Origin of the sequence: Turicibacter sp. GALT-G1, from assembly GCF_025594995.1 — a bacterium.
Taxonomy (GTDB): Bacteria; Bacillota_I; Bacilli_A; order MOL361; family Turicibacteraceae; genus Turicibacter; species Turicibacter bilis.
Map to the genome: position 1 here is coordinate 1 of NZ_JAMQUS010000022.1, position 42,053 is coordinate 42,053.

Annotated in this window: 41 protein-coding genes; 11 read left to right on the plus strand and 30 right to left on the minus strand. The window is 34.5% G+C overall.

Translation table 11 applies throughout. The features are described 5' to 3' along the window. Positions 1-59: 59 nt before the first annotated feature. From NEH74_RS03865 to NEH74_RS03885, 5 genes are all read right to left on the minus strand, one after another. Positions 60-1,412 (minus strand): glucose-6-phosphate isomerase, encoded by a 1,353-nt coding sequence (locus tag NEH74_RS03865; protein ID WP_055244682.1) that lies wholly within the window; start codon positions 1,410-1,412, stop codon positions 60-62. 4 nt (positions 1,413-1,416) lie between these two features. Further along, a complete protein-coding gene (locus NEH74_RS03870; protein ID WP_055244684.1) occupies positions 1,417-1,788 on the minus strand; it encodes a CvfD/Ygs/GSP13 family RNA-binding post-transcriptional regulator in 372 nt (123 codons plus the stop codon). A 457-nt stretch (positions 1,789-2,245) separates the two neighbouring features. Continuing rightward, positions 2,246-3,238, minus strand: coding sequence for an NAD(P)/FAD-dependent oxidoreductase (locus tag NEH74_RS03875; protein ID WP_256644738.1), 993 nt, complete (start codon positions 3,236-3,238; stop codon positions 2,246-2,248). A 282-nt stretch (positions 3,239-3,520) separates the two neighbouring features. Further along, a complete protein-coding gene (locus NEH74_RS03880; RefSeq protein WP_055305557.1) occupies positions 3,521-3,985 on the minus strand; it encodes a divergent PAP2 family protein in 465 nt (154 codons plus the stop codon). A 31-nt stretch (positions 3,986-4,016) separates the two neighbouring features. Further along, complete coding sequence (locus NEH74_RS03885; RefSeq protein WP_055305556.1) at positions 4,017-4,505, minus strand: phosphatidylglycerophosphatase A; 489 nt, start codon at positions 4,503-4,505, stop codon at positions 4,017-4,019. A gap of 91 nt (positions 4,506-4,596) precedes the next feature. On the opposite strand from NEH74_RS03885, the gene NEH74_RS03890 reads away from it, so the two are divergent. Beyond that, entirely contained in the window at positions 4,597-5,517 is a 921-nt protein-coding gene (locus tag NEH74_RS03890) for a hypothetical protein (protein ID WP_055244693.1), read from the plus strand. A gap of 62 nt (positions 5,518-5,579) precedes the next feature. On the opposite strand, the gene NEH74_RS03895 is transcribed toward NEH74_RS03890, so the two are convergent. Next, entirely contained in the window at positions 5,580-5,822 is a 243-nt protein-coding gene (locus NEH74_RS03895) for a NifU family protein (protein WP_055244695.1), read from the minus strand. Positions 5,823-5,904: 82 nt separating this feature from the next. On the opposite strand from NEH74_RS03895, the gene dapF reads away from it, so the two are divergent. Continuing rightward, positions 5,905-6,753, plus strand: a complete 849-nt coding sequence (dapF, locus tag NEH74_RS03900; protein ID WP_055275897.1) for a diaminopimelate epimerase — start codon at positions 5,905-5,907, stop codon at positions 6,751-6,753. A 9-nt stretch (positions 6,754-6,762) separates the two neighbouring features. On the opposite strand, the gene NEH74_RS03905 is transcribed toward dapF, so the two are convergent. From NEH74_RS03905 to yunB, 4 genes are all read right to left on the minus strand, one after another. Next, entirely contained in the window at positions 6,763-7,557 is a 795-nt protein-coding gene (locus tag NEH74_RS03905; protein ID WP_055305555.1) for a Cof-type HAD-IIB family hydrolase, read from the minus strand. 45 nt (positions 7,558-7,602) lie between these two features. Further along, on the minus strand, positions 7,603-8,361 hold the full coding sequence (locus tag NEH74_RS03910) for a TIGR01457 family HAD-type hydrolase (RefSeq protein ID WP_055275901.1): 759 nt from the start codon (positions 8,359-8,361) through the stop codon (positions 7,603-7,605). 18 nt (positions 8,362-8,379) lie between these two features. Further along, positions 8,380-8,682 (minus strand): YutD family protein, encoded by a 303-nt coding sequence (locus NEH74_RS03915; RefSeq protein ID WP_411039924.1) that lies wholly within the window; start codon positions 8,680-8,682, stop codon positions 8,380-8,382. A gap of 520 nt (positions 8,683-9,202) precedes the next feature. Further along, the gene (gene yunB, locus NEH74_RS03920; protein ID WP_238581292.1) at positions 9,203-10,051 is read right to left on the minus strand and encodes a sporulation protein YunB; all 849 of its coding nucleotides are present in this window, start codon (positions 10,049-10,051) and stop codon (positions 9,203-9,205) included. Positions 10,052-10,367: 316 nt separating this feature from the next. Here yunB and NEH74_RS03925 point away from each other — a divergent pair, with 316 nt between their 5' ends. The 4 genes from NEH74_RS03925 (at position 10,368) to NEH74_RS03940 (ending at position 14,933) form a co-directional block, all read left to right on the plus strand. Continuing rightward, entirely contained in the window at positions 10,368-12,200 is a 1,833-nt protein-coding gene (locus tag NEH74_RS03925; protein WP_055305553.1) for a glycoside hydrolase family 13 protein, read from the plus strand. Between the two features lie 22 nt (positions 12,201-12,222). Beyond that, complete coding sequence (locus NEH74_RS03930) at positions 12,223-13,560, plus strand: MATE family efflux transporter (RefSeq protein ID WP_055244708.1); 1,338 nt, start codon at positions 12,223-12,225, stop codon at positions 13,558-13,560. A 92-nt stretch (positions 13,561-13,652) separates the two neighbouring features. Beyond that, positions 13,653-14,624, plus strand: coding sequence for a LacI family DNA-binding transcriptional regulator (locus NEH74_RS03935; protein ID WP_055244710.1), 972 nt, complete (start codon positions 13,653-13,655; stop codon positions 14,622-14,624). A gap of 174 nt (positions 14,625-14,798) precedes the next feature. Further along, entirely contained in the window at positions 14,799-14,933 is a 135-nt protein-coding gene (locus NEH74_RS03940) for a hypothetical protein (protein WP_262941108.1), read from the plus strand. Positions 14,934-15,242: 309 nt separating this feature from the next. On the opposite strand, the gene NEH74_RS03945 is transcribed toward NEH74_RS03940, so the two are convergent. Together NEH74_RS03945 and NEH74_RS03950 are read right to left on the minus strand one after the other, a co-directional pair. After that, positions 15,243-16,343 (minus strand): ABC transporter ATP-binding protein, encoded by a 1,101-nt coding sequence (locus tag NEH74_RS03945; protein ID WP_055242288.1) that lies wholly within the window; start codon positions 16,341-16,343, stop codon positions 15,243-15,245. A 112-nt stretch (positions 16,344-16,455) separates the two neighbouring features. Continuing rightward, positions 16,456-17,346, minus strand: coding sequence for a helix-turn-helix domain-containing protein (locus NEH74_RS03950; protein WP_055305552.1), 891 nt, complete (start codon positions 17,344-17,346; stop codon positions 16,456-16,458). Between the two features lie 128 nt (positions 17,347-17,474). Here NEH74_RS03950 and NEH74_RS03955 point away from each other — a divergent pair, with 128 nt between their 5' ends. Continuing rightward, complete coding sequence (locus NEH74_RS03955) at positions 17,475-17,768, plus strand: rhodanese-like domain-containing protein (RefSeq protein ID WP_055242293.1); 294 nt, start codon at positions 17,475-17,477, stop codon at positions 17,766-17,768. Between the two features lie 35 nt (positions 17,769-17,803). Here NEH74_RS03955 and NEH74_RS03960 read toward each other — a convergent pair whose 3' ends face one another. From NEH74_RS03960 to NEH74_RS03970, 3 genes are read right to left on the minus strand one after another with little or no spacing between them, the layout of a single operon-like run. Further along, positions 17,804-18,673, minus strand: coding sequence for an RluA family pseudouridine synthase (locus tag NEH74_RS03960; protein ID WP_055242295.1), 870 nt, complete (start codon positions 18,671-18,673; stop codon positions 17,804-17,806). 10 nt (positions 18,674-18,683) lie between these two features. Further along, complete coding sequence (locus NEH74_RS03965) at positions 18,684-19,481, minus strand: NAD kinase (RefSeq protein WP_055305551.1); 798 nt, start codon at positions 19,479-19,481, stop codon at positions 18,684-18,686. Between the two features lies 1 nt (position 19,482). Then, the gene (locus NEH74_RS03970) at positions 19,483-20,175 is read right to left on the minus strand and encodes a GTP pyrophosphokinase family protein (RefSeq protein WP_055242299.1); all 693 of its coding nucleotides are present in this window, start codon (positions 20,173-20,175) and stop codon (positions 19,483-19,485) included. 130 nt (positions 20,176-20,305) lie between these two features. On the opposite strand from NEH74_RS03970, the gene NEH74_RS03975 reads away from it, so the two are divergent. Beyond that, complete coding sequence (locus NEH74_RS03975) at positions 20,306-20,881, plus strand: CYTH domain-containing protein (RefSeq protein WP_055275918.1); 576 nt, start codon at positions 20,306-20,308, stop codon at positions 20,879-20,881. Between the two features lie 25 nt (positions 20,882-20,906). On the opposite strand, the gene NEH74_RS03980 is transcribed toward NEH74_RS03975, so the two are convergent. The 9 genes from NEH74_RS03980 to NEH74_RS04020 form a co-directional block, all read right to left on the minus strand. Further along, complete coding sequence (locus tag NEH74_RS03980) at positions 20,907-22,034, minus strand: competence protein CoiA (RefSeq protein WP_055242303.1); 1,128 nt, start codon at positions 22,032-22,034, stop codon at positions 20,907-20,909. A 45-nt stretch (positions 22,035-22,079) separates the two neighbouring features. Continuing rightward, entirely contained in the window at positions 22,080-22,892 is an 813-nt protein-coding gene (locus tag NEH74_RS03985; protein WP_055305550.1) for a DUF4037 domain-containing protein, read from the minus strand. 243 nt (positions 22,893-23,135) lie between these two features. Beyond that, the gene (locus NEH74_RS03990; RefSeq protein WP_055242309.1) at positions 23,136-23,600 is read right to left on the minus strand and encodes a Spx/MgsR family RNA polymerase-binding regulatory protein; all 465 of its coding nucleotides are present in this window, start codon (positions 23,598-23,600) and stop codon (positions 23,136-23,138) included. Positions 23,601-23,901: 301 nt separating this feature from the next. Beyond that, positions 23,902-24,072 carry a hypothetical protein gene (locus NEH74_RS03995; RefSeq protein ID WP_156344112.1) on the minus strand — a complete coding sequence of 57 codons (171 nt, stop codon included), beginning with the start codon at positions 24,070-24,072 and terminating at the stop codon, positions 23,902-23,904. Positions 24,073-24,321: 249 nt separating this feature from the next. Continuing rightward, entirely contained in the window at positions 24,322-25,257 is a 936-nt protein-coding gene (locus NEH74_RS04000) for an ABC transporter ATP-binding protein (RefSeq protein ID WP_055242313.1), read from the minus strand. Continuing rightward, positions 25,250-26,299, minus strand: a complete 1,050-nt coding sequence (locus tag NEH74_RS04005) for an ABC transporter ATP-binding protein (protein ID WP_055275924.1) — start codon at positions 26,297-26,299, stop codon at positions 25,250-25,252. Before NEH74_RS04005 ends, NEH74_RS04000 begins: the two co-directional genes overlap by 8 nt. Before the next feature lie 21 nt (positions 26,300-26,320). After that, complete coding sequence (locus NEH74_RS04010) at positions 26,321-27,760, minus strand: ABC transporter permease (protein ID WP_055305549.1); 1,440 nt, start codon at positions 27,758-27,760, stop codon at positions 26,321-26,323. Next, positions 27,760-28,719, minus strand: a complete 960-nt coding sequence (locus NEH74_RS04015; RefSeq protein ID WP_055305548.1) for an ABC transporter permease — start codon at positions 28,717-28,719, stop codon at positions 27,760-27,762. Before NEH74_RS04015 ends, NEH74_RS04010 begins: the two co-directional genes overlap by 1 nt. A 306-nt stretch (positions 28,720-29,025) precedes the next feature. After that, on the minus strand, positions 29,026-30,969 hold the full coding sequence (locus NEH74_RS04020; protein ID WP_055242320.1) for a peptide ABC transporter substrate-binding protein: 1,944 nt from the start codon (positions 30,967-30,969) through the stop codon (positions 29,026-29,028). A 301-nt stretch (positions 30,970-31,270) separates the two neighbouring features. Between NEH74_RS04020 and NEH74_RS04025 the strand changes: the two genes are divergently transcribed. Beyond that, positions 31,271-31,699 (plus strand): DUF3899 domain-containing protein, encoded by a 429-nt coding sequence (locus tag NEH74_RS04025; protein WP_055242322.1) that lies wholly within the window; start codon positions 31,271-31,273, stop codon positions 31,697-31,699. Positions 31,700-31,800: 101 nt separating this feature from the next. Here NEH74_RS04025 and NEH74_RS04030 read toward each other — a convergent pair whose 3' ends face one another. The 4 genes from NEH74_RS04030 to clpB form a co-directional block, all read right to left on the minus strand. After that, positions 31,801-33,606 (minus strand): ABC transporter ATP-binding protein, encoded by a 1,806-nt coding sequence (locus NEH74_RS04030; RefSeq protein ID WP_055305547.1) that lies wholly within the window; start codon positions 33,604-33,606, stop codon positions 31,801-31,803. Between the two features lie 2 nt (positions 33,607-33,608). Next, positions 33,609-35,414: an ABC transporter ATP-binding protein gene (locus tag NEH74_RS04035; RefSeq protein ID WP_055305546.1), complete on the minus strand. Its 1,806-nt coding sequence runs from the start codon at positions 35,412-35,414 to the stop codon at positions 33,609-33,611. Between the two features lie 658 nt (positions 35,415-36,072). Next, complete coding sequence (locus tag NEH74_RS04040; protein WP_055275934.1) at positions 36,073-36,438, minus strand: hypothetical protein; 366 nt, start codon at positions 36,436-36,438, stop codon at positions 36,073-36,075. Between the two features lie 262 nt (positions 36,439-36,700). Then, complete coding sequence (gene clpB / locus NEH74_RS04045; RefSeq protein ID WP_055242331.1) at positions 36,701-39,289, minus strand: ATP-dependent chaperone ClpB; 2,589 nt, start codon at positions 39,287-39,289, stop codon at positions 36,701-36,703. Positions 39,290-39,506: 217 nt separating this feature from the next. Between clpB and NEH74_RS04050 the strand changes: the two genes are divergently transcribed. After that, complete coding sequence (locus NEH74_RS04050; protein ID WP_055305545.1) at positions 39,507-40,331, plus strand: Cof-type HAD-IIB family hydrolase; 825 nt, start codon at positions 39,507-39,509, stop codon at positions 40,329-40,331. Between the two features lie 170 nt (positions 40,332-40,501). Here NEH74_RS04050 and NEH74_RS04055 read toward each other — a convergent pair whose 3' ends face one another. Both NEH74_RS04055 and NEH74_RS04060 read right to left on the minus strand, forming a co-directional pair. Further along, the gene (locus NEH74_RS04055) at positions 40,502-40,807 is read right to left on the minus strand and encodes a hypothetical protein (protein WP_055305544.1); all 306 of its coding nucleotides are present in this window, start codon (positions 40,805-40,807) and stop codon (positions 40,502-40,504) included. 177 nt (positions 40,808-40,984) lie between these two features. Continuing rightward, positions 40,985-41,245: a hypothetical protein gene (locus NEH74_RS04060; RefSeq protein ID WP_055305543.1), complete on the minus strand. Its 261-nt coding sequence runs from the start codon at positions 41,243-41,245 to the stop codon at positions 40,985-40,987. 468 nt (positions 41,246-41,713) lie between these two features. On the opposite strand from NEH74_RS04060, the gene NEH74_RS04065 reads away from it, so the two are divergent. Beyond that, positions 41,714-42,016, plus strand: a complete 303-nt coding sequence (locus tag NEH74_RS04065) for a YuzF family protein (RefSeq protein ID WP_202966279.1) — start codon at positions 41,714-41,716, stop codon at positions 42,014-42,016. The last annotated feature ends 37 nt before the right edge of the window (positions 42,017-42,053 follow it).

Genomic DNA, 42,053 nt, shown 5'->3' on the forward strand with positions numbered 1-42,053 from the left:
CGGGCGCACATAAAAAAGACTTTCCCATCAAGATGAGAAAGTCCTATGTTAGGATTAGATTATTTTAAACGAGCTTCTAATTGAGCTTTTAATTCTTCGTTACCTGGTTTTCCAAGTAATGCGAACATGTTTTTCTTGTAAGCTTCTACACCTGGTTGGTCAAATGGGTTAACGCCTAAGATATATCCACTCATTGCACATGCTTTTTCGAAGAAGTATACTAAGTATCCAAAGCTATAAGCTGATAATTCTGGTAAGTCGATGATTAAGTTTGGAACTCCTCCATCAACATGAGCTAATAATGTTCCTTGGAAGGCTTTTTTATTAACAAAGTCAATTGTTTGTCCAGCTAAATAGTTTAATCCATCTAAATCTGATTCTTCAGCTTCTAATACAACTTCACGAGTTGGTTTTACTACGTTTACAACTGTTTCGAAGATGTCACGACGACCTTCTTGGATATATTGTCCCATTGAGTGTAAATCTGTTGAGAATGAAGCAGATGCTGGGAAGATTCCTTTTTGATCTTTACCTTCTGACTCTCCGAATAATTGTTTCCACCATTCATTGAAGTATAATAATGCTGGTTCGTAGTTGATTAACATTTCGATTGTTTTACCTTTTGAGTATAATGCGTTACGGATAACTGCATATTGATAAGCTTCGTTTTCTGCTAAGTTTGGATTAGCATATTCAGCACGAGCATCATTTGCTCCACGCATCATATCCTCGATGTTGATTCCACTTACAGCGATTGGTAATAATCCTACAGCCGTTAAAACTGAGAAACGTCCACCTACATTATCTGGAACGATGAATGATTCGTATCCTTCGCTAGTCGCTAATGTTTTTAATGCTCCTTTAGAAGCGTCAGTTGTTGCGTAGATACGTTTATTAGCTTCTTCACGTCCAACTTTTTCGATTAATAATTTTTTAAATACGCGGAATGCGATTGCTGGTTCAGTTGTTGTTCCAGATTTAGAGATAACATTGATTGAGAATGTTTTATCCGCTAAGTATTCAACTAACTCTTGAACGTAAGTTGAAGAAATATGATGTCCTACAAAGATAATTTGTGGTGCTTTACGTGTTGCTTTATCTTGTAAGTTGTAGAAATGATTATTTAACGCTTCAATAGCTGCACGAGCTCCAAGGTAAGATCCACCGATTCCGATAACTAATAATACATCAGAATCTGATTGGATTTTTTCTGCTGCTTTTTGAATGCGAGCAAATTCGTCTTTATCATAATTTTCAGGTAAGTCAACCCATCCTAAGAAGTCATTACCTGCTCCTGTTTGTTCATGAATACGGTTGTGAAGTACTTTTACTAATTCATTCGCGTATTCTAATTCATGTGGCGCAACAAATGATGCTGCATTCTCATAGTTAAATGATAGGAATTTTCCCATTGTGTTAATCCTCCTTGTTAACCCTTGCTATTTTCTCGAGTGAGTCTCGAATCCAAATGGGTAAATGTTGGGCTAGTGGTGCAAATCCACTTGAAGTCTCAAAGTCAGACGCCTTCATACGATGATATCGGTAATTATTATTTGCAACACCCTTTAAACTTAACCGAGCTTGATGATTATCCGAATTAAATTTAAGGACTTTTACATCAATATATTGACCGATGTTAACAAAATCACGGATATCTTTCACATATCCGTCCGACAGTTCTGAGATATGAATTAATCCATTACAATCTTCACTCAATTGGACGAACGCACCATAAGATTGGATACCAGTAACTTTCCCTCGTACGATACTCCCTTCTTTGATTTTCATCGTTTACACCTCAGTTCATACATACCCTTTCATTATATCATAAAGTTTTTTCCATATAATCGATATTGTGAATTTTTTTTACTTTGGATTTATTTTTTTATGTATCATCGGTTATCTACAGGTAAAAAAGTGTAATAAACCCTTTTATATTATATTTCTATTAGGCTCTTAAAAAGATTCTGATTGATGTGTTCTATGATGCATCAATCTTATTTTTATACTAAGACTCTAGTTATCATATTAAAATTTATTTAGCTAATTTAAAGAATACTAGTAACTCAAATGTTACCTTGCTATATCAATATAACATGATAACTTGTACAATTTAAACTATTGTCTGTTTGATTATATGATTAATTTCTAAACATAAGTCATTCTTTTTAATCATCATAAAAGCCTTAGAGATTAAATTCATTCTCTAAGGCTTCTTTTCGTGATGCTCGATTCTAAGATGTTTTTATTTCATCATGGCAGAGCTATGTTTATGACGATGTACTTTTTCAGGATATGCATAAGCAATCGCTGCATTAATGGCAACAACCACTTCACCAAATCCTGTTGTAATCATTTTGATTTTTCCATCGAACGTACAAGCATCTCCCGCTGCGAAGATTCCGTTGATACTTGTTTGTTGGCTAATATCTACACAAAGTGCGTTTTTATCTAATTCTAAATCCCACTCTTTAATTGGTCCAAGAGATGAGATAAACCCATATAAAACGATAACTTCATCAGCATGCACTAATTTTGTTTCATTAGTTGTTACGTTTGTTAATTCAACAGCCGTGACACGTCCGTTTTCTCCAGTTAAGCCTGCAGCCACATATGGCGTTAAGATTTCTACATTTGAAGCTTTTAAGTTGTCAACGCTAGAAGCATGTGCTCTAAATTCATCGCGACGATGAACGATTGAGACATTTTTAGCAACTCCATCAAGCATTAATGCCCAGTCGACAGCTGAATCTCCTCCACCAAAGATAACAACGTCTTTTCCTTTAAAGGTTTCCATTGTTGAAACGAAGTAATGAATATTTGAAAAATCATTAGCATTGGCAACGTCTAATTTACGAGGTGTAAATGCTCCATTTCCAGCAGTAATAACAATTGAACGTGAATAATGGCATTCCTTATCCGTACAGATTTTGAATGTTCCATCTTCTAACTTTTCAACAGTTTGTACGTTTGTGTTAGTCACTACGTCAATTCGATCTTTAAACTGATCCATTTGAACTTTTAATTGTTCAATCATTTCACCTGCTTTAATTTTAGGATGACCTGGTAAATCATAGATGTACTTTTCAGGATATAAGGCAGCTAATTGCCCCCCCAGCTCCGGTAAAGCATCAATAATTTTTGTTGTCATTCCGTGCATTCCTGCATAAAATGCACCGTAGATTCCAACAGGCCCAGCCCCAATAATTGTTAAATCATAAATTTTTTCCGTCATCATCTTCACCTCTTTTGATTTGATTACTACTTCTATAGTCAGCTTGTATTGACGATATTTTACAGCTTTAACTTCCATGTGTTAAATATAAATTTCATTTCTGTTTATATATATAAGTCCCGATAAGTTTTTCACATCGTGAAAACTTTAATCGGGACTATTCACTGCCTTACTACCAACGTATTTTGATAACTAAGACTGATGATAAAAACATGAAATGCATTTTGGTTTATATATAGTATAACTAAAACCAACACTCAAAACAACTTTTTGACATTAAAAGTTCTAAATAACTCCTGCCATAATTCCATAGATAACGGCAACAAAGATTCCAAATAACGTTCCACAGAACGTTTCTAGTGGTTCATGACCTAACAATTCTTTAAAACGCTTTTGATAGGTTTCATCTTGAAAGACTGAGAGATTTCCTGTCTTCATTAAATCATCTAATAATTGATTTAACATTTTGGCATGTTGGCCCGCATGACGACGAATTCCCATCGCATCATAAATGACGACTGCTGCAAAACAAAAAGAGATTGCAAATGCGGTTGAATCGATTCCATTAACGAATGCGACTGCTGTTGCAAGGGCAGCAACAAAAGCCGAATGTGAACTCGGCATTCCTCCCGTTGATAAAACAAGTGTTGGTCGCCACTCTTTTTTTGTAATCAAACGAAGTGGGACTTTAATAATTTGCGCTAATACATTAGCTAAGATTGCAGATTCTAATACATAATTAAACCACATTGTAGCTCTCCCCTTTTGCTAATAAGAAAAATTATACTTGCCGACGATGTGCGATTCGACTAGCGGCAGCTGCTGCAATAGCCCCGACTAAATCATCCATAAAGGTTTGACAACATCCTTCCGCTTTCCCTTTTTTATCAATTTCACCTAAAATTCCTGGTTTAAGCTTATCAATATAACCGTAATTTGTAAACCCAATCGATCCATAAACATTTAAAATCGAAAATGCAAGAACTTCATCAATTCCATATAAAGAGTAGTCATGATCGACCATTTCTTGTAACGGCTCTCCTAATAAATTCATTTCTGCCAATTCATCTAATCGAATGCCTGTTAGGACGGCATTTTGAACTTCTCGTTTTTTAAGAACAGCCTTGACGTTATGAAGACAAACATCTAACGTTAATCCTTCATAATAGTTTGACTGTAGAAAATACGTTAATTGTGCAATTTGTTCCAGTGTTACGCCTCTCTCATTAATTTTCTGTATGACTAATTCTTCTAATGCTTTTTGATCCATCTTAAATTCATCCCTTCAATTATCATATTTATATGTCACACCCGCATAGATATAGATTAGATACTTATTTTAAAATTTGAGGATGATCCGAATGAAGGAGCTAATTAATTGGTATTATCAACTCCAAATTGACCATTTAGAACAATTAAACGATATCTATTATACGAAGTTAGGTGACCGTTACATTTATATTATATCAGTTGGAAAAGAGAAAAATACAATTTTTTTCCATCTTCTACAATTTTTACAGTATAGTACGCAGCAACGAATTCTATTATCAAAGGATAATACAACGACAGTGTTATTCGAGGGAGAACACTACTATGTGTTAGAGTCGACTGTCATACTACATGATTTTATCGACATTCGCACACTCCAGATTCCCATCATTTATCCAGAACCGTATGCACTTGCACCTGAATTAAAAGAGCGTTGGACAGCCAAAAATCGATTACATGAAGAACAATTGAACATCTTAATCGATCAACTATCCGCAGATGACCGACTCTTATTTTTCGACTTGGCTACTTATTATATTCATCTAAATGAGCAAGCTTATACATTTATCAATGAACTGATCGAGGTCAAGTACCCTGTTTCTTTATGTCATATGCGCCTGACTCCAACCAGTTATAAATTTGAATGTTTCTGTCCTAAGCTATTGACTTTAGATAATAAGTCTCGCTGCTACTGCGAATATATTCGTCACCTCTATTTAATGAATCAGGATTTAGTTCAAGTGCGATCATTTGTTCAAATTGTGAATCAAGTTAATCCACTTAGTCAAGAAGAATGGAAGCTTTTATATGCAAGATTATTTTTCCCTACTCAGTTTTACGATGCATTATTTAGCTTAAGAGAAGGTGAAAAAGTCAATATTCCATTAATCTACGAGCAAGCACTTAGCTATGCTAAATTACTCTATCAATTACCATATGAAGTGTATCGAAGCAATTTAATCGAACTTCGTATTCCTGAATGGGTCAAAACGGAGGCATTGTCAAAAACTTAAATAAAATGGTAAAAAAAGAGGCCCTACTCGAATATAACTAGTAGAGGACCTCTTTTTTACTATTATGCTAAATATTCTTCAATATTTTCAACGCCAATAACACCAGGAACTTCTTCTAATAGAATTTGTTCAATTCCGTCTTTTAACGTAGAGTCCATTGAGGCACAACCAACACATGCACCTAACATTTGCACATAGACAATTCCATCTTCAAATTTAACATATTCAACATCCCCACCATCGCGTTGTAAGTAGGGTCTTAATTTTTCTAGAATTTCAACGATCTGTTTTTCTGTTTCGTTCACTTCGATCACCTCATTAGATACTAGTTAAATTATAAAACGTAGCCCTGAAAAAGTAAACAGATATACATAAGGAGGAATACCTTTGCAACCTATTTTTTTCACTAAATTATCGACAATTGGCAATAACTATTTAATTTTAAATTATCTTGAACAGCCAGAGCTCTCTTTAGATTATGCCAATTTAGCTAAACATATAACTAATCCTCGAACTGGAATTTTAGCAGATGGAATCATTATCTTGCTTCCATCTCAACTTGCTGATTTTAAAATGATTATTTATAACCGAGATGGTTCTCGTGCTAAAACATGTGGAAACGGATTACGGCTCATCGGGCATTATTTATTAGAGATTGAACGCTTTAATCAGCCTCAAATCAAAATCGAAACTGACGCTAACGTTTCCATTTTAACACATGAAGAGGATTTAATAACTGTTGATTTAGGATTGGCCCATTCACTCATCGATCCTTGTCACCCCCTTTCCCTAAAAAGTCAAGTGACTGACTACTGCGGGGATATTGAAACACCATATGGAATTTGGCAAGTAGATATGATTTCCATGGGAAATCCTCACTTTATCATTTATACTGATGATGACCACGAGGCATTTGAGGAAGAAATGGAACGAATTTCAAAAAATTATGATGTTAATGTTGGGATGTTAACAGTTATTAATTCAAATGAATTATTATTAACCACTTACGAACGAGGGTCTGGTTTGACTAGTGCTTGCGGGACGAATGCGGCTGCCGCTGTGGCGAGTGCAGTGGCGAGACGACAAGTGAATCCATATGAATTGATTACGGTACATTTACCAGGCGGTGATCTTTATTTAAAATGGAATGAAGAGGCACATCTTTTAGCAACCGGGCGTTGCACTAAAACTTGTTGCGGAACTTACTTTTTTGAAGATGAAAAAAAGGACTTTTAAAAGTCCTTTTTATATTAGAATGTATTTTTCAATTCCAGTGGCTACGCCATCTTCTAATACACTATCTGTGACTTGGTGCGCATAGGATTTGACTTCGTCACTTGCATTTCCCATAGCAATCCCGCATCCAACAGTTGATAACATTTCGATATCATTTTTTCCATCACCAAAAGCATAGCTTTGTTCAACAGGAATACCTAAATGTTTAAGTGCCGTTAGGATACCTGTCGCTTTTGTGTTTTTCTTTGAATAAAGTTCAAATATGCGATCACTAATACTCTGAACATAATCATATTCAGGATTTTGTTCAACGAGTGATAAACAATATTCCATGGCTTCATCATTGGGACAAAGCATCTCAATTTTTTGTGTTTGAATGTCTTCTAACTGATAGTCACTAACTAAGTAGTTTCGTGAAATACCGATGCTATCAAAAATTTGATAATATTCTTTACATTCATCTTTCATGTACGAGTAGCAATCGCTTTGTAACATGTACTGGATTTGACGTTGTTCGAATTCTGCTGTGGCATTTTTTACAAAGGTGGGATCAAGTGGCTCTTTATAAATGGTTTCATTTCCAATCATTACTTGTGCTCCATTGGTTAAAATATATCCATCAAAACCAAAAGATAAAATGGCTTCACTTAAAAAAGCATACGGTCTGCCAGTGGCAATGAAAGCATAATGACCTTCTTGTTGTAAGCGACGAATGGCCTGTTTGACCTGATGACTTAAATCAATATGACCATTGATACAATCAATGAGTGTTCCATCAATATCAAAAAAGATAGCTTTTTTCATATTTAATCCCCCTCTAGACATAGAAAAATCCCTCTCGGGCTTTTATTAAATTGTAAATTCTGTTAAGTCTTTTAAAACATGTGTGGGTTGTGTGTCATAACTCATCACTTCTTCTCGTGTTGAAACACCACCTTCGATATAAATGGTCGGAACGTTTGCATTAATTCCAGCTAAAATATCTGTAAAATAATTATCTCCAATCATCGCGACTTCTGCAGCGGGAAGGTTAATTAATTCTAATGCTTTTTCCATAATAATACGTTCGGGTTTTCCGATGAAAATTGGATCGACTCCTGTTGAAACAGAGATGACTGATGTCAAAGCCCCATTTCCAGGTAATAAGCCACGCTCAGTCGGAATGGCAACGTCACCGTTTGTTGAGATGAATGTTGCTCCATTACGAATAGCTAAACAAGCTAATCCTAGCTTTTCATAGTTGATGTCACGATCTAAGCCAATAACCACATAATCAGGATTTTCACTGGTAATCGTTAATCCTTTTTCAACTAAGGCTGTTTCAAGTCCAATTTCACCAATCATATAGACTTTTGCATTTGGATTTTCATCGTAAATATATTGGGCTGTTGCCATTGATGGCGTATAAACTTGTTGTTCAGTGACCGGATATCCTAAGTCCGCTAGAACATCAGCCACCATTTGCGGTGTTTTTGTACTATTGTTTGTTAAAAATAAATATGAGATTTGTTTTTCGTGTAAAGCTTTAACAAATTCTAATGTTTCTTTAACGACTTTTGTTCCATGATAAGCTGTTCCATCTAAATCAATTAAATATCCTTTATACATAAGTCTTCCTCTTTCTTGCTATTTCTTCGATGTTGTCCATTCTTCTGAGTGTTGTTTTGGCACGATTTTTTCTACCACATAATACGGGCATCCATATGCACAATACTCAGCGATATATTCTGGAATCGTGACACATTTTAAATCTAAAGGAACGTTTTTACGTTCATTGTAGTAAAATCCTTTTAATCGAAGTTGTCCGCCTGAGAAATCTCCCACAATGACATCATATTTCTCTAAAATTTCTGTTAGTTTTTGATAAAATAATTCTTCGTCAAATTCTACGAGATGTGTTTTCACCACTTGATAACGATAACGACTCACAATCATCACCTCTTTTTTTACTATATAAATATTAAAGTATCTGTTACAATTCTGTATCAATCTGAATTCCTTAACCACTTTAAAGGGGGTTCCCTATGCTACGTAACGAAGTTCGTAGCTTTCCCCAATTGATAGGGTATGGGTCCCCTATGCCATGTGGCTCACTCAAAGAGTGAGATCATGGCTATCCTCCTCTGATAGGGCTTAAGTTCCCTGGCATTTTCGAAGAAAATGTTTCCTCAACTGCTAGGGTATGGGGTCCCTTATCCTACGTAACGAAGTTCCTAGCTTTGGCCAATTGATAGGGCTTGGGTCCCCTAGCATTTTTGAAGAAAATATATCTACCACTGGTAGGGATTTAAAAGTTTTTTGATGTAAAAACTTTTGTGGACTTATATATTAATCCAATAGTTTTATTTTATCACAAATGATCTAAAACCTCCATTATTTGCAAAGGCAAATATCGTCTCTAGTTTTTGAAGGAATGTCACCTATTTGATGACCTTCATCTATCGTTAACCTATTCTAATAAAATGTTTTCCATACCATTTTGTACACTTTGTTCAGGAGAAGCATTTGGCGCAGGTGTCTGTGTTTCATTTGTTTTTCCAGATTCATTCGTGAATGGGCTAAGAGGTGAAGCACTACTGCTTCCAATATAGTAGTATTGTGGTGTTTGTCCAGTAATCATTTTAATGACGAGCGGACTAGAAACAGTGACAGTCGTTTCCTCTGATTGAAAAGGTAATGTTACTTTTAATCTAACAGTAACTTTTAGTAAAATCTCAAGCATCGCATTATTGATGCCATACGGTTGAACAGCTGTCTCGATGTCAGTCACTACATTCCCTATAATCTTAGCTGAAACGGGAAATCGTGGCCCATATTCATGAAAAAGTGAGAGGTTAAACGCAGCCATTAAAGGGACAGAGAGTAAGATTCCATCTTCATACGGTCCGCCATAAATCGCATCTAATCCAAGTTCACTTAAATCTCCATTTTCAACAAGTAATAACTTCTCCTCTACTTGATGCGTCGCCGAGACGAGCAAACGGTTAAGTTCAGGGGTATTAATATAAACACTGCTGACATAGCCTTCATCATTTTCTTCAAAATGAATGACATCCTCTACTTTAAACGAGACTAAGTCGCTGCTCCCAATGGCTTCTTTTATAATTAAAGTTGCAATATTAACCGTTTGTTTTGAAGCATAACTCATCACAATTGTATAAATATTACTATAAACAAAATGAGCTGTATAAATGAATCCCCCTATGATTGCCATAGCAATAATTCGTCGTTTCCACTTTTTAAAATAATTCGTTGTTTTTTTTCTTCTTCGTGACTGTCTTCGCATTCGTTTCGTCATTTTTTACCGTCGCTCCTTTGTTGAATTTTTTACCAAAATAAAACCGGTTACACCAATAAACTCCATTGTGATTGCATCCCCCTAATGGCATAATGTAAGGGGTTCCCTCGAGGACCCCACCGCTAAACAAAATGAAGAAAGTCCTCAACTGGTGGGGCAATCATACATTTATTACGTGATTCTATTTTAAATAAAAATAAAACTCTTAGCTTTCCACTATGGGGGATATAAGGAGGCATCCTTGCATCAGTAATAAATGTATATTCGTAACTCGAGCAGGCTTGAACTGTTTTATATGCAAAAGGAGTGAAAAGTAATGAACTTACATGCAATTTATCATCGACCAAATCAAAATTATGCCTATTCATACGACTTAGAAACGATTCATGTACGATTACGTACTGCCAAAAATGATATCGAGCAGGTTACAGTCCGTTTTGGCGATCCTTATCATTGGATGGCCGGTGGCGGAGGTGGAAACCTAAATGCCGAAGGAGCACAAGGTTGGATTAGCCACGAAATCAAGATGAAAAAAGAAGTATCCACCGATTTATTTGATTTTTGGTTTGCTGAAGTCAAGCCGGAATTCAGACGTATGCGTTACGCCTTCATCCTTGAAAGTGAAAAACAACGAATTTTATTTGGTGAAAAAAAAATCGTCCCACTAACTGATGATGACGACTTAAACTATCCTTATTTGAACGAGATTGGAAATTTCTTCTGCTTCCCGTTTTTAAATCCAGCTGATATTTTTAACGCTCCAGAATGGGTTAAATCAACGATTTGGTATCAAATTTTCCCTGAACGATTTGCGAATGGAAATCCAGCATTAAATCCTGATCATACAGTAGAATGGGGAAGTGTCGATCCAAAGCACGATACATTCTATGGGGGGGATTTAGAAGGGGTGATTCAAAATCTTGACCACTTACAAGAGCTTGGAGTTAATGGCATCTACTTCTGCCCTATTTTCAAATCACCATCAACACATAAGTATGATACAACAGACTATTTTGAGATTGATCCACAATTTGGTGATAAAGCAACATTTAGAAGACTTGTGAAAGAAGCTCATCAACGCGGAATGAAAATTATATTAGATGCCGTGTTTAATCATTGTGGCTGGGAGTTTCCTCAATGGCAGAATGTCTTAAAATATGGTGAACAATCAACATATAAAGACTGGTTCCATATTCGAAAATTCCCATTAATAGAAAATGACTTTGATCCATTAACACAACCAGGTGGATTAAATTATGATGCTTTCGCATTCGCTCAAAATATGCCCAAGTTAAACACAGAAAATCCTGAAGTTATCGACTATTTCTTAGAAGTTGGTCGTTACTGGATTCGTGAATTTGATATTGATGGTTGGCGCTTAGATGTGTCAAATGAAGTTGATCATACATTCTGGCGCTTGTTTAGAAATGCTGTTCGTGAAGTAAAAAAAGATGTTTATATTTTAGGAGAAGTGTGGCATGATTCACAGCCATGGTTAAACGGTGATCAATTTGATGCCGTCATGAACTATCCACTAGGAGATGCTATTTTAAACTATGTCGCTCAAAATAAAATTAATTCCTCACAGTTTGTGGTTGCAATTAATAAGGTATTGACAGACTATGCAAAAAACGTGAATGAAGCTGCGTTTAACTTACTTGATAGCCATGATACTCAGCGTTTATTAACAGTTTGTGGCGGAAATAAAAAGAAAGCTTTACTCGCCTATACTTTATTAATGACACAAGCAGGGACACCATGTATTTATTACGGTAGTGAAATTGGACTAGATGGTGGGGCTGATCCACTTTGTCGAAAATGTATGATTTGGGATAAGGACTCTCAGGACCGAGAAATGTTTGATTATTTAAAGCAACTTATCCATCTTCGAAAAACATACAAAGCTTTAAGTTCTTCTGAATTAGAATGGATACAAGCTAGTGATACTGGTTCTTACCTTATTTTTAAAAAACAATTAAATGATGAAATCATTTATGTCATATTAAATAACAATAACAAATCTCAACTCATTAATTTATCTTCTTTACCAGAAGGTGTGTATACTGAATTGTTGACTAACACAGAAGTAAGCATGAAGGCTACATTACCAGTGAAACCTTATACTGCTTGGATTCTTAAGAAAATTTAAGAATGTTGCGGGGAGAACAGATATGAGTGATAATTTTGAACGCAAATCGCTGAAGCAATTGGCATGGCCAATTTTTATTGAATTAACCTTATTTATGCTGATGGGCATGGTCGATACCTTTATGCTAAGTGCCTATTCAGACTCTGCTGTTGCTGCTGTTGGAATGTCAAATCAAGTCATTAATTTAATTGCGGTAATGTTTAACTTTGTTGCCGCTGGAACTGTGATTTTAATGTCGCAAAATTTAGGAGCAAATCATCATCAAAAGGCTTGTGAAGTTGGGATCGTATCCATCGGTGCAAACTTAATCATTGGGGTTATTTTAAGTATGGTGATGGTTGTTTGTTCCAAATATATTCTTGACTTTATGAATACACCTGATGAGATCATGAACACAACTGTCACTTATACAAAAATTGTCGGGAGCTTTTTATTTTTAATGGCCATTCAACCGGTTCTTAGTGGAATTTTACGAAGCTATGGCTATACAAAGCAATCAATGATCATCACACTAATTGCAAACATTATTAACATTTTGGGCAATGCCCTCTTTATTTATGGTTTATTTGGAGCACCTGAACTCGGTCCAATTGGAGTCGCAATTTCAACAGTCTTTAGCCGTTTTATTACCGTGCTCTTAATTGCATTCATCATTGTCAGAAAAATTGATTTCTCATTTTCAGAGCAATTTTTCAAACGTTGGCCAATTCAAGATATTAAAAATATTTTAAAAATCGGGGTGCCTTCTGCCTTAGAGCAAGTCGCTTACTCAAGTTCACAAGTTGTCATTTTGTCATTTGTGTCCTTACTTGGAACATTAGCAATTACAACGAGAGTTTATACATCCAACCTTTCAATGTTCATCTATTTATTTAGCTTAGCCATTGCTCAAGCGAACCAAGTTTTAGTCGGTTATTTTATCGGTGAAGAGAAGAATGAAGAAGTCTATAAACAAACTTTTAAAACCCAAGGGTTGGCCGTTGCTGTTTCTTTGATACTTTCAATTGTTGCTTATTTCGGTAGTGATTTATTATTTGGAATCTTTACAAATGATCCGGCTATTTTAAGTCTTGGAAAATCATTATTACTCGTAAATACAGCGCTTGAGATTGGTCGCGCCTCAAACTTAGTTTTAACGAATGCGCTAAAAGCAGCGGGAGACGTTAATTATCCTTTCATTTTTGGAATTGTTGGAATGTGGCTCATCTGTATCCCAGTTGCTTATATTTTAGGAATTCATTTTAACCTTGGATTAGTTGGGATTTGGATTGCATTTGCTATCGACGAATGTTTTAGAGGGCTGATTTTCACCTTTAGATTTAGAGGCAAGAAATGGACTAATAAGTCTTTCATTTCCTAATAGCTCATGATATCCATTGACATTGTGAAAGATTGTCTTTTATAATTAGGATAGAAATAACGAGTAATAAGGGAATTTAGAGGTGAAAAACTTTGGCGAATATTAAAGACGTCGCAAAGCTTGCTAACGTTTCTGTAGCAACCGTCTCACGCGTCATCAATAACAAAGGATATGTCAATGAACATACAAAAGAGTTAGTTATGCAAGCAATTAAGGAATTAAATTACGTTCCTAATGAAATTGCACGTTCTCTGTATCGAAAATCATCAAAAATTATTGGAATTATTATTCCAGATTTAAAAAATGAGTTTTTTAATGATATGATCTCCGGAATTGAAGAAGTTATTTTACAACATGGCTATAAAACAATGCTTTGTACATCAAGAGAAAGCCTTGACCGTGAAAAAGAATACTTACAAATCTTTTCAACAAATAAAATTGATGGTCTAATTTTATGTTCGAATTCTCCAGATATCGTATCATACATCAATTTGGATATTCCTATCGTTGGATTAGATCGTATTATTAGTAAAGATATTCCATCTGTTACAGCAGATAATTATATGGGGGGAATCTTAGCAGCCAATCGATTAATTGAGGCAAATTGTAGGAAGATTGTTCAGTTCAGAGGCCCTCAAACATTATCTCCTGCTAATGAACGCGCAAACGGTTTTTTACAAACCTTACAGCGCCATCCAGATATTCAAGTTCATACAGTAGAACTAGAATTTACTCCAGATACCAATGCTGAAATCTATAACTTCTTAGTCACTCATCCTGAAATTGATGGAATTTTTGCAGCAAGTGATATTATTGCAGCAAACTGTATTCGTTGCCTAAAGAAACTAGGACGCCAAGTTCCACAAGAGATTAAAATTATCGGTTACGACAACATTAGTATTTGTGAATTTACAGATCCAACGATTTCAACAATTGCTCAACCAATAGTTTCAATGGGGGAAATCGCTGCAGAAACATTATTTAAACTAATCAATAACGAACCAATCGAACAACGACATATTTCCTTACCGGTTGAACTCATCGAACGAGAATCTACCAAATAAAAGGTTGAAACAAACGTTTATCTCGCCGTGAAGGTTAACAAAAAAAGGCTGATGACTCTTTTTGGAGTCTACAGCCTTTTTTTCAACTTTATAGGAGAGAGGCTTGTTGAAACTGGATTGGGTCACCTGGCATTTTCGAAGAAAATGTATCCTCAACTGCTAGGGCAATGGTGAGTGAAACGAACCCGTAGCTTTCCTCTACTGGTAGGGAATGGATTTTTAGTTGGAGATTTAATTAGTTATAGTATTGGAATCACTGCCGCGTTTAGACTAGACTATTTAGTAAACTTAGAAGTAAATAAACGATGATTGATTAAATAATCTAACCCAATCCGCCTATATCCTTAAGCATTCATAGTTGTACCTCATCAACTAGTTCCACTAAAACTACTATTCAATCAAACTGAATCTTTTTACTCTCTCCAACGATTGTTCTAACTAATCATACTATTTTCTTAGAGAGGCAAGTCTAAAACATACGTCACTTTTTTAGCGATAGTCCCTCATTAAATGTTGAATTGACTTTCATTTCTTAAATAGGTTAACTAATAAAAAGCTGTCCCTTTCGAGACAGCTTTGGCTATATTTTAACGTGTGTATGTGTGTGTTTAAATAAAATTAGCGGATAACTTCTTCAGTTGTTACATCGAAGAAGTGGCATTTGTTCATGTCTAACGCTAACTCTAATGTATCTCCCATACGAACATCAGAACGAGCATCTACTTTAGCAACTAATTGTTGCCCAGCTAAAGTTGTATACAGAATAGACTCATGTCCTAATAACTCTGCTACTTCGATTTCAGCTTTATATTTTGCTTCACTATAAGTATCTGCTACGATTGGTTCATCATGAATATCTTCTGGGCGGATACCGAAAATCACTTCTTTATTATCATATCCTTTTTGTTTTAACATATTAAATTTGGCGTCTGGAATACGGAATTTTAAGTTATCTGCAATAAAGTAACCATTTGCTACTTTACCATGAACAAAGTTCATTGCAGGAGATCCGATGAATCCACCAACGAAAACAGTTTTTGGATTATCATAAATTTCTTTTGGAGATCCGATTTGTTGAATTACTCCGTCTTTCATAACAACAATACGAGAAGCCATTGTCATCGCTTCTGTTTGGTCATGGGTAACGTAGATTGTAGTTGTCGCTAAACGCTCATGTAATTTGATGATTTCTGAACGCATGGCAACACGTAATTTAGCATCTAAGTTTGATAATGGCTCATCCATTAAGAATACTTTTGCATCACGTACGATGGCACGTCCTAAAGCAACACGTTGACGTTGTCCCCCTGATAACGCCTTTGGTTTACGATCTAAATATTGTTCAAGTCCTAAAATACGAGCTGCATCTTTCACACGACGATCAATTTCCTCTTTAGGAATTTTACGTAATTTTAATCCGAATGCCATGTTATCATAAACATTCATGTGAGGATATAATGCATAAGATTGGAATACCATCGCGATATCACGATCTTTTGGCGCCACGTCATTCATTAAGACACCATCGATATAAAATTCCCCTTTAGAGATTTCCTCTAACCCCGCAATCATACGTAATGTTGTTGACTTCCCACATCCTGATGGTCCAACGAATACGATGAATTCTTTATCTGCAATATCTAGATTGAAATCTGTTACAGATGGATTTGGATTGTTCTCATAAATTTTATAAATGTTTTTCAATTTTAATTCAGCCATTTTTAATTCCTCCCTCTTGGTATAGGTAAATTATAGAATGAAAGCGATTAACTTTCAATAAACAACTTGCACTCATTTTAATCATATAACTTGTGCACCTTGTATATAACGTTTATATATTACTTTTTAATTCGAGGTTTTTTATCAAAATATAGGCTACAATGGCATGTTTAAACTCTTTCACATTAAGTCCCGTTAATTGAATAAATCGTTCTAATTTGTTCATGAACGTATTGCGATGCATGTACAAGGCTTTCGCCCCCATCGATAAATTAAAGTTATTGTCTAAATAACACTTCACCACTTCCACAAGATCATAAGATAATCTTTCAATCTTTTGCGCCAATTGGTTAAATCCATCGTAATCATTAACAGTTAAAATCATATATTGTAATAGAAGTTCTTGTTGTTCCATAATAAGAACTTGACGATTTCGATACTTTTGATAGAGATTAAATTCTTTTAGAAAAGCCTCAGAGATTTGATCATCAATCGAATAATCGACCGTCTTATAAAGATTCGTATAATAATAAAAATCTTCGTTGATTGCTTTTGCAATTTCTTCAAATTCTTCCACGTCATATTCATTTCGTTTGGTAAAATCAAGAATGACACCATATTCACGATCAATAAATAAAACAATGAATTTCTGATTAAAGCTTTTAATTAATTGATCAAATTCAATTTTTGTGTCCGAATCAAAATTATGGTGGAAAAAGATAAATCGCACTTCATCGTATGGATGAACCATCGTCTCTAGTAATTTTGTCTTTCCATATAACAATAACTCTAACCAAAATAACCTTTTTTGTTGATCAAAATCAATAGAGACAATCTCATCAAATAATAAGGATAGCAATTTTTTTTCTGATGTCGGAATGTTTTTCTTTATGCCAATCAAATGATTCCCTTCATCTTTGAACCAGTAATAATCATTTGGATAGTCTGGCATCTCATCAATAATACATTTTTCTTTATAAAGTTCTTTTATTTGTAAAAGCATATAGCATCCCCACTTCTCCCCTCATAGTATATATTAAGTATATCATTTTTTAGATGCTGACAACATAATAGTTTCCGCTGTGTGAACGATAAAAAAACGATTTACGTTAATAACAAAGGAGGTCCGTTATGCCAAGAAGTATTACAATGGCTCAATTGAGTCAAATCATGAGTACGAATCCGGTCATTATTGATATTCGTGATCCTTATCAGTATGCTCAGTTTCATCTTCCAACAGCAGTTAATATCCCCTATCAAACGCTCGTCATGTATCCAGAGCGCTACTTAAATTTGCGAGATACCTATTATTTAATCTGCGCTCATGGGGGTGAAAGTTATCGAGCATGTATGATGCTTGAACCAGCTGGATATAAAGTGATTAGTATCGCAGGTGGCTATACAAATATGCGATACCGCTATTAAACATAAAAAGTGAGTCCTCACGGGACTCACTTCTTTTAGATTGAAAAACGTTTGGGAAGATCTGTTTGAAATTCATACGTTTCTTTTGTAATTGGGTGAATAAAGCTGACATAATAGCTATGCAATAAATGGCCATCTTCTAAAAATAGTGCTTGATCATCATACAGTGTATCTCCAATCAAGGGATGTCCTAAATAATCCATATGGAGACGAATTTGGTGTGTTCGTCCCGTTTCAAGTTCACATTCAATGAGTGTATTTTCACCTTGTGTTTCAATGACACGATAATGCGTGACTGCATGATCTCCATCTTCACGAACCCCACGTTTAACGTTTCCCTCTTGCAATCTAGCAATTGGAGCTTCGACTGTGCCTGAAGTCGTGAGATGACCTTTCACAAGGGTATAATATTTTCGTTTAATTTGCTTCACATCTTTTGTCATTAAATGATGAATATGACGATATTTCGCCACAACTAATAAGCCTGATGTATCCCGATCCAGTCGATTAACAAAATGAATCGTGGATTCAATTTTTTCTTGATTATAATAGTGAACTAGTGCATTGGCTAACGTTTCATATGGATGGCGAATCGATGGAATGGTCGGAATGCCCGCTGGTTTATTCACCACCAATAGGTAATCATCTTCAAAGATAATATCAAGTGGCAACTCATAAGAAGCTAATCCAGCACTTCGTTCTTCTGGCGGAAAAATAATCTTTAGCTCATCGTTTGTTTGTAAGACATAACGAACGGTTTGATGCTCTCCATTCACTTGCAAATCTCCTCCACGATGCTTCGTGGCGACAATCGCTTTTTTAGAAATTTCTTGTTTCTTTAAAAAATTTAAGATCGATGTTCCGTGTTCTTCTGGTTTAATCGTGTAAGTTAAAGTCAAACTCATGTCGGTACTCCTATAAGAAATGTTGCTTGACGCGTCCCCAGAAAAGTCCATCACGACGTTTAATGAAAGCAACGGAACGTTCTGATAGGGTCACTTTAATTTTTTGAATATTTTGATATGATTCATATAAATGGTCACGAGTAATCGTCACATCAGCAAAGTTTTCTGATTGAAGTGTCACGACTTGCTCTTGCGGAATAATTAATGGTGATCCAATTGTACGAAACACATTATTATTAATCGATGCAATCTCGGTCATTTGGAACGCTTTTAAGCTAGGATAAATAATCGCTCCCCCTAATGATTTATTATACGCTGTACTTCCCGTTGGGGTTGACAGACAGACACCGGTTCCACGAAACGATTCAAAAAACAAATCATCAATGGTCACATTTAAATGCTGCGTTCGATAAGCATTTAAAAGCGTCATTTCATTAAACGCATATAATTGATGGCAAACTTCACTTTCCGAAGCTACAGACTCACAAAGGACGATGGACAATAATGGATGATGATTGATGTTTGAATGTTCTTGTTTTAAAAACTCCACAAGCTCATCTAACTCATCAGGTAACCAATCTGTGTAGTAACCTAAGTGACCCGTATGAATCCCAATAAATTTAACCTTCTCAATTTGATTCAGATAATGATGGACCGCATGTAAAACGGTCCCATCTCCACCAATCGTTAAAACAATTTCAGGTTCTTGATCATTTAATTCGATTTGTTCTTGTTGTAATTTTAACATAAGTTGCTCTTTGACTTGTTGAGACTGCTCACGCTCGTTCGCATAGATTGCTACTTTCATGTTAATCTCCTTTATGCTTTTTAATTAAATAATCTTCATTTAACGTCACTAGGCTAGCAGGCGGTTCAACCACTCTAAACTCATCGGATTGACGTTTTTCAAATGTTTTCTGTGCCTCCGCAATTTCATCACGAATCTCTGACATCTGACCATCCAACCAAGCAGCAGCTTCAGCGGCTTGTTTTAATCGGTCTTTAATTCCTTCTGGAATTTGTCCTTCATATTTATAGTTTAATGAATGTTCAATACTCGCCCAAAAGTTCATTGCAAGTGTTCGAATTTGAAATTCAATCATAACTTTTTTCATCCCATCAATCGTTTCTAAATGATAATAAGCATGAATATGATACGATCGATATCCACTTGCACGTTGATGTAAAATGTAATCACGCGTCTCAACAATTTCTAAATCTTGACGTTTTTTTAATAACTCAACCACCATGTAAATATCTTCAACGAACTGACAGTTAATACGAATTCCGGCAATATCATATACTTTATCAATCTCCTGAATTGATAACCCCATACGGTCCAATTTATCCAGTATACTCGAGATCGTTTTAATACGACCATCTACAAATTCAATCGGAGAGTGTAATCCCTTCGTTTTATATTGTTGGCGGATTCCGCGTAAGTTTATTTTTAATTCTTGTAAGGCTAATTCATACGGCTCAAAAAAACTTAACCAATCCATTAAATTCACCTCTATTTCTTCACTTTGATTTAATCTGTTGTCTCTCACTCAACTTATTTTATAAATATTTTCTTCACTCATTGATTATATCATGTCTTTGCGTCATAATTAAATAGAGGTGAGATTGTTTATGTCTACAAATCTGGAAATTGAATTTAAAAACATGTTAGATGAAAATGAATATCATGAATTATTAAATTATTTCTCAATTCATGAAGAGCAAATTTGGACACAAAAAAATGTCTATTTTGATACACTATCTCATGATTTAAAACGCCAACAAGCGGCTCTTCGCGTACGAGTAAAAAATAACACGTATGAATTAACATTAAAAACGAAAGCAGAAGTCGGTCTACTTGAGACAAATCAAATGATTACAAAAGCAGACTACAAAACATTTAAACATGATCATCAACTCGTAAAAGGACCTGTTTACGATGCCTTAGTTGAGTTAGGAATTCATGTAGATGAATTACGCGTCATGACAGATTTAACAACCAAACGTGCTGAAGTTCCTTATGAAAATGGACTTCTTGTCCTAGATAAAAGCTTCTATGGTGAAGTGATTGATTTCGAACTAGAATATGAAGTTAAAGATTATCATGAAGGATTAAAAATCTTTAACGATTTATTAAATAAACATAATATTCCGACGCGTCCCGCTGAAAATAAAATTAAGCGCGCCACAGCCGTCGCTAAAAAATAGGAAAAGCTAGCTTCTAAGGTAGAAGCTAGTTTTTTTGTTGCAACCAAAGTTGACCTAATTGCTCATCCTCTATTAAATAAGGTTCAAGCTGTAAGTATAAATGTGGTTTCTTAATATATTCATAATAGCCAAATTGCTCACGAATCATACCAAACATGGATAATAACTCTAAATATTTTTTCAAACCTAACCATGTGTGCTGTGACTCTTTTAGTCGATAATGAAGTCTTAACTTTTGGCGGATTTCTGATAAAGTAAACACCTCATGTTCTTCATAATTAGACATGATACATAAAACAACATACGCCTGCCAAATAAAGAGTGGCTTCTCGTATGCAACCTCTTCAATCGGCCAGCCAACAACTGATGGTAATAAAGATAAATTAATTAAAAAAGGTGCACACATTCTTAAAAGACCATATTCTTTTCGTTGATAACCTACATATTTTTGACATCGAAATTCTTTCTTAATGGCTAACCATTGACTTAATCGCTTTTGTTTATACGCTTGTGGTGGGAAGAGTAGTTGATCTAACGATAAAAATTTCAGGGGAACAGCTTGAATCGTTCCTTCAACCTCTTTTTGATTTAACCAAACAAGATGATCAAAAAAAGTAAGAGTTTCAGTGAGGACATTAAAATGAATTAATCGATTTCCCTTTTGAAGCCGCATGACTTGATTTAATAAATAAGTGTGTGATCTTTCCTGAATATCACGGATAAAAATCCAAATCACCTGAATTCCTGACTGACGGTAATCTTTATTTCGCTGTTCAAAGAGCTCTGGTGTCATCAGACTTTTTTGAATTTCAAACACATATTTTTGCTCATTCCATTCAAAGTAAATATCTGCAATCCGATTAACAGCTGACAATCGATATTCAAGCTGTACGGAGGTGGCTCCTTGATTAATTAACCACTGTGATAATACGAGCTTGCTTAGCTGATGGGCTTCGCTTTCATGAGTATGACTATCGTAATCACAAGGAGTTATATGGGAAAAATGCGCCCTTCTTTTTGGCCCCTGTTTAAAAATAACAGGAGAGCCGCAATACGGGCACTCATAATTTGAACTAAGTTTTAGTTGTGCAAGTTCCTTTTTTGGAATTTGTGTTAAATCAACGAGTTGGTTATTTTGTTTTGCTGTTAACATATTGATCACCCACTTTAACTTACGCAAAAAAGGGTGAATTTCTTTTTAAAGCAGATATTGTTCATTTAAAAGATGAGTGACTTGATTAATCATAATATCTAAGACGCTTAAAAGTTGTTTATCACAACGTCCCGCATGAATAAACAGAAGTTCAATATGTTCTTTCATAAGGTTAGGTATTAGCGGGCAAGATTCTTCCATGATTTGTATAATTCGCTTTTCAATTGGATAAAATTGTCGATTAATCGCAAATAAGAGATCTAAATAGCTTTTTAAATAGTCATTTAAAAGGCTAGAAATATGAATTCGATCTCGACGTTCAAGGGCTCGTTCGAATGAAATGTAGTATGATTTAGAGTTTGATTTAAGTAAAGGATATTGAATTTGAACAATTTTTTGTCGTAATAGATCAGGATATTGCGAGGTATATTTTTGTTTCAATGTCGATAATTGTTCATGACGATCAAATACAATGTTTGAGTAATGAACAAAATAAGCAATACGCGTTGAATTATAGCGAGTAACACACGCTTCATTCATCACAGTAATAAGTTGTTTTTCAATTTCTTCAATATCTAGATAACATAAATCAAGTTCAATAGGGAAATCCCGAAGTAAACAATGGTCGGTTTGTACTTCTCCTAGACAGTCCAGTTCCATAGACTCTGAAAACTTCATTAAAATTTGATTTCTCGTCTCACTAGGAATAAATTCGGTGTAGTAGATATTTATGTTAATATCGGATAAATCATCTTGATAATTAGAAAATTTAGATCCTGCCATGGCAATAGCCGTCACTTGCTCAATACTTTGGAATTCAGCGATTAAGCGATGTAAAATTTCATTCACATTGATCATCTTGTTCTCTCCTTCCATTTTTCGAATTTTTTATGACATAATAAAAAACAACTATACATAGTACAGATTGCTTAGTTGCTGTTTGTATGTTAAAGATCACTTATTACAATGTATTCATCAAATTTTAAAAATATGTTTGTCTCTTTTTAAAATATTTATCTCTATAACTCTCTGTTTATTGATCGACTGGTATAAAAAAAGAAGTAATCTTTAACCTAGATTACTTCTCTTACTATTAATATATTAGTTTCTTTTACTTGTATTCTCTATAAAATTGTCACTTAACGCACGCTCTAAAGCATTAACATATGAGCAATTACAGTTATCACAATTCTTACAGTAGATGACATTGCGTAATTCACGTGGTAAGAAACAGCGAATCTCTTCGTCATTATATCCAACTTGTAAACGATGTTTATCGACGATAATAGGACGACGTAAAACACTTGGATTTTCAACGATAAAATCAAGTAATTCATTGATTGTCATCTCATCTGCATCTAAGTTATTTTCTTTAAATGCTTTTGAACGGGTTGAGATAATATCTTCAAATCCATTTTCTGTTTTTTCTAAAATCTGTTTAATATCTTCACGTGTAATTTTCGTTACAAATAAGTTTTTTTCAATATATTTAATCCCATATTCATCTAACCATTTTTTCGCTTTACGGCATGATGAACAGCTGGGAGATGTATAAATTTCAACCATCCATATCCCTCCATAACGATAGCCATCATCTATCTTTTATATTGTACACTACCCTTTAATTAGATACAACCTATTAATGATGACTTTCATTTCTAATTTCAACTCGTTTGCTCATAAATTCATCAACTAATTTAAACCTCCAGTTTATAACTATATTTACTTTTTACCTAATTCATTCCTTTAAGATTAAATAAAACAGTGTCTAAACTTGGCTATAAAACTTCTTAATCCAATAAAGTCATCATTTATCCTCTCTGATATTTACTGACTCAATTCTATAAAATAATAAAATTGATTTGTGTTAAAATAATACAAACAATAAATAGCGAATAACAATAAAGGAATGTTTAACGATTGCATCTTGCTTGATACGTAAAGCATCAGCAATCCTGAATTGAACACTTCTAAATGCTGCATCTCCTAATGTAATCGGACAAGCTACCACTCCTAATAAAGTTAAAACAGCTCCCACATTTCCTAACAATCCAGTTGAAATAATTTTAACAACTCCAGATTGTCCACCTGATTCAGTTAAGGCTGTGTTTTAAGAACATGTTGATATTCAACAGGAAAGTCTAAATTTCATCTTATAGTGCGTCGCTTTTTCGATTAAGTTGCTTTCTACTGAAATCAACATTTATCTAAAACTCAACTATCTTTTAAACTAACAGAGTCAAATAAAAAAAGAAGTTGCAACCGAAAATTCGGCTACAACTTCTTTTTATTTACGTGACTGTTTCCAGTTTTCAATTTCTTCTTTTGTTCCTAAAACGAAGTGTCCTGGTGCTACTTCTGTCCAGTCCCCAGCGTAATAATCAATTTGTGATTTGTCATAAACGATACGTTTACGATCACGCTCATAATTTGGATCTGGAAGTGGAATAGCGGATAATAATGAACGAGTATATGGGTGAATTGCATTCGCATAAATATCGTCTGCACTTCCAAGCTCAACTAAGCGTCCTAAATGCATAACTCCAATACGGTCTGAAATGTATTTAACCATTGATAAGTCATGAGCAATGAATAAGTATGTTAATCCAAATTCTTTTTTCAGAGTATTCATTAAGTTAACCACCTGTGCCTGAATTGAAACGTCAAGCGCAGAAATTGGTTCATCGGCAATAATAAACTCCGGATTTGTTATTAACGCACGGGCAATCCCAATACGTTGACGTTGTCCACCAGAAAATTCATGAGGATAACGCCCAGCATGGTCTTTACTTAAACCAACAGCTTCTAAAATTTTATAAACTTTTTCCTCACGGTCTTTTTTATTTTTCGCCAATTTATGAATATCAATTCCTTCAGCAATAATATCAATCACACGCATACGAGGATTTAAACACGCCATTGGATCTTGGAAAATCATCTGAATTTGTTGACAAACTTCTGCTTTTTCTTTTTTCGATAATTTTTTTGCAATGTTTTTCCCTTTGAAGATAACTTCTCCGGCTGTTGGTTGATATAAACGAATGATACTACGTCCAGTTGTTGATTTACCTGATCCTGACTCTCCAACTAATCCAAACGTTTCTCCTTTATAAATCTTAAATGAAATATCATCAATCGCCTTAACCGTTAGTTTATGGTCAATTTTGAAATATTGTTTTAAATTTTTAACTTCTAATAAAACTTCGCGTTCGTTATTACTCATGAGTGTATCCTCCTTTTGCACGAAGACGTAATACTGCAGCAGGTGGGGTTACTTTTGGTGCTTGTTCATGCAATAACCATGTTGCCGCATAATGTGTATCACTGACTTTAAACATTGGTGGTTGTTCTTCAAAATCAATGTTTAAAGCATACTCACTACGAAAAGCAAACGCATCTCCTTTTGGTGGTGTTAAAAGATTAGGAGGGGTTCCAGGAATCGCATAAAGCTGTTCATCACTTGTATCTAAGTCAGGCATTGATGCCAGTAATCCCCATGTATAAGGGTGGCATGAATTATAGAAAACTTCATTGCTCGTTCCGATTTCACAAACACGCCCTGCATACATAACAGCAACGCGATCGGCAACGTTTGCTACAACACCTAAGTCGTGTGTAATAAAGATAACAGCAACATTTGTTTTTTGTTGTAAATCTTTAATTAACTCTAAAATTTGAGCTTGGATTGTGACATCAAGTGCAGTTGTTGGCTCATCACAAATTAATACACGTGGATTACATGCTAAGGCAATAGCAATAACAATACGTTGACGCATTCCACCAGAGAACTGATGAGGATACTGCTTCATACGTTTTGCTGCTTCACTAATTCCAACAAGAGTAATTAATTCTTCTGCTTTAGCTTTTGCTTCTGCTTTTGAACATCCTTGATGTTTCATGATCGGTTCCATAATTTGTTTTCCAATAGTCATTGTTGGATTTAAAGATGTCATTGGATCTTGGAAAACCATCGCGATTTCTTTTCCACGAATCTTATGATATTCATGCTCAGATAATTTCGCTAAATCGATTTCTTCTCCGTTTTCTTTTGTATATGTCATTGAACCGTCAGTAATTCTACCATTTTCAGCTAAAATCCCCATAATCGCTTTTGAAGCAACTGATTTACCTGATCCTGATTCTCCAACGATTGCTAATGTCTCACCCTCGTGTAACGTAAAGCTCACACCTCGAACTGCAGAAACAGGGCCTGCGAATGTATCGAATGTGATATTCAGATTATTAACATCTAATACTTTCTTCATGATTTTCTCACCGTCCCCTTCTTACTTCCCGCGTAAACGTGGATCTAACGCATCACGAAGTCCATTTGCAAATAAATTGATCGCTAACATTAAATACACCATAAAGAATGCTGGCACAAATAATAAGTAAGCATAAAATGTCATTTTACTTGTTCCATCACTTAATAATACCCCTAATGAGGACATTGGAATTGGTAATCCTAAACCGATGAATGATAACATCGCTTCTGTTGCAATAGCAGCTGGAATTGAGAACGTTGCCATAACAACTAATTGCCCAATAATATTTGGGAATAAATGTTTGAAAATAATACGAGTACTACTTGCACCAAGTGTTGTTGATGCCATTACGAATTCTTGATCTTTTAATTTTAAATATTGCGCACGTACGACACGAGCAACTGAAATCCATCCTGTTAAACTCATGGCCATCAGAAGAATAATAAATGATCCTGTGACGTTAGATAATTTAACATGTAAGATATTTTGAATTCCTGAAAGCACTGCATCTTTAGAAGCAATAAAGATAATCAGGATAACCGTTGTTGGAATAGATCCTAAAATTTCCGTAATACGCATCATGACGTTATCAATCGCTGTCCCACCGTAGAATCCAGCAATTGAACCGTATAAAATTCCGAGTGTAAAGTCAACAATTAATGATAAAAGACCAATTAATAATGATACTTGAACTCCTGTCCATAAACGTGTCCATACATCGAATCCTAATTCATCTGTTCCAAAGTAGAAATATAAATGTTCAACATTTTTTAACACGTAGGCATTAACATTTACTTTAATCATCTGAATTCCTTGTGTATCAAACTCCGTTGATTTTAATTCAAATGAGTCTAAGTTACTATATGCCGAATATTTACTCATTAAATCTGTAACTGGTACTGTTTCAGTTGATGATGCTCCGCGTAATTGAATCGTGATCATCAGATTTTCACCTTTTCCAGACCACTCCATAATGTCATAATCATTTGGATGATACTTAATCCCTAAAGCTTCAACAAATTCAGCTTTTGTTAAAGCGGAGTTTAACGTACTTACCTCTTGTGGTAATGAATTTCCGACAAATAAATCAAACGGTGTCATTTTTTTAACACTTGTTCCATTTAAAATACCTAATTTTTCAAGTCCTGGAACGCGTGGTGGTAAATAACTTAAGCGTGATTTTTCAATTTTTGTTCCTGTATCTGGATCAATTAAAACTGGAGTTTGATTATATTTAACCACTTCCCCACTTGAGTGTTTTGGACCAATGACTGGTGCTAAGAATGAACAAACGACTAAAATTAAAATGGCATACATTGAAATAAGTGCCGCTTTATTTTGACGTAAACGACGCCAAGCATCTTGCCAAAAAGTTAAACTTTCTGTTTTAATTTCATCGGATTGACCTTGATGTTTTGCAGCTAATTCAAATTTTGTTGGATCATATTTTTTTGAAATCATTATTTTCCACCTCCAGCTAAACGGATACGAGGATCGATGACACCGTATAATAAGTCAATAATTAAAATAACAATAACATATAAGAAGGCATAGAAGAATGCGATTCCTAACGTTAAGAATTGATCCTTCATCGTAACAGAGTTTAATAGTAAATTACTTAACCCTGGGACTCCAAAGAATTTTTCAACCACTAAACTTCCAGTCATAATTGAAACAACCATCGGTCCAACAACTGTAATAACTGGAATTAATGCATTACGCAGTGCATGATGCACAATAACTTGTGCTTTTGTTAACCCTTTGGCACGAGCTAGTAAAATATAATCTGTATTTAAAACTTCAATTAATTCTGAACGCATGTAACGCATTAATGATGCGATGACTGGTACTGAAAGTGAAATAGCTGGCAAAATCAATGATTTAAATTCATCCCACATCGTTACTCCACGCATTTCCTCAGCTGGTTGATAAATAACTGGTAACCATCCTAATTTTGTACAAATAAAATATTGTAAGAAGGCAGCTAATACGAATGATGGAATCGAAACTCCGAGTACTGATATAATCGTAATCATATGATCTGCCCACGAGTTTCGCTTCATTGCAGCGACAGCTCCTAATGTAATCCCGATTATTATCCCAATCAAAAGAGCTAATGCTCCTGGTTTAATTGTATAAGGGATTCGTGTTAAAACTAAATCCGTAACCTCTTGGTTTTGTAATTTAAACGATGTTCCAAAATCCCCTTGGAATACTCCTTTTAGGTATCGAGCATACTGTACAGGAATCGGATCATTCATCCCATACTTTTCCTCTAAAATAGCAATTTGAGCTTCCGTCTTTTTCTCACCATCAAATGGGCTTCCTGGTAATAACTGAAGCAATAAAAAGTTAACCGTTAAAACTAAAAATAACGTAACCGCCATGTAGCCAAGACGCTTTAAAATGTACTTAAACATCATTAACCTCCCCTTCCGGATTTTCTTTCTCTTTAATTCATGTTTTCTCGTTGTATTGAATAAAAGATAGATTTAAAAAATTAATAATTAAATTGTCATTTTTTAAATCTATTTTTTAGACAATTCTAAGATGTGTGATTTTTTATGATTAGGTTTTATTTAAATGCCATAGTCCTTATTAAAACCTTAATATTCATGACCATAGATAGGTCACTTCTTTCATAAAAAATTTATACTCATCTAAAATATAATTTATGGTAAACAAGCATAAGACCAAGGTAGCCTTATGCTTGTAAAACCTCTTTTTTAGTTTTCTTTAATGTCTACCCATTTGTAGAAGTAGTCAGGTCCAACTGCTTGTGGCCAGTAGTTAATTAAGTTTAATGAACGTAAGCTTACAGTTCCTTTTTGATATAAAGGAATTAAAGCTTGGTCTTGACCTAATAAAATTTCTTCAGCGTTGATTAATGCTTCCCAACGTGCTTCATAATCAGTTGCTAAATCTCCAGATTTTGAATCATTAATTAATTGATCGTAATCAGCATTTGAGTATCCTAAGTTGTTATGTCCTCCACCTGTAACGAACATATCTAAGAATGTCATTGGATCAGCATAGTCTGGTGACCATCCTGAGAATGCTAATTCATAGTTTCCAGCAGATACACGAGCTAATTTTTCTGGGAATGGAACTGGTTGAACAGTTACAGTTAAACCAAACTCACTGAATGCTTCGTTTAAGTCATTCTGGATTGCAGATCCCATCTTGATAGCTGTATCTCCAGTTTGGATTAATAATTCTAGATCAATCGCACCAGTTACACCAGTTTCAGCTACTGCTTCTTGCCATAATTTTTTAGCTTCTTCTACATTATATGTATTAAATCCTGGATAAGTTGAACGGAAATCTTTTCCTTCAAACTTAGTTCCTTCAGGTCCATATACGAAATCTTTTGGTACTAAGTAATCAGCGACTGTTGAACCATTAGCTAATACCTCATCTGTGATGAATGATTTATCAATTGCCATATTGATGGCTTTACGAGCTTTAGCATTTGATAATAATTTCATCTCTGGAGTCATTGCTCCGTTACCTTGGTTAATTTCTAAGTAGAATACCCCGGCATCACCTTCTGCAACCGCATCTGGACGTGATCCGTAAGTTGCTACGTTTTGTCCACTTAATCCAGCTGTCATTACTGTTCCATCTGTATATAAGCTAACTTGAGTATTATTATCGACATCTTCAATAACTGTGAAGTCAACTCCTGATAATGCTACATTTTCAGCATCCCAGTATAATTCATTTTTTGTTAAATAGAAGCTTTTTGAAATCTTCCACTCAGTAAATAAGAATGGACCATTATATAAGAATGTATCAACACTTGTTCCAAATTTATCTTCTGTTACTTCATTAACGAATGCTTCATTAACTGGATAGAATGCAGGGAATGCCATTAATGATAAGAAGTATGGCGTTGGTGTTGCTAATTTTACTTCAAAAGTATAATCGTCAATTGCTTTGAATCCTAATTGATCAATTAATGTTTGCATGTTTGTATTTGCTTCTTCAACTGATGCAAATCCTAATGCTTTAATTGCTTCTTCAGCAGATGCAACAGATGCCTCTAAATCTGCTTTTGCTTCTTCATATTGCTCTTGTGCTGTACCAGTTTCACCATCTTCGTAATCTTCAACTTTTAAAGCAGCTAACTCTTTTGAACTTGTGTTATAAGTAACTAAGTTAGATGCTAGTCCTAATGCATCACTTGCCCCAACAACACCAGCTGTTTCTAACATAAAGTTATATTCAGCACCACTTTGAGGATCAATTAATTTTGTCCAAGAATAAACAAAGTCATGAGCTGTTACTGGTGCAACTTCTGTTCCATCAGCTTTTACCCATTTAGCGTCTTGATTTAAATGGAATGTATATGTTAATCCATCTTCTGAAATATCCCAAGATTCTGCAACACCTGGTTTAATTTCCCCATTTTCTCCAAATAAAACTAAACCTTCTAAGATGTTTCCTAACATTAAGAATGATACGTTGTCTGTTGCTTGCCAAGGTAATAATGATTTAATGTTAGATGTTTGTAATAATTTTAATACTTTATTCGAGTTTGTCTCACTAACACTCGAAGATTGTTGACTTTCTCCACTTGGTTGATTGCCAGCATCATTTGATGAACATGCGACAAGACCAAATGCACAGAAAGCAGCAGCAAAAATGCTTACTAATTTCTTATTCATTATAATGTCCCCCTTATAAAAAACTTTCCATAATTGGAATTTTTTGTATCATTTTATGATACTTGTTACTATTTTATATCCCAGTTTATAGTTTGTAAATCCTAAATTCAGGTTGAAAGCGTTATTTTTTTGTAAAGTTATTTTTTTTCGTTATAAAACGACCAAAAATATCTATAATAAGAGGTTTATCTTATATTAAATAAAAATATTTATTATAAAACTAGTTATTTTTTCATAGCTAAAATTTATTTCCAATGATAATTCTGGTATAATTAGTAAAAAAACCCTAGGTGGTGGCAAAATGTTACAAAAATATCATATCTTTTTAAAATCAACATTATGGATGACAAGCTTATCTTGTTTCTTTCTCCTTTGGCAGGGATTCTCAACTATAAATCTCATCAATACTCTATTTCTAGTCTCACTTTTTTTCTTCTGTGTGTATGGCTTCAAATGGATTATCGATCAAGGAACTTTTTATACCTTTGAATATTCATGGCAAAAAACAAAACGCTATGTTCTATTTTTCTTGCCTAAATACTGGTCAATCAAAGATACAAAAGATAGAAATAACGATTATGATGAAGAAACAGGCGAAAAAATTTATCATACATTCGAAGAATTTTATGAATATAAACAAAGTCAAAAATGGGACGACATCAATCAGCTTTTATGGTCAACGATCATCATTCTTGCCTTTACCTTCATTCTATCATTCCTATATATCTAACAAAAAAGTTCTGAACCTAATCGGTCAGAACTTTTTTCATCTCTTATCTTATAGTATTTAACTTTTTGTTTTAAATCACCGTGACTTATACAAATAACCCTTTATTTAATTTTCTCAAATTGTCCCATGTAAAGTTGATAATAATCACCTTTTTGTGCAATTAGCTCAGCATGAGTTCCTTTTTCAGCAATCTCACCATTTTTAAGTAATAAAATTTGATTAGCATTTACAATCGTTGATAAACGGTGAGCAATAATAAAGCTCGTTCGATCTTTTAACAACACTTGAATTGCATCTTGGATTAATTTCTCCGTCTCAATATCAATCGATGCTGTTGCTTCATCTAAAATTAAAATAGCTGGGTTAGCAATTAAAGCACGAGCAAACGAAATTAATTGTTTTTGCCCCGTTGATAAGCCCGAACCACCTTCTCCAATCACTGTCTCATAGCCATCAGGATAGTGGGTAATAAATTCATGGGCATTCACTAGCTTCGCAGCTTCTATAATTTCTTCATCGGTTGCATCTAGTTTTCCATAACGAATATTCTCTTTAATAGTTCCACTGAATAATTGCGGTGTTTGTAAAACATAACCTAGATGAGAATGGAGCCACTCTTGTGTACGCTCACGATAATCCACACCATCAATTAAAATTTGTCCACTTGTTGGCTCATAAAAACGACAAATTAAATTCACAATGGTACTTTTCCCTGAACCTGTTGGTCCAACAATGGCAATACTATTTCCCGCTTCAATTTTCAAGTTCATGTGTTCCATGACTTTTTCGCCTGTCTTATAATGGAAGCCCACATCGATTAATTCAATGTCTCCTTTAATCGGTTCCCAATTCTCTTTTTTCAAATTTCCAATTTGACCATACTTTTCAATAACATCTGGTCGATCAATAATATCAGATTCTGTATTAATTAATGAGATGACACGTTCAGCTGATGCTTGTGCATCTTGGAAACGTGTTAATAAATTCGCAATCGTGCGAATTGGATCATAAAATAGCGTCGCATATGAAAGGAAAACAACTAAGTCTCCATAAGATAAATCACCATTAAAAACATCCATTCCACCAACATTAATAATTAAAGCAACACCAACACTTCCTAAAGCGACAATGATTGGATAATAAATGGCATTAATAACAGACGCACGTACTGATCCATCACGCATCTCTCTTGTTAAATGACTGAATTCTTCTAAATTATCTTCTTCTGTCACCAACGTTTTTGTCGTGACCGCCCCTGTAATCCCTTCATTGAAAGCTCCTGTAATTTTAGAGTTCATTTTTCGTACGCGACGATATTGCTTTAAAATGCGCGTCTGGAAATAATAGCTTACGACCGCCAGGATGGGTAAAACCGCGATGGTGATTAAGGCAAGCTTCCAGTTCATCATGAACATTGAAATCGTCACAAAGAACATGACCATACTTCCCCAAATCGCATCAGTTAATCCCCATGATAAAATACCACCAATCCGATTCGTATCAGATGTTAAACGCGATAATAGCCATCCAACGGATGACGTATCATAAAAAGAGAATGATAATTCCTGTAATTTTTTAAATCCGTCTTTTCGAATTTGATAACTAATACTTAGTTGTAATCGATCTGAAAGTAAGATAAATGCCCAAACGATAAATCCGAATAAGGCGATAAAGGCTAAATAAATGCCTGCAAACAGTGGGAGTTGTTCAAGGTTTCCTGTTAAAACATATTGATCAATGACTATCCCATTTAACTTCGGATAAATCGTATCTAAAATGGCTAATGTGATGACAGAGACAAAAAGTAAAATAACATCACGTCTCTCACCCTTCATATAAGATAAAACTTGCTTCCATGTTGCAAGGTCGGCTTTGGTGTATTCTACTTCATCAAATTCTTTTGCCATCTTTACACCTCACTTCCTTGGTTAACTAAACTTAAAACTTCAGCCTCTTTTTCATTTTGAATTTCCCAGAATGTCTGGTAAAGACCTCCTTGATGAATCAGTTCATCATGTGTTCCTTGTTGAATGATACGACCCTTATCTAGCACGAGAATTTGATCAGCATCTTTTACCGTACTGACACGGTGAGCAATAATAAAAGTTGTCACATCTTTTGAGCGTTCTTTTAATGCTTTTCGAATCACAATATCTGTTTCAGTATCGACAGCACTTAATGAGTCATCAAAGATTAAAATTGGACATTCATTAATAAGCGCTCGGGCAATTCCAACACGTTGCTTTTGTCCACCGGATAATGTTACACCACGCTCACCGACAATCGTATCATAGCCTTCTTGAAACTCCTCAATGACATGATGGACCGATGCTAACTGAGCGACACTATGAATCTCTTCATCAACCGCATCTTTTTTAGCAATCGCAATATTTTGTTTAATCGTTTTCGAGTATAAAAATAATTCTTGAAGCACAGCTCCAATATGACGGCGTAGCCACTTTTTATCAATGTGTTTTAGTTCCACGCCATCAATTTTAATCGATCCATCTGTATAGTCATGAAGACGCATCAATAAATTCATTAACGTTGTTTTTCCTGAACCCGTACGACCAATAATGGCAATCGTTTGGCCACGTTGCACTTTAAACGTAATATCTTTTAAAATGCGATCATGATCTTCATACTCAAACCCAACATGGTTAAATTCAATGGTTCCCTTAATGTCAGGTTTTTGCAAACCTTCTTCAAATTCGATCGGTTCACTTAATACTTCATTAATACGCTTTGCTGAAATGGTGGTTTTCCCTAAATCAGTTAAAATACGACCTAATTGACGAACAGGCCAAATAATCATCGATTCATAAGAAATGAACGCTTGTAATGTCCCTAGTGTGATTTCCCCGTTTATCGATAAATACGCTCCGTAAATCACGGTAATTGCAATTTGAAATAAACTTAAAAAATCAGAGCTTGACCAGAAGAGTGCGTTTAACTTGGTCATCACATAACTTTTTACACGGTAATCAGAATTACGTTTTTCAAATTGCTCAATTTCAAACTCTTGATTACAGTAGGCACGTACCACACGAACTCCAGTTAAATTTTCTTGAATCATTGTAGACATCCGAGCCTCTGATTCATCTGCCTCTTGAAATGAGCTTTTAACTTTTTTAAAGAAGATAAAACAGAAAGTAAATAAGATAGGTGTCACACACACACTAACTAAGGCAAACTTAACATTTAACGTTAACATAAACGTAAAAATAATCACAAAGATTAAAATTGAATACCCCATCTCAACTAATTGAGACGATAAGAATAAACGAATCGTATCAATATCTGATGTACAACGTTGAATTAAATCCCCAGTTTCGGCACGTTTATGATACATAAAAGATAACTGTTGAATATGATTGTACATTTTATCTTTTAAACTTTTCGCTAAATCTTCTGATGCCTCTGCTGACCATCTGGCCTTTAAAAAATTAAATAAAGCATTAATGATTGTAAATAGAATAATTAAAAATCCACACATCAACAATTGACCTTGGAACGTTGAAACGGATAAAACAATTTTTGAAATAATCGTTTGTTCTCCCTCAGTCGTTTGTTTGATGACCATATCAATCGCGGTTTGGTTAACTAATGGAATTAAGGTTGAGAAAATAATCCCACACGCTGTCGCTACTAATGCGCCCAATACCTTTAAACGTTGTCCTTCAAGCCAACGATAAATACTCTTTAATTCACTCACTTCATTCACCTGACTTTCCTTTGTTGCTAAAAAATATTCCCATTCTTACACCACTAATCCTAATAAAAAAATTAATCTTGTTTTAGCATAAGATTACATGTTCGCACAACTCCCCCTAAAGCGATACATCAAAGTTTATTTTTATGAAATAGTCACCCCGTTAAATTTAAATTGATTTTGATGAGCTAAAATAATCATCATTCTCGCCCCCTTTCATAAAAATTTATCATCAATTACTCATTATACACAGATTTACATTTTTTGAAATATATAACACCTAAATATTTTATAAAATTCGAATAATGACTCACTCCCTTCTAAAGGCATAAAAAAAGTTGTCTCATCGACAACCTTACTTTAATAAAAAATGATATTAAACATCACCTAAATCATAAAAACAATCACCAAACAAACCAGGATTACTTTAATGGATGATAAACAGCTATAGCACGCTGTTAAGAACTCTATCTTTATCTCCATTTTATAATATAAATTTATTTCGCTAGCTTTTATAAAAATCCTCACATATTCTTTTTCACTCTTATCACATTCGGATAATGAAATAATTCCTTCATCTCTTAATGCTTCAATCAAAAAATATATCCAACTAAAAAAGTCTGAATCATACTCCTTGTACCATTCAGACTTTTTCTGTCTCTTATTGTGTTTGGATTTCTTTTAAAAGATTCTCATAGTCTTCATCTGCATTCTCTGATTCTTCTATGATCTCCTCAATTTCTACGACACTTAATTGTTGAAGTTCAACAAGATTGCTAACTTTTTGAACAAGATACCCCATCACCCCTAAACAAATTGTATAAAAAGCATATGGCGTTACATTTGAAAGATAGTAATTAATCACATCTGTTAAATTTTCAGAGATAACAAATCCTTGCTCAACGATTGAAGCGATATAATCATAGCATGTATACACATTATATAAAGCTATTCCACCCATAAGAACAGCTAGAACATAGACTCCAATCGTAACTTTTGAAACACTTTTAAATTTATTTTTCTTCATAACAGCCTCCTATTTTAATTAACTATTTTACTCTTTCCCACCAATCACATAGGAATAGAAAAATCATTTACACAACCTACTAAATGCTTTTTCTGACCAAAGTTCGTCTAATGAAAAACCATGTTAATCTCATCTTAACACCTTTACCTTAAAATTATCTTAAATACTAAACACTATTAAGTTATTTTACATTTCTCTGTCTCTCTTTGTTCCTCACATATAAAAAGCTCATAGAGCTTAAGTCTCTATGAGCCATGATTCATTAATTTTTTTCATATGATAAGACGATATTACCATCAACAGCATCAACAATAACCGTTGTATCCATTTCGATTTCTCCTGCAATTAATGCACGTGCAAGTTTTGTTTCGATTGTACGTTGAATGAATCGTTTTAATGGACGCGCTCCATATACTGAGTCAAATCCCGCTTCAGCTACATAAGCATGAGCTGCATCGGTTAAGCGAACCGTAATACGTTGCTCTGCTAAACGCGCATTTAATCCAGCAATGAATTTATCGACGATTTGATAAATAATAGATTCTGATAATGGATTAAACGTAATAATCTCATCAATACGGTTTAATAACTCTGGTTTGAAATAATCACGTAAAACTTCTAACACCTGTTCCTGAGCTTCTTCAAAGTTAGGGTTTTCAAGTAAAATGTGTGAACCAATATTTGAGGTCATAATGATGATGGTATTTTTAAAGTCTACTGTACGACCTTGTGAATCTGTAATACGTCCATCATCTAAAATTTGTAATAAAATATTGAATACGTCTGGATGAGCTTTTTCAATTTCATCTAATAACACGATTGAGTATGGTTTACGACGGATGGCTTCTGTTAACTGTCCACCTTCTTCATATCCCACATAACCTGGAGGCGCTCCAACTAAACGAGAGACCGCATGTTTCTCCATATACTCACTCATATCAATACGAACAATATGTTCTTCACTATCGAATAAGAATTCCGCCAATGCTTTAGCAATTTCGGTTTTACCAACCCCAGTTGGCCCTAAGAATAAGAATGAACCGATTGGACGATGTGGATCTTTAATTCCAGCACGTGCACGAATAATGGCATCACCGACTAAATCAATGGCATCATCTTGTCCCATAACACGACGTTTTAATTCTTCTTTTAAATTTAATAATTTTTCACGTTCACCTTGAACGAGTTTCGCAATTGGAATCCCTGTCCAACGCGAAATAATTTCAGCAATTTCTTCTTCTGTGACATTTTCACGAAGTAATCGATTTTCTTTCCCTGCTTCATCGTGTTGCATCGCTTCAACTTCAGCAATTTGTTTTTCTAAGCTTGGGATTTTTCCATATTGTAATTCGGCTGCTTTTTCATATTCGCCACGTGCTTGGGCATCTTCTAATGCACGACGTGCCCCTTCTAATTCTTTTTTTAGATCCGCCACACCATGAATCGCTTGTTTTTCTTTTTCCCACTGTAATTTTAAAACATTTAATTCATCTTTTAAGTTCGCTAATTCTTTTTGTAACGCCTCTAGACGTTGTTTACTATTCTCATCTTTTTCTTTTTTAAGAGCCGCCTCTTCAATCTCAAGCTGAGTCACACGACGACTAATGCGATCCACCTCTTCTGGTAACGAGTCGATTTCAGTACGAATCGTTGCGCACGCTTCATCAATTAAATCGATGGCTTTATCTGGTAAAAAACGATCTGTAATATATCGATCAGATAATGTCGCAGCTGCTACAATTGCACGGTCTGAAATACTAACACGATGGTGTACTTCAAAGCGATCTTTCAATCCACGTAAGATTGAAACGGTATCTTCGACTGTTGGTTCATTAACTTGAACTTTTTGGAAACGTCGCTCTAAGGCAGGATCTTTTTCAATGTACTCACGATATTCTTTTAATGTTGTAGCACCAATGCAGTGTAATTCACCACGAGCTAATAATGGTTTTAATAAGTTCCCTGCATCCATTGCACCATCTGTACGTCCTGCTCCAACGATGGTATGAATTTCGTCAATGAATAAAATAATACGTCCATCACTATTTTTAACTTCATTCAATACCGCTTTTAAACGCTCTTCAAACTCACCACGATATTTAGCACCGGCAACTAAAGCGGCTAAGTCTAATTCAAAAATCACTTTATCTTTTAAACTTTCAGGCACATCTTGTCGAACAATACGCCAAGCTAACCCTTCAACGATAGCAGTTTTACCAACCCCAGGCTCACCAATTAACACCGGGTTATTTTTTGTTTTACGAGATAAAATACGAATCGCACGACGAATCTCTTCATCGCGACCAATAACCGGATCAATTTTTCCTGATTTTACATCTTCTACTAAGTCACGTCCGTATTTTTCTAAGACTTCATAAGTTGCTTCTGGGTTTTGTGTCATCACGCGTGAATTCCCCCTTATCTGTGAAATAATTTCTTTTAAGTGCTTTTCATTAATCTGATGTTTTTTTATTAATTGCTTCATTTGATAATCTTTTGATTCAAGCATCGCAAGCAAGACGTGCTCCACTGATAAATAATCATCTTTCCAAGCTCGAGCATAATCATCTGCTTTTAATAAAGCACGATTTAAATCTGCTGAAACGTATGGATCACCTGTTGCTCCAGTAACAGCTGGCTTTTTATCTAAAATTTGTTTTAATTCTTGTAATATCTCTTGAATCGGATAGCCTGCCTTTGTAAAAACACGAGCGGCTAATCCGTCATGGTCTTGTAATAAGGACATTAATAAATGCGGGGTATCAATCTCTTGGTGATGTAATGAAGTTGCAAGAGACTGTGCATTTACTAAGCCCTGTTGTAGCTTTTCAGTCATTTTATTAATATTCATGATTCTCACTCCATTTCTTCATCATCTATGATGATACTATCATTATACTCTTGTTTTAGCACTCAGTCAATAAGAGTGCTAATAATTCCAGAATGTAAGTGTTTATTATTTTGTAAATAGCCAAGACTAATCACGTTGCACAAATTTACCACATCTTGTATAAGTTCATTTAACTTGTTCGCTATCTGTGTTATCATATTTATCCGGAGGTGTTTTAATGGAAACAAAGAAACTAATCGTAACAGACTTAGATGGAACTGCATTACAAAATTGGGAAACACTTGACCCAAATACAAAAGAAGCTTTAATCGCTGCAAAAGAAGCAGGACATATCGTTGTGATTGCAACAGGCCGCCCAGCACGTGCATCGTTACACTTCTACAAAGAGTTAGGTCTTGATACACCTATTATTAACTTTAATGGAGCTTATATACATCATCCAGAAGACGAAACCTTTGAGGATATTGTGGCTCAAATCCCAACAGAGGTTGTTTTAACTTTATTCGATTCAGAATTAAAAGATTATATCGTCAATGCCTTTTGTGAATACAAAGATCACTTATATGTCTTACATCAAGGAGATACTATTCGTGATTGGTTCCATATTGAAACATGTACATCAGTGAAATACGGACCATTTAAAGAAACATTAGACGAACATCCAAACGGATTCTTATTAGAAGCTAAAGAGGGATACCCAGAAAAAGTCATGAGTTTCTTACGTGAAAACTACGGTGACATCGTGACATGCCGCAAATGGGATGGCGATAATGTCAACATTATCGAAGTGTTTAAATCAAATACAAATAAAGCAACAGCGATTGAAAAATTGGCCAAATATTTCAACATTGAACAAAAAGATATTATCGCTTTCGGTGACGGAGATAATGATATCGAAATGTTAACCTATGCTGGAGTCGGTGTCGCCATGGACAATGCCATCGATAAACTAAAAGCAGTAGCGAACACCACAACAAAATCAAACAAAGAAAGCGGCGTTGCTCACTACATCCACGAATACATCTTAACACCTAAAAAATAAATATTTTAAAAGGTCATCAGTTGCAATTAGCTGATGACCTTTTAATTTGGGACTGTTAAATTTTTAACAAAGCGTCTCATTGTACGTCTATTTTTTATAATAATCACTTGTTTTTCTACTCCAAACTGATCTAATTTCTTCAGAACCCATGGACGTTTTACACGTTGATATTAGGAAGCTTTTTTAACCCTTTTAAAATTAAAATGCAGTATAGCATCTAAAATATTTTTCCATAACGGAAAATCTACAAAGACAACTCCATTGGCCTCATCCCCCATTAAAGTTAGTGCCCGATTATAGGTTGTTCTAACTACCCATTCATTATTATTTAATAGAGCCTCTATTGCTTGCTCACGATTGTCATGCTCAATAATTTCATTGCCATTTATTATTTCTAATCCTGTCTTTTGATGCATCCAATTAGTTAATCGGTACATTTTTGTCGAATTTTCCCCTAAAACAATCCACCTTTTCATTCATAAATCCCCCTTTTGTTCATCTTAACACTTTTCCATCACAATATATGTTGAAATATTGTACAATATTCTAAAAAATTCAAAAAGACTTACTTTACTTCATTTATATTCAAATAAAAAGGAATTTATACAAAAAACTCATGGTTTAAACCATGAGTTTTCATGTATATTTAATAATTATTTAACAACGATGTTGACTAATTTTACTGGAACGGCGATTGTTTTTACAATTTCTTTTCCAGAAATGAAGTTTTGAACGTTTTCATGTGCCATTGCTATTTCTAACATGTCTTCTTTTGAGCTGCCTGCACGCACATCGATACGAGCACGTAACTTACCGTTAACTTTTGCGATGATTGTAATGGTATCCGATACTAATTTTGCTTCATCGTATGTTGGCCATGCTTCATAAGAAACAGTTCCTTCATGTCCAAGCACTGATCAAATTTCTTCTGTCATATGAGGAGCGATTGGATTTAATAATTTAACGAACGCTTCTGCATATTCACATGGAATACTTGTGACTTTATATGATTCATTGATGAAGATCATCATTTTCTATCAATCTTAAACTTATTTATCTCTCATTTATTTTTTCTTCTAAAAAATAAATTCTTCTCGATATATACTATCTCTTAAGTAACCTATCCTTTTAATCTTAATTTTCGATATAATTTAGTTTAAATTTTATCTCATTAGATATACCCGCACCCTTTTATACATCTTTCAATAATAATTTACTTTTTAAATTTACATACATTTTATTACCACGCTAGCCCCCTCAGAGCAGGTGATTTTCGTTTATACACAAAGCATTCTCAAAAAACTGAGAATGCTTTTTAAATGAACACTTATGACAAACAAAAATATATTATCCTGTAATGAGTTTTAACTGAGGTGATAGGGATGTATTATTATTCATCTAATTATGAATATCCATATAGACAAAATGCTACAACTACTATACAAGCAAAAACGCCATCATTGATGACAAGTTTAGGAGAAGTTGAGTTAGAAGGTTACTATGACTTATTTGTTTATGAAACGTTACTTTCTGTTATCGGAGCAACTTTAAAAGTTCAAATGAGTACAGGAAGTATTGAAGGAAAACTCATTGGCGCTAAACCTGATCATGTAATTTTGGAAAGTAACGGAAATACATTTTTTATCCGTATCAAAGAGATTGTTTGGATTATGCCTGCTAAATAATTTCTAACGCTTATTTATTTGGTTCTATAATATTTGG

Bases quoted from the DNA above. Each gene is read 5' to 3' on its own strand.
- NEH74_RS03865 (WP_055244682.1), bottom strand. From the start codon at position 1,412: ATGGGAAAATTCCTATCATTTAACTATGAGAATGCAGCATCATTTGTT.
- NEH74_RS03870 (WP_055244684.1), bottom strand. From the start codon at position 1,788: ATGAAAATCAAAGAAGGGAGTATCGTACGAGGGAAAGTTACTGGTATC.
- NEH74_RS03875 (WP_256644738.1), bottom strand. From the start codon at position 3,238: ATGATGACGGAAAAAATTTATGATTTAACAATTATTGGGGCTGGGCCT.
- NEH74_RS03880 (WP_055305557.1), bottom strand. From the start codon at position 3,985: ATGTGGTTTAATTATGTATTAGAATCTGCAATCTTAGCTAATGTATTA.
- NEH74_RS03885 (WP_055305556.1), bottom strand. From the start codon at position 4,505: ATGGATCAAAAAGCATTAGAAGAATTAGTCATACAGAAAATTAATGAG.
- NEH74_RS03890 (WP_055244693.1), top strand. From the start codon at position 4,597: ATGAAGGAGCTAATTAATTGGTATTATCAACTCCAAATTGACCATTTA.
- NEH74_RS03905 (WP_055305555.1), bottom strand. From the start codon at position 7,557: ATGAAAAAAGCTATCTTTTTTGATATTGATGGAACACTCATTGATTGT.
- NEH74_RS03910 (WP_055275901.1), bottom strand. From the start codon at position 8,361: ATGTATAAAGGATATTTAATTGATTTAGATGGAACAGCTTATCATGGA.
- yunB (WP_238581292.1), bottom strand. From the start codon at position 10,051: ATGACGAAACGAATGCGAAGACAGTCACGAAGAAGAAAAAAAACAACG.
- NEH74_RS03925 (WP_055305553.1), top strand. From the start codon at position 10,368: ATGAACTTACATGCAATTTATCATCGACCAAATCAAAATTATGCCTAT.
- NEH74_RS03930 (WP_055244708.1), top strand. From the start codon at position 12,223: ATGAGTGATAATTTTGAACGCAAATCGCTGAAGCAATTGGCATGGCCA.
- NEH74_RS03945 (WP_055242288.1), bottom strand. From the start codon at position 16,343: ATGGCTGAATTAAAATTGAAAAACATTTATAAAATTTATGAGAACAAT.
- NEH74_RS03950 (WP_055305552.1), bottom strand. From the start codon at position 17,346: ATGCTTTTACAAATAAAAGAACTTTATAAAGAAAAATGTATTATTGAT.
- NEH74_RS03955 (WP_055242293.1), top strand. From the start codon at position 17,475: ATGCCAAGAAGTATTACAATGGCTCAATTGAGTCAAATCATGAGTACG.
- NEH74_RS03960 (WP_055242295.1), bottom strand. From the start codon at position 18,673: ATGAGTTTGACTTTAACTTACACGATTAAACCAGAAGAACACGGAACA.
- NEH74_RS03965 (WP_055305551.1), bottom strand. From the start codon at position 19,481: ATGAAAGTAGCAATCTATGCGAACGAGCGTGAGCAGTCTCAACAAGTC.
- NEH74_RS03970 (WP_055242299.1), bottom strand. From the start codon at position 20,175: ATGGATTGGTTAAGTTTTTTTGAGCCGTATGAATTAGCCTTACAAGAA.
- NEH74_RS03975 (WP_055275918.1), top strand. From the start codon at position 20,306: ATGTCTACAAATCTGGAAATTGAATTTAAAAACATGTTAGATGAAAAT.
- NEH74_RS03980 (WP_055242303.1), bottom strand. From the start codon at position 22,034: ATGTTAACAGCAAAACAAAATAACCAACTCGTTGATTTAACACAAATT.
- NEH74_RS03985 (WP_055305550.1), bottom strand. From the start codon at position 22,892: ATGATCAATGTGAATGAAATTTTACATCGCTTAATCGCTGAATTCCAA.
- NEH74_RS03990 (WP_055242309.1), bottom strand. From the start codon at position 23,600: ATGGTTGAAATTTATACATCTCCCAGCTGTTCATCATGCCGTAAAGCG.
- NEH74_RS04000 (WP_055242313.1), bottom strand. From the start codon at position 25,257: ATGAGTAATAACGAACGCGAAGTTTTATTAGAAGTTAAAAATTTAAAA.
- NEH74_RS04005 (WP_055275924.1), bottom strand. From the start codon at position 26,299: ATGAAGAAAGTATTAGATGTTAATAATCTGAATATCACATTCGATACA.
- NEH74_RS04010 (WP_055305549.1), bottom strand. From the start codon at position 27,760: ATGATTTCAAAAAAATATGATCCAACAAAATTTGAATTAGCTGCAAAA.
- NEH74_RS04015 (WP_055305548.1), bottom strand. From the start codon at position 28,719: ATGTTTAAGTACATTTTAAAGCGTCTTGGCTACATGGCGGTTACGTTA.
- NEH74_RS04020 (WP_055242320.1), bottom strand. From the start codon at position 30,969: ATGAATAAGAAATTAGTAAGCATTTTTGCTGCTGCTTTCTGTGCATTT.
- NEH74_RS04025 (WP_055242322.1), top strand. From the start codon at position 31,271: ATGTTACAAAAATATCATATCTTTTTAAAATCAACATTATGGATGACA.
- NEH74_RS04030 (WP_055305547.1), bottom strand. From the start codon at position 33,606: ATGGCAAAAGAATTTGATGAAGTAGAATACACCAAAGCCGACCTTGCA.
- NEH74_RS04040 (WP_055275934.1), bottom strand. From the start codon at position 36,438: ATGAAGAAAAATAAATTTAAAAGTGTTTCAAAAGTTACGATTGGAGTC.
- clpB (WP_055242331.1), bottom strand. From the start codon at position 39,289: ATGAATATTAATAAAATGACTGAAAAGCTACAACAGGGCTTAGTAAAT.
- NEH74_RS04050 (WP_055305545.1), top strand. From the start codon at position 39,507: ATGGAAACAAAGAAACTAATCGTAACAGACTTAGATGGAACTGCATTA.
- NEH74_RS04055 (WP_055305544.1), bottom strand. From the start codon at position 40,807: ATGAAAAGGTGGATTGTTTTAGGGGAAAATTCGACAAAAATGTACCGA.
- NEH74_RS04065 (WP_202966279.1), top strand. From the start codon at position 41,714: ATGTATTATTATTCATCTAATTATGAATATCCATATAGACAAAATGCT.